The sequence below is a fragment of the Saccharomonospora sp. CUA-673 genome (assembly GCF_001942305.1).
Taxonomy (GTDB): Bacteria; Actinomycetota; Actinomycetes; order Mycobacteriales; family Pseudonocardiaceae; genus Prauserella.
In genome coordinates this window covers 1-56,364 of record NZ_MKKE01000033.1, presented here as the reverse complement: position 1 = coordinate 56,364, position 56,364 = coordinate 1, and the positions used below count along the sequence as shown (strand labels likewise).

The 56,364-nt window shown below is 70.4% G+C and carries 53 protein-coding genes and 7 pseudogenes (1 of these 60 only partly in view); 37 read left to right on the top strand and 23 right to left on the bottom strand.

The genetic code is table 11. The features are described from left to right. Positions 1–481 carry the 5' portion of a FadR/GntR family transcriptional regulator gene (locus BJF85_RS15505; protein ID WP_255375667.1) on the bottom strand. Its footprint begins 230 nt before the window's first position, so 481 of the gene's 711 nt are visible here — the first part of the coding sequence; the start codon lies at positions 479–481; its stop codon lies off the left edge, out of view. Between the two features lie 152 nt (positions 482–633). Between BJF85_RS15505 and BJF85_RS15500 the strand changes: the two genes are divergently transcribed. Then, positions 634–1,167, top strand: coding sequence for a gluconokinase (locus BJF85_RS15500; RefSeq protein ID WP_075848456.1), 534 nt, complete (start codon positions 634–636; stop codon positions 1,165–1,167). 34 nt (positions 1,168–1,201) lie between these two features. Continuing rightward, positions 1,202–2,587 (top strand): GntP family permease, encoded by a 1,386-nt coding sequence (locus tag BJF85_RS15495; RefSeq protein ID WP_075848454.1) that lies wholly within the window; start codon positions 1,202–1,204, stop codon positions 2,585–2,587. 48 nt (positions 2,588–2,635) lie between these two features. On the opposite strand, the gene BJF85_RS15490 is transcribed toward BJF85_RS15495, so the two are convergent. After that, positions 2,636–3,541 carry a LysR family transcriptional regulator gene (locus BJF85_RS15490; protein WP_187346925.1) on the bottom strand — a complete coding sequence of 302 codons (906 nt, stop codon included), beginning with the start codon at positions 3,539–3,541 and terminating at the stop codon, positions 2,636–2,638. Positions 3,542–3,683: 142 nt separating this feature from the next. Here BJF85_RS15490 and BJF85_RS15485 point away from each other — a divergent pair, with 142 nt between their 5' ends. From BJF85_RS15485 to BJF85_RS15470, 4 genes and pseudogenes are all read left to right on the top strand, one after another. Beyond that, positions 3,684–4,292 (top strand): DsbA family protein, encoded by a 609-nt coding sequence (locus tag BJF85_RS15485; protein ID WP_158056962.1) that lies wholly within the window; start codon positions 3,684–3,686, stop codon positions 4,290–4,292. 262 nt (positions 4,293–4,554) lie between these two features. Then, positions 4,555–5,814 (top strand): annotated as a pseudogene (locus BJF85_RS15480) (DHA2 family efflux MFS transporter permease subunit); the annotation flags it as partial. A gap of 45 nt (positions 5,815–5,859) precedes the next feature. Then, positions 5,860–6,090, top strand: a complete 231-nt coding sequence (locus BJF85_RS15475) for a hypothetical protein (RefSeq protein ID WP_139320657.1) — start codon at positions 5,860–5,862, stop codon at positions 6,088–6,090. Next, entirely contained in the window at positions 6,087–6,488 is a 402-nt protein-coding gene (locus BJF85_RS15470) for a type II toxin-antitoxin system VapC family toxin (RefSeq protein ID WP_083666434.1), read from the top strand. Before BJF85_RS15475 ends, BJF85_RS15470 begins: the two co-directional genes overlap by 4 nt. A gap of 30 nt (positions 6,489–6,518) precedes the next feature. On the opposite strand, the gene BJF85_RS15465 is transcribed toward BJF85_RS15470, so the two are convergent. After that, complete coding sequence (locus tag BJF85_RS15465; protein WP_075848448.1) at positions 6,519–7,721, bottom strand: class I SAM-dependent RNA methyltransferase; 1,203 nt, start codon at positions 7,719–7,721, stop codon at positions 6,519–6,521. Beyond that, a complete protein-coding gene (locus BJF85_RS15460) occupies positions 7,718–9,784 on the bottom strand; it encodes an APC family permease (RefSeq protein ID WP_075848446.1) in 2,067 nt (688 codons plus the stop codon). Before BJF85_RS15460 ends, BJF85_RS15465 begins: the two co-directional genes overlap by 4 nt. A gap of 134 nt (positions 9,785–9,918) precedes the next feature. On the opposite strand from BJF85_RS15460, the gene BJF85_RS15455 reads away from it, so the two are divergent. After that, positions 9,919–10,584: a TrkA family potassium uptake protein gene (locus tag BJF85_RS15455; protein ID WP_075848444.1), complete on the top strand. Its 666-nt coding sequence runs from the start codon at positions 9,919–9,921 to the stop codon at positions 10,582–10,584. After that, positions 10,585–11,250, top strand: a complete 666-nt coding sequence (locus tag BJF85_RS15450) for a TrkA family potassium uptake protein (RefSeq protein WP_075848442.1) — start codon at positions 10,585–10,587, stop codon at positions 11,248–11,250. 37 nt (positions 11,251–11,287) lie between these two features. Here the strand turns inward: BJF85_RS15450 and BJF85_RS15445 are convergent. Further along, a pseudogene (locus tag BJF85_RS15445) lies at positions 11,288–11,946 on the bottom strand (DUF3159 domain-containing protein). Positions 11,947–12,135: 189 nt separating this feature from the next. After that, positions 12,136–12,513 (bottom strand): OB-fold nucleic acid binding domain-containing protein, encoded by a 378-nt coding sequence (locus BJF85_RS15440; protein WP_075848440.1) that lies wholly within the window; start codon positions 12,511–12,513, stop codon positions 12,136–12,138. A 168-nt stretch (positions 12,514–12,681) separates the two neighbouring features. On the opposite strand from BJF85_RS15440, the gene BJF85_RS15435 reads away from it, so the two are divergent. Beyond that, positions 12,682–13,455, top strand: coding sequence for an alpha/beta fold hydrolase (locus tag BJF85_RS15435; protein ID WP_075848727.1), 774 nt, complete (start codon positions 12,682–12,684; stop codon positions 13,453–13,455). A gap of 24 nt (positions 13,456–13,479) precedes the next feature. Here the strand turns inward: BJF85_RS15435 and BJF85_RS15430 are convergent, their stop codons facing one another. Further along, positions 13,480–14,148: a DUF3710 domain-containing protein gene (locus BJF85_RS15430; protein WP_075848438.1), complete on the bottom strand. Its 669-nt coding sequence runs from the start codon at positions 14,146–14,148 to the stop codon at positions 13,480–13,482. Then, positions 14,148–14,611, bottom strand: a pseudogene (gene dut, locus BJF85_RS15425) (dUTP diphosphatase). The gene BJF85_RS15430 and the pseudogene dut overlap by 1 nt, the downstream one beginning before the upstream one ends. Before the next feature lie 24 nt (positions 14,612–14,635). On the opposite strand from dut, the gene BJF85_RS15420 reads away from it, so the two are divergent. Continuing rightward, complete coding sequence (locus BJF85_RS15420; RefSeq protein WP_255375666.1) at positions 14,636–15,214, top strand: DUF3093 domain-containing protein; 579 nt, start codon at positions 14,636–14,638, stop codon at positions 15,212–15,214. 202 nt (positions 15,215–15,416) lie between these two features. On the opposite strand, the gene BJF85_RS15415 is transcribed toward BJF85_RS15420, so the two are convergent. After that, a complete protein-coding gene (locus BJF85_RS15415) occupies positions 15,417–15,725 on the bottom strand; it encodes a DUF4193 domain-containing protein (protein ID WP_075848436.1) in 309 nt (102 codons plus the stop codon). Positions 15,726–16,392: 667 nt separating this feature from the next. Here BJF85_RS15415 and cei point away from each other — a divergent pair. Next, a complete protein-coding gene (cei, locus tag BJF85_RS15410) occupies positions 16,393–17,058 on the top strand; it encodes an envelope integrity protein Cei (RefSeq protein WP_255375665.1) in 666 nt (221 codons plus the stop codon). A 116-nt stretch (positions 17,059–17,174) separates the two neighbouring features. Here cei and BJF85_RS15405 read toward each other — a convergent pair whose 3' ends face one another. Then, on the bottom strand, positions 17,175–18,023 hold the full coding sequence (locus BJF85_RS15405; protein ID WP_369822187.1) for an inositol monophosphatase: 849 nt from the start codon (positions 18,021–18,023) through the stop codon (positions 17,175–17,177). Positions 18,024–18,108: 85 nt separating this feature from the next. On the opposite strand from BJF85_RS15405, the gene ppgK reads away from it, so the two are divergent. The 12 genes and pseudogenes from ppgK to BJF85_RS15350 all read left to right on the top strand — a co-directional run. After that, positions 18,109–18,870, top strand: coding sequence for a polyphosphate--glucose phosphotransferase (gene ppgK / locus BJF85_RS15400; RefSeq protein ID WP_075848432.1), 762 nt, complete (start codon positions 18,109–18,111; stop codon positions 18,868–18,870). 261 nt (positions 18,871–19,131) lie between these two features. Then, the gene (locus BJF85_RS15395; protein ID WP_075848721.1) at positions 19,132–20,565 is read left to right on the top strand and encodes an RNA polymerase sigma factor; all 1,434 of its coding nucleotides are present in this window, start codon (positions 19,132–19,134) and stop codon (positions 20,563–20,565) included. A 93-nt stretch (positions 20,566–20,658) separates the two neighbouring features. Then, positions 20,659–21,558 (top strand): tyrosine-type recombinase/integrase, encoded by a 900-nt coding sequence (locus BJF85_RS15390; RefSeq protein WP_075848430.1) that lies wholly within the window; start codon positions 20,659–20,661, stop codon positions 21,556–21,558. 372 nt (positions 21,559–21,930) lie between these two features. Continuing rightward, positions 21,931–22,242, top strand: a complete 312-nt coding sequence (locus BJF85_RS15385) for a hypothetical protein (RefSeq protein ID WP_075848428.1) — start codon at positions 21,931–21,933, stop codon at positions 22,240–22,242. 1 nt (position 22,243) lies between these two features. Further along, complete coding sequence (locus tag BJF85_RS15380; protein WP_075848426.1) at positions 22,244–22,552, top strand: hypothetical protein; 309 nt, start codon at positions 22,244–22,246, stop codon at positions 22,550–22,552. Further along, positions 22,549–23,676, top strand: a complete 1,128-nt coding sequence (locus BJF85_RS15375; RefSeq protein WP_075848424.1) for an AAA family ATPase — start codon at positions 22,549–22,551, stop codon at positions 23,674–23,676. Before BJF85_RS15380 ends, BJF85_RS15375 begins: the two co-directional genes overlap by 4 nt. A 179-nt stretch (positions 23,677–23,855) precedes the next feature. After that, complete coding sequence (locus BJF85_RS28035; RefSeq protein ID WP_158056960.1) at positions 23,856–24,017, top strand: hypothetical protein; 162 nt, start codon at positions 23,856–23,858, stop codon at positions 24,015–24,017. Between the two features lie 263 nt (positions 24,018–24,280). After that, a complete protein-coding gene (locus BJF85_RS15370; RefSeq protein ID WP_075848422.1) occupies positions 24,281–24,730 on the top strand; it encodes a hypothetical protein in 450 nt (149 codons plus the stop codon). Beyond that, positions 24,727–25,005 carry a hypothetical protein gene (locus BJF85_RS15365; RefSeq protein WP_075848420.1) on the top strand — a complete coding sequence of 93 codons (279 nt, stop codon included), beginning with the start codon at positions 24,727–24,729 and terminating at the stop codon, positions 25,003–25,005. Before BJF85_RS15370 ends, BJF85_RS15365 begins: the two co-directional genes overlap by 4 nt. Then, complete coding sequence (locus BJF85_RS15360; RefSeq protein WP_083666432.1) at positions 24,980–25,528, top strand: HK97 family phage prohead protease; 549 nt, start codon at positions 24,980–24,982, stop codon at positions 25,526–25,528. Before BJF85_RS15365 ends, BJF85_RS15360 begins: the two co-directional genes overlap by 26 nt. A 196-nt stretch (positions 25,529–25,724) precedes the next feature. Then, positions 25,725–26,147, top strand: coding sequence for a hypothetical protein (locus tag BJF85_RS15355; RefSeq protein ID WP_158056958.1), 423 nt, complete (start codon positions 25,725–25,727; stop codon positions 26,145–26,147). A gap of 115 nt (positions 26,148–26,262) precedes the next feature. Then, positions 26,263–26,772: pseudogene (locus BJF85_RS15350) on the top strand (DUF3558 domain-containing protein); the annotation flags it as partial. A gap of 319 nt (positions 26,773–27,091) precedes the next feature. Here BJF85_RS15350 and BJF85_RS15345 read toward each other — a convergent pair. The 3 genes from BJF85_RS15345 to BJF85_RS15335 all read right to left on the bottom strand — a co-directional run bounded on the left by BJF85_RS15345 (position 27,092) and on the right by BJF85_RS15335 (position 28,858). Continuing rightward, positions 27,092–27,358: a hypothetical protein gene (locus BJF85_RS15345; RefSeq protein ID WP_075848414.1), complete on the bottom strand. Its 267-nt coding sequence runs from the start codon at positions 27,356–27,358 to the stop codon at positions 27,092–27,094. Beyond that, positions 27,355–27,624, bottom strand: a complete 270-nt coding sequence (locus BJF85_RS15340; protein ID WP_075848412.1) for a hypothetical protein — start codon at positions 27,622–27,624, stop codon at positions 27,355–27,357. Before BJF85_RS15340 ends, BJF85_RS15345 begins: the two co-directional genes overlap by 4 nt. Positions 27,625–27,964: 340 nt before the next feature. After that, the gene (locus BJF85_RS15335; RefSeq protein WP_083666430.1) at positions 27,965–28,858 is read right to left on the bottom strand and encodes an EamA family transporter; all 894 of its coding nucleotides are present in this window, start codon (positions 28,856–28,858) and stop codon (positions 27,965–27,967) included. 230 nt (positions 28,859–29,088) lie between these two features. Between BJF85_RS15335 and BJF85_RS15330 the strand changes: the two genes are divergently transcribed. Beyond that, positions 29,089–29,268, top strand: a complete 180-nt coding sequence (locus tag BJF85_RS15330; RefSeq protein ID WP_075848408.1) for a hypothetical protein — start codon at positions 29,089–29,091, stop codon at positions 29,266–29,268. Between the two features lie 171 nt (positions 29,269–29,439). Here the strand turns inward: BJF85_RS15330 and BJF85_RS15325 are convergent, their stop codons facing one another. Further along, positions 29,440–31,218 carry a DEAD/DEAH box helicase gene (locus tag BJF85_RS15325; RefSeq protein ID WP_075848406.1) on the bottom strand — a complete coding sequence of 593 codons (1,779 nt, stop codon included), beginning with the start codon at positions 31,216–31,218 and terminating at the stop codon, positions 29,440–29,442. A 277-nt stretch (positions 31,219–31,495) separates the two neighbouring features. On the opposite strand from BJF85_RS15325, the gene BJF85_RS15320 reads away from it, so the two are divergent. Continuing rightward, positions 31,496–32,677 (top strand): YihY/virulence factor BrkB family protein, encoded by a 1,182-nt coding sequence (locus tag BJF85_RS15320; RefSeq protein WP_083666476.1) that lies wholly within the window; start codon positions 31,496–31,498, stop codon positions 32,675–32,677. 15 nt (positions 32,678–32,692) lie between these two features. Here BJF85_RS15320 and BJF85_RS15315 read toward each other — a convergent pair whose 3' ends face one another. Next, positions 32,693–32,944, bottom strand: a complete 252-nt coding sequence (locus tag BJF85_RS15315; RefSeq protein ID WP_075848404.1) for a DUF3039 domain-containing protein — start codon at positions 32,942–32,944, stop codon at positions 32,693–32,695. Between the two features lie 109 nt (positions 32,945–33,053). On the opposite strand from BJF85_RS15315, the gene BJF85_RS15310 reads away from it, so the two are divergent. Beyond that, positions 33,054–33,971, top strand: a complete 918-nt coding sequence (locus BJF85_RS15310) for a pseudouridine-5'-phosphate glycosidase (protein ID WP_075848717.1) — start codon at positions 33,054–33,056, stop codon at positions 33,969–33,971. Beyond that, positions 33,968–34,864, top strand: coding sequence for a carbohydrate kinase family protein (locus BJF85_RS15305; protein WP_075848402.1), 897 nt, complete (start codon positions 33,968–33,970; stop codon positions 34,862–34,864). The genes BJF85_RS15310 and BJF85_RS15305 overlap by 4 nt, the downstream gene beginning before the upstream one ends. Before the next feature lie 15 nt (positions 34,865–34,879). Here BJF85_RS15305 and BJF85_RS15300 read toward each other — a convergent pair whose 3' ends face one another. After that, a complete protein-coding gene (locus BJF85_RS15300; RefSeq protein ID WP_075848400.1) occupies positions 34,880–35,314 on the bottom strand; it encodes a DUF3099 domain-containing protein in 435 nt (144 codons plus the stop codon). A 263-nt stretch (positions 35,315–35,577) separates the two neighbouring features. Between BJF85_RS15300 and BJF85_RS15295 the strand changes: the two genes are divergently transcribed. The 4 genes from BJF85_RS15295 (at position 35,578) to BJF85_RS15280 (ending at position 40,988) form a co-directional block, all read left to right on the top strand. Then, positions 35,578–37,086, top strand: a complete 1,509-nt coding sequence (locus BJF85_RS15295; protein ID WP_075848716.1) for a class I SAM-dependent methyltransferase — start codon at positions 35,578–35,580, stop codon at positions 37,084–37,086. Beyond that, complete coding sequence (gene dtd / locus BJF85_RS15290; protein WP_075848398.1) at positions 37,083–37,547, top strand: D-aminoacyl-tRNA deacylase; 465 nt, start codon at positions 37,083–37,085, stop codon at positions 37,545–37,547. Before BJF85_RS15295 ends, dtd begins: the two co-directional genes overlap by 4 nt. A gap of 294 nt (positions 37,548–37,841) precedes the next feature. Further along, positions 37,842–38,987 (top strand): sigma-70 family RNA polymerase sigma factor, encoded by a 1,146-nt coding sequence (locus BJF85_RS15285; protein ID WP_255375663.1) that lies wholly within the window; start codon positions 37,842–37,844, stop codon positions 38,985–38,987. 324 nt (positions 38,988–39,311) lie between these two features. Next, complete coding sequence (locus tag BJF85_RS15280) at positions 39,312–40,988, top strand: fumarate hydratase (protein WP_139320654.1); 1,677 nt, start codon at positions 39,312–39,314, stop codon at positions 40,986–40,988. A gap of 101 nt (positions 40,989–41,089) precedes the next feature. Here the strand turns inward: BJF85_RS15280 and BJF85_RS15275 are convergent, their stop codons facing one another. Then, the gene (locus tag BJF85_RS15275; RefSeq protein ID WP_075848394.1) at positions 41,090–41,524 is read right to left on the bottom strand and encodes an SRPBCC family protein; all 435 of its coding nucleotides are present in this window, start codon (positions 41,522–41,524) and stop codon (positions 41,090–41,092) included. Positions 41,525–41,565: 41 nt separating this feature from the next. Then, entirely contained in the window at positions 41,566–42,024 is a 459-nt protein-coding gene (locus BJF85_RS15270; RefSeq protein ID WP_075848392.1) for a hypothetical protein, read from the bottom strand. A 41-nt stretch (positions 42,025–42,065) separates the two neighbouring features. Between BJF85_RS15270 and BJF85_RS15265 the strand changes: the two genes are divergently transcribed. After that, positions 42,066–43,295 (top strand): APC family permease, encoded by a 1,230-nt coding sequence (locus BJF85_RS15265; protein ID WP_075848390.1) that lies wholly within the window; start codon positions 42,066–42,068, stop codon positions 43,293–43,295. An 83-nt stretch (positions 43,296–43,378) separates the two neighbouring features. Here the strand turns inward: BJF85_RS15265 and BJF85_RS15260 are convergent, their stop codons facing one another. Beyond that, positions 43,379–44,488, bottom strand: coding sequence for a nitronate monooxygenase family protein (locus BJF85_RS15260; RefSeq protein WP_075848388.1), 1,110 nt, complete (start codon positions 44,486–44,488; stop codon positions 43,379–43,381). A 46-nt stretch (positions 44,489–44,534) separates the two neighbouring features. Further along, positions 44,535–46,151 (bottom strand): acyl-CoA synthetase, encoded by a 1,617-nt coding sequence (locus BJF85_RS15255; RefSeq protein ID WP_075848712.1) that lies wholly within the window; start codon positions 46,149–46,151, stop codon positions 44,535–44,537. Positions 46,152–46,254: 103 nt separating this feature from the next. Between BJF85_RS15255 and BJF85_RS15250 the strand changes: the two genes are divergently transcribed. After that, the gene (locus tag BJF85_RS15250; RefSeq protein ID WP_075848386.1) at positions 46,255–47,043 is read left to right on the top strand and encodes a crotonase/enoyl-CoA hydratase family protein; all 789 of its coding nucleotides are present in this window, start codon (positions 46,255–46,257) and stop codon (positions 47,041–47,043) included. Positions 47,044–47,152: 109 nt separating this feature from the next. Here the strand turns inward: BJF85_RS15250 and BJF85_RS15245 are convergent. Then, positions 47,153–48,744 (bottom strand): annotated as a pseudogene (locus tag BJF85_RS15245) (acyl-CoA synthetase). Between the two features lie 99 nt (positions 48,745–48,843). Between BJF85_RS15245 and BJF85_RS15240 the strand changes: the two are divergent. Genes BJF85_RS15240 through BJF85_RS15230 form a run of 3 tightly spaced genes read left to right on the top strand, consistent with a single transcriptional unit; the run spans position 48,844 to position 52,187 of the window. Then, entirely contained in the window at positions 48,844–49,896 is a 1,053-nt protein-coding gene (locus BJF85_RS15240) for a Zn-ribbon domain-containing OB-fold protein (protein WP_075848384.1), read from the top strand. A gap of 11 nt (positions 49,897–49,907) precedes the next feature. Beyond that, positions 49,908–50,960: a thiolase domain-containing protein gene (locus BJF85_RS15235; RefSeq protein WP_075848382.1), complete on the top strand. Its 1,053-nt coding sequence runs from the start codon at positions 49,908–49,910 to the stop codon at positions 50,958–50,960. 18 nt (positions 50,961–50,978) lie between these two features. Further along, the gene (locus tag BJF85_RS15230; RefSeq protein ID WP_255375662.1) at positions 50,979–52,187 is read left to right on the top strand and encodes a thiolase domain-containing protein; all 1,209 of its coding nucleotides are present in this window, start codon (positions 50,979–50,981) and stop codon (positions 52,185–52,187) included. An 85-nt stretch (positions 52,188–52,272) separates the two neighbouring features. Here the strand turns inward: BJF85_RS15230 and BJF85_RS15225 are convergent. Further along, positions 52,273–53,498, bottom strand: a pseudogene (locus BJF85_RS15225) (cytochrome P450). Between the two features lie 261 nt (positions 53,499–53,759). Between BJF85_RS15225 and BJF85_RS15220 the strand changes: the two are divergent. After that, a pseudogene (locus tag BJF85_RS15220) lies at positions 53,760–54,919 on the top strand (steroid 3-ketoacyl-CoA thiolase). Between the two features lie 12 nt (positions 54,920–54,931). On the opposite strand, the gene BJF85_RS15215 reads toward BJF85_RS15220, so the two are convergent. Then, on the bottom strand, positions 54,932–56,002 hold the full coding sequence (locus tag BJF85_RS15215; protein ID WP_075848380.1) for an HNH endonuclease signature motif containing protein: 1,071 nt from the start codon (positions 56,000–56,002) through the stop codon (positions 54,932–54,934). Between the last annotated feature and the right edge of the window lie 362 nt (positions 56,003–56,364).

The following is a 56,364-nucleotide window of genomic DNA, read 5'->3' as shown; positions in this document are numbered from 1 at the left end:
CCTCGAGCAGCAGCGTGTGGAAGGCGATGTCGACGTCGAGGAACTCGTCGAGCCGGCCGGCCTCGCCGAGGCGACGCATCTCGGCGCCCAGTTCGACGATACGGACCCGGTCGCGCTGTTCGGCGTTGCGCGCGGCGGCACCGGCGGCGAGGGGTTCGACGGCGATGCGCAGTTCGGTGAGCGAGCGCAGCTGGGCGTCGCGTCCGCTGCCTTCGAGGCGCCACCAGATGACGCGCGGGTCGAAGACGTTCCAGGACGTGCTCTCGCGGACGGTGATGCCGACCCGGCGGCGCGAGGACACGAGCCCCATGGATTCGAGGATGCGCATCGTCTCCCTGGCGACGGTCCTGGACACGCCGAAGCGGCCCTGGATGCCCTCCAGCGTCAGGACGTCTCCCGCCGCGAGGACACCGGCCGTGATCTCCCGGCCGATGGCGTCCAGCACCGTTCCGTGTCTGCTCGCGATATCCTCCCTGCGCACGCTGGCCAGGCTAGCGGGAACTCGCAATGCTGTTTCCCAGGCGGCACAAACAGGACACGATGGCGGGCTGGTGTCGCATCCCTCCGTCAATGGTGTTACCTTTCGCCGAGTCCAAAGGTAGTATCTTTCTTTCGTTCACCGAGGAGCGCCGTATGCCTGCCATGTGTCTGGTCGTGATGGGGGTGTCCGGCGCCGGTAAGAGCACCATCGCCGCGCAGCTGTCCGGCGAGCTGGGCTGGCCCATGGCCGAGGCCGACGAGTTCCACCCGGCCGACAACATCGCGAAGATGTCCGCAGGCACCCCGCTGACGGATGCGGACCGGACGCCCTGGCTCGAGGCCATCCGCACGTGGATCGACGAGCGCGCCGCCGACGACGAGAGCGTCGTGGTGACCTGCTCGGCGCTCAAGCGCACCTATCGGGACATCCTGCGGACGGCGTCCGCGGACGTTCGGTTCGTCCACCTCAGCGGCACCGCGGGCACGGTCGGCGGACGCCTGTCCGGCCGGTCGGGTCACTTCATGCCACCCGCACTGCTCGACTCCCAGTTCTCCGACCTCGAACCGCTCGCGGCCGACGAGGAGGGTCACGACGCCATCGCCGTCGACGTGACCGCCACGCCGGAGGAGATCACCGCCGAGACGCTCCGCCGACTCGGCCTGCCCACACGACACTCACGACACTGACAACGCCGACGACGCTGTCGGAAACGGAGCCGGTATGAACACCGACGAGTGGACACAAACCCTCGGAGCGGGACCACTGCTCGGTATCGCCGCAGGCGCGGTCGCCGTGCTGCTGGTGCTGATCATCGCGCTACGCGTGCACGCCTTCCTCGCACTGGTGACGGTGAGCATCGCGACCGCGTTCGTGGCCGGCATCCCGGCCGGCGCGGTGATGGACACGTTGACCGACGGGTTCGGGTCGACGTTGGCCGACGTCGCCCTGCTGGTCGGTCTCGGTGCCATGCTCGGCCGCCTGCTGGAGATCAGCGGCGGTGCGCGGTCGCTCACGGACGCGCTGATCCGCCGGTTCGGTGAGAAACGTGCGCCGCTGGCCCTCGGTGTCGCCTCGTTGATCTTCGGCTTCCCGATCTTCTTCGACGCCGGTCTGGTCGTGATGCTGCCGATCGTGTTCTCGGTCGCGCGGCGCCTCGGCGGCGGCATGCTGCGCTACGGCCTGCCCGCGGCGGGTGCGTTCTCGGTGATGCACATCTACGTGCCGCCGCATCCCGGCCCGGTCGCGGCCAGTGGCCTGCTCGGCGCGGACGTCGGGTTGGTACTGCTGTTCGGTCTGCTCATCGCGGTGCCGACGTGGTACGTCACGAGCTATCTGTACGGCATCATGATCAGCAAGCGGATCGCGCTGCCGGTGCCGGAGATCCTGCGCGGCGGCGCGGACAAGGAACAGGACGAGGACCCGCCCGCGGCGGCGACGGTCATCGGCCTGCTGATGATCCCGCTCGTGCTGATCTTCGCCAACACGGGTCTGAGCACCGCGGGCGAGGCCGGCTGGGTCGATGCCGACACGAGCTGGGTGCAGGTCGCGCTGGTGCTCGGATCGACGCCGGTGGCCCTGTTGATCACCGTGTTCATCGCCGGCTACGTGCTGGGCACTCGGCGCGGCAAGCAGCAGAGCGTCGTCGAGCGCCTGCTGGACTCCTCGCTCGGTCCGGTGTGCACGATCATCCTGATCACCGGCGCGGGCGGCATGTTCGGCGCGGTGCTGCGCGCGAGCGGCATCGGCGACGCGCTCGCCGAGGCACTGTCCGATGTGGGCCTTCCGGTGTTCGTCGCCGCCTACGTCATCGCCACGGCGCTGCGGATCGCGCAGGGTTCGGCCACGGTCGCCCTGACGACGGCGGCGGGCCTGGTGCAGCCGTTGGTCATGGCGGGCTCGTTCTCGAGCATCGAGGTCGTCGCGATCGTGCTGGCACTTGCTGCGGGCTCGGTGACGGCCAGCCACGTCAACGACTCGGGCTTCTGGCTCGTCGGCCGGTTCTTCGAGATGGACACCAAGACCACGCTCAAGACGTGGACCGTCATGGAGACCACGATCGGCCTCGTCGGCTTCGGCTTCGCCTCGATCCTCTACGCCCTCGGCTAGCGCATCACCGTCGGTCGTGAGTGCGGACACCCGAGTGGCAACACGTTCTCACTCACGACCGGCGGCGTCGTCGGCGGCGGCAATGCTCTGCGCGAGCCGGACGAACTCGCGTAGGCGCCGGGTCTCGCCGGCCGCCGGCCACACGATGCCGTACTCGATGGGCGGGGCGTCCGAGAACGGCACGTAGGCGATGTCGGGCCGCTGGTGGTAGCGGGTGCCCTGCGCACCGACCACCGCCACTCCCCTGGAAGCGCCGACCAGTGCGAGCAGCTCCTGCCGGGAGGTCACCACGTTGTGCCGCTCCAACGGGCTGCCGCTGGGTGTGCACGCCGGGACGTACCGATCGAGCAGGTAGCCCGGTGCCCCCGCCGGACCGATCACCGTCTCCCCCGCGAGGTCCTCCATCGTCACCGAATCGCGCCCGGCGAGGCGGTGCCGCGACGACACGGCGAGAAACCGTGGATCGCGCAGCAACACGCCGCCCTGCACGAGATCCGGTTCGTCCACAGGGGACTCGCACACCTGCAGGTCCAGCTCGCCGTTGCGCAACGGTTCGAGCAGATGGGAGATGTGCACCTCCCCCATCTCCACCTCGCAGTCCGGGTGGCGCGTGCGGAAGTCGTCGGCGATCCGCATGATGAGCTCCGCCACGAGCGGGCTGGAGAACCCGACCCGCAGCACTCCCTCCACGCCCCGGCCGGCCGCGGCGGCCCGCTCGAACCCGACATGGAGCCGGTCGAACGCCGGCCGCCATTCGTCGTGCAGCGCGCGGCCGATCGCGGTGAGCTCGACCCGCCTGCTGGTCCGGTCGAACAGCGGCGCGCCGATCTGGCGTTCGAGCTTCTTGATGGTCTGGCTGACCCGGGCGCCGGTCACTCCCAGCCGCTCCGCGGTGCGGCTGAAGTGCAGCTCGTCCGCGAGCGTCAGGAAGATCTCCACCTCGCGCAGTTCCACGCGGACCTCCACGGCTCGCCATCGCTAACCCACAGGTTAGCGATCATTGCGCACATCGTCGTTGTTCCGGCACCCGGGCGCCACCACTCTCACAAGTATGGGATCGGAAGAACGGACCTCATCCGCAACCGGCGCGATCCGCGTGGAGATCGTCCTGGACCTCATCTGCGTGTGGTCGTACCTGGCCTTCGCCCGCTTCCGGCGGACGCACCGCCGGTTCGGGGAGGACGGCGGGCGCACCGACGTGGCCATCCGCCCGTTCCAGGTCGATCCGGACGAGCCCGGCGGACGGTCCAAGCTGGCGCAGACGGAGGAAAACTTCGGCCCCGGGGCCGGTGAGGCGCTCGCCCGGATCAGCGCGCTCGCCGAGGCCGAGCACCTGCCGCTGGACTACAGCAGGGCGATCACCGCGAACACCTTCGAGGCGCACCGGCTCGTCGCGGCGGCTGCGCGCCGCGGACTGGCGGAGCCGATGGTCGAGCGGCTCTTCCGCGCGCACTTCGCCGAAGGACTCCACATCGGCGACCCGACGGTCCTCGACGCGATCGCCGACGAGCTCGGCGTCACCCGGCACGGCGCCAGCACCGACGAGTTGAGGGCCGAGCTGCGCAGCGTGCGCGACCAGGGAGTCACCGGCGTGCCCCGGTTCCGGTTCGGCGACCGGCCGGCGCTCACCGGAGCGCTGTCGGAGGACACGTTGTACGACGCGCTGACGCGCGAGCACGCCCTAACCGGCACCCGACCCCGGTGAGCGACACGACGTCTCGTCGCGTGGACACCGGCGCGCACACGGCTACGCGACGAGAAGGCCGCGCGGCGCAGGAGAAAGGCGGGACTCCCGTGACCACGAATGCCGAGCAGGCCGAGGAATCCGCGTCGGAGACCACGCGGGTTCCCGGTTCGCTGTGGCTGACCGCCGCAGTACTCTCGACCGGGTCGATGATGGCCGGGCTCGACACGTCGCTGGTCAACGTCGGGCTCGACACCATCAGCCGTAGCTCGGCGAGCCGCTCGCCTCGGCCCAGTGGATCAGCAGCGGCTACCTGGTTGCGCTCGCCGCGGCCCCGCCCGCCAGCGGGTGGTTCAGCCGCAGGTTCGGTGCGGGACGGTTGTGGCTGTGGTCGCTGGCGGCGTTCACGGTGGCCTCCGCGCTCTGCGCGATCGCCCCGACCGTTCCCACGCTCATCGCCGCGCGCGTGCTGCAGGGGCTGGCCGGCGGCTTGTTGATCCCGGCCGGCATGACCATCCTCGGTGAGGCCGCGGGTGGCGCGCGCATGGGCAGGGTGATCGCGATCTCCAGCGTCCCGGGGATCCTCGCGCCCGCATTCGGCCCGGCGGTGGGCGCACTGTTGATCGCCAGCCTCTCGTGGCCGTGGCTGTTCCTGGTGAACATCCCGGTCGGGCTCGCCGGTCTGCTCGCGGGTCTGCGCTGGGTGCCGCGCGGCGAGCGTGCCCAGGCGGGGCGACTGGACCTGGTGGGCCTCGGCCTGGTGTCGGTGGGACTGCCGCTCCTGGTGTTCGGCATCAGCAAGGCGGCGGAGACGCGCACGTTGACCGCATCGTCGTGGCTGCCGGTACTGGCGGGCGTCCTCACGCTGGCACTGTTCCTCCGGCGCTCACTGCGGACCCGCACGCCGCTGACCGACCTCCGCCTGTTCGTGAACCGGGTGTACGCCGCCGCGGCGGCCGAGATCTTCCTCGCCAGCGCGGTGCTGTTCGGCGGCCTGATCGTCATGCCGCTGTACTTCCAGATCCAGGCCCGGCAGGACATCGTGGACTCCGGCCTGCTGTTGATGGCCTTCAGTCTCGCCGCGGCGGCGACGTTCCCGGTCGGCGGCTGGCTCACCGACCGGTACAGCGGCGGCATCGTCACCGTGGCCGGACTGCTTCTGTCGCTCGCGAGCACCGTCCCGATGGCCCTGCTGCCCGCCGACGCCGACCTGGTGACCGTCGTGGTCCTGCAGATCCTCAGAGGAGTCGGCATGGCGCTGTCGGGATCGCCCGGTGTGTCCGCCGCACTCGCCAGCGTCCGGCGGGACCAGATGGCGGACGCGAGCACCCAGGTGAACACCTGGTCCCGGGTGGGCGGGGCCCTCGGCAGCGCCGTGTTCGTCGTGATCCTGGCGGGCTCGATGCCCGCAGGCGCCGAGCACGAGGCGATCGCCGACGCCTTCCGCACGACGTTCTGGTGGCTGAGCGCGGGCACCGTCCTCGCTCTGGCCGCGGCGGTATGGCTGACCGTCCGGCAACGGGGCACGACGGGACGGAGGTGAGGTGACGGTGTTGCCCCACCGCCACCTTGGTGCCATCATGGCACCATGAAGCGAATGAACCTCCGCGACGTACCGGACGACGTGTACGCCGCGCTCGCCGACGCCGCGGCTGCGAACCGCCAGTCCTTGTCGGCGTTTGTCGTTGACCGCCTCGCCGAGATCGCCGAGGTGACACGACTCGATGCCTACGTCGACTCCTACCAGCCGCCGCGCGGTAGCGGACTCACGATCGACGACGCGACAGCAGCAGTACGCGACGTGCGAGAGGCTTCATGAGCCTGGCCGTGGTCGACGCATCCGTGCTCGCGGCCTTCTACGCAGCCGACGACCCGCGGCGGGACAAGGTGGCCGACCGTTTGGCCGTCGGCGACGCCCTCTTCGCCCCCGCACATCTGGATGCCGAGGTCGTCTCCGCGTTACGCGGCATGGCGCGGCGCAGCCCCACCCTGCATTCCGCGGTACCTGCTGCACTGCAACACCTGGCGGGTTTCCCGATCCGACGAATGCCCCTCGCTCCCCTGCTGCCGCGCATCTGGGAGCTCCAGCACAACGTCACGCCATACGACGCCGCCTACGTTGCGTTGGCCGAACGTCTCGGTGGCCCACTGGTCACTGCCGACGGCAAGCTCGCCGCAGCAACCGGTCCGGGGTGCCACGTCGAACTCGTTGCCTGAGCCAGGCGGCATCGTCGTATTAGCGCGCGGTCAGGGGGTGTCGGTGGGTTCGAGGAGGGCGATGCATTCGACGTGGTGGGTCATGGGGAAGGCGTCGAAGGCGCGCAGGTCGCGGAGTCGGTAGCCGTGTCCGTGGAAGGTCGCCACGTCGCGGGCCAGCGCCGCCGGATCGCACGCCACGTACACCACCCGCGCGGGCCCCGCGGCGGCGATCGTCTCGACGACGGCGCCGCCGGCGCCCTTGCGCGGCGGGTCGAGCACCACGACGTCGGCGGCACTCTCCACAGTCGACAGAACGCGGTCGACGCGGCCGCAGTGCCACTGCACCTGCGGTAGATCGGCCAGAGTGGACTGTCCATCCCGGACGGCCCTGCGGCCCGACTCGATCGCCACCACCGAACCCTCGCCGCCGACCTGCCCGGCCAGCACGGACGCGAACAACCCGGCCCCGGCGTAGAGGTCCCACACCCGCCCGCCGGCAGGGGCGTCCGCCCACTGCGCGACGACCTCGGCGAACGTCGTCGCCGCCGCCGGGTGCACCTGCCAGAACCCGTGCGCGTCGACCCTCCACGTCCGCTCGGCCGCCTGCTCCACCGCGAGACCGCCCTGCAGCTGCTTCGGCCGCCCACCGGGCCGGATCTCGGCGACGTGCACCGTGTGCCGGGAGTCCTCGGTCACCTCGAACTCCGTGCCGGGACGGGCCGTCCGGGACAGGCCGGCCTCCGCGGCGCCGGCCATCGTGATCGGACAGTCGTCGAGGGCCACGACGTCGTGACTGCGGTGCGCGCGCAGACCGGGCCGTCCGTCGGCGCCGGTCACGAACCGCACCCGGCTGCGCCACCGCAGCCCGGGTTCCCGTTCGTCGAACGACTCGACCTCGACCGGCCACGACAGTCCTGCGAGCCGCTCGAGCTGCTCGGCCACGACCCGCGCCTTCAGCGCGCGTTGCGCCGGCATCGAGGCATGCTGCCAGTCGCACCCGCCGCACAGTCCCGGGCCGGACATCGGGCACGGCGGCTCGACCCGGTCGACCGAGCCCTCGAGGATCTCGACGGCGTCGGCGCGGCAGAACGACTTGCCGCGGTCGTCGGTGACCTCGGCCCGGACCCGCTCCCCCGGCAGCGCGTGGCGGACGAACACGACCCGCCCCTCGACGCGGGCGACGCAGTGTCCCCCGTGCGCCACGTCGCCGACCTCGAGTTCGAGCACACGGCCCGTCCAGTCCTCGCTCACTCGTCACCCTTCGACCGGCCCTCGCCGGTATCGCGACCGCCCCGCACGGGCGGTCTGCTGTCGGTCAGTCCACGCCGCACATCGCCCGCGGCCGGACGCGGCGCGTCCGGATCCCCGCGGCGCGTCCGCTGCTTCTGCTTCGACGACTCCAACTGCCACGGCACGCTCGTCACCATCACGCGCGACTGGAACAGCAGACGGGTCTTGAGCCGCAGCGCGCTCTGGTTGTGCAGCACCTGCTCCCACCAGTGGCCGACCACGTACTCGGGAATGAAGATCGTCACGACGTTGCGCGGGTTGTCGCCCCGCACGCGCCGGACGTAATCCAGCACCGGCTTCGTGATCTCGCGGTACGGCGACTCGACGACCTTCAGCGGCACGGTGAACTTACGCCGGTTCCACTCGTCGGTGAGCTTGCGGGTCTCGATGTCCTCGACGTTGACCGTCACGGCCTCCAGCACGTCCGGCTTCGTGGCTTTCGCGTAGGCCAGGGCGCGCAGGGTCGGTCGATGCAGCTGGGAGACCAGGACGATCGCGTGGTTGCGCGCGGGCAGGGTCACCTGCTCGCCCTCGACCTCCTTGATCTCCTCGGCCACCCGGTCGTAGTGCCGGCGGATGCCGCGCATCAGCAGGTACAGCCCGCCCATCGCGACGATGGAGATCCACGCGCCGGCCAGGAACTTGGTCACGAGCACGACGACGAGCACGCATCCCGTCATCGCCAGTCCGAAGCTGTTGATCACCTGGGCGCGGCGCATCTGCTGCCGCGCATGCGGATCGGTCTCGACGGCGAGCTTGCGGTTCCAGTGCCGGATCATCGCGCTCTGGCTGAGCACGAAGGCCACGAACACACCGACGATGTAGAGCTGGATGAGCTGCGTCACGTCGGCCTCGAACGCGACGACGAGCAGCATCGCGAGCCCGGCCAGGAACAGGATGCCGTTGCTGAACGCCAGCCGGTCGCCGCGCGTGTGCAGCTGCCGCGGCAGGAAGCGGTCCTGGGCGAGCTTCGAGGCGAGCACGGGGAAACCGTTGAACGCCGTGTTGGCGGCCAGCACGAGGATCAGGCCGGTGAAGAAGATGACGTACCAGACGGCCGGGGCGAACCCGCCGAACACGGCACCGGCGAGCTGGGCGACGAGGGTCTTCTGCTCGTAGCCCGCGGGCGCGCCGATGAGCTGGCTGTCCGGGTCCTCGGCCATGATCACGCCGGTGATGTTGGCCAGGAACAGCAGGCCCAGGAACATCGCCACGGCGAGGATGCCCATCAACAGCAGCGTCGTCGCCGCGTTCTTGCCCTTCGGCTTGCGGAACGCGGGCACGCCGTTGGCGATGGACTCGACGCCGGTCAGGGCCGCGCTGCCGGTGGAGAACGCGCGCAGCACGAGGAACGCCAACGCGATGCCGCCCAGGTGGTGTTCCTCGGCGGCCAGTTCGAAGCCGGCGCTCTCGGCGCGTACCTCGTCGCCCAGGAACACGGTGCGGGCGAAGCCCCAGGCGATCATGCCGAGAATGCCGACGAGGAACGCGTACGTCGGGATCGCGAACGCCGTGCCCGACTCGCGCACCCCGCGCAGGTTCACCGCCGTCAGCAGCACGATCGCCGCCACGCAGAACAGCACCTGGTGTTGGGACACCAGCGACACGACCGAGCCGATGTTGGCGGCCGCCGCGGCGATCGACACGGCCACCGTCAGCACGTAGTCGACGAGCAGCGCGCACGCCACGCCCAGACCCCACGTCGGGCCGTGGTTGACGGTCGCGACCTCGTAGTCGCCGCCGCCGGAGGTGTAGGCGCGCACGTTCTGCCGGTACGAGGCGACCACGGCGGCCATGACGAGGGCGACGACGAGACCGACCCACGGGCTGTAGACGTACGCCGAGGCGCCGGCGACCGACAGGACGAGGAGGATCTGTTCGGGTGCGTAGGCCACACTCGACATGGGGTCCGAGGCGAACACCGGCAGCGCGATGCGCTTCGGCAGTCGGGTGTGCGCCAGGCGATCGCTCCGGAACGGACGACCCAGCAGCAACCGTTTCGTCGCGGTGGCGAACTTGGACACCCGAGAAGGGTAATAGCCGACCAGGTAGGTTCTGCGCAGTCGCCGGTCGACGGCAAGCCGACACCGGTCAGCAGGACACAGACTGGGCACAGACCGGGCGCGAACCGGGCACACACGAGGAGGCATCGGGCACCGTGCACGTGGTGATCATGGGCTGTGGCCGCGTGGGTGCGTCGCTGGCCACCGCCCTCGAGCGGCTCGGCCACGACGTCGCCGTGGTCGACCGCGACCAGGAGTCGTTCCGCAGGCTCGGCAGCGACTTCCACGGTCAGCAGGTCGTCGGCATGGGCTTCGACCGGCACGTCCTCGAGGAGGCCGGCATCGAACGGGCCGGTGCGTTCGCGGCCGTGTCCAGCGGCGACAACTCCAACATCATCTCCGCGCGCGTGGCCAGGGAGCTGTTCGACGTCGAACACGTCGTGGCGCGCATCTACGACCACAAGCGCGCCGCCGTGTACGAACGGCTCGGCATCCCCACGATCGCCACTGTGCCGTGGACGACCGACCGGTTCCTGCGCACCCTGCTGCCCGACACGGTGGCCGCGTCGTGGCGCGATCCGACGGGCACGGTGGCATTGCTGCCGTTGCCGCTGCACGAGGACTGGATCGGCCGCACGGTGCGCCAGATCGAACGCGCCGCCGGGGTGCGGGTGTCGTTCGTGATGCGGTTCGGCACGGGCGTTCTGCCCGACGCCAAGACGATCCTGCAGGCAGGCGACGAGGTGTACGTCGCCGCCCATTCCGGCACGGTCAGCGAGGTCACGGCCGTGGCCGCCCGCCCGCCCGAGGAGGACGACTAGATGCGCGTCGCGATCGCCGGTGCCGGCGCGGTGGGCCGTTCCATCGCCGCCGAGCTCATCGACTCCGGGCACGCCGTGCTGCTCATCGAACGGCTGTCGCACCAGTTCACCCCGGAGGTCGTCGAGGAGGCCGAGTGGGTTCTCGGCGACGCCTGCGAGATGTCGACGCTGGAGCTCCGGCATCGAACGCTGCGACGTCTCATCGCCGCGACCGGCGACGACAAGGCCAACCTCGTCATCGCGTTGCTGGCCAAGACCGAGTTCGCCGTGCAACGCGTGGTGGCGCGGGTGAACAACCCGGCCAACGAGTGGCTGTTCAACGACAGCTGGGGTGTCGACGTGGCCGTCTCGACGCCGCGGATGCTCGCCGCGATGGTCGAGGAGGCGGTCAACGTCGGCGACCTGGTGCGCCTGATGACGTTCCGTAAGAGCCAGTCGAATCTCGTCGAGCTGACCCTGCCCGACGAGACGCCGCTGGCCGGCACGCCGGTGCAGCAGTTGCACCTGCCGAAGGACGCCGCGCTCGTGGCGATCCTGCGCGGCGAGCGCGTGATCGTGCCCCAGCCGGACGACCCGGTGGAGGGCGGCGACGAGCTGTTGTTCGTGGCCTCCACCGACGTCGAACCGGAGCTGCGCGCGGCGCTCGGCCGCGAGGAACGCCGCTAGCGGCTGCCCGGGCCCCGGAGTACGCCGCGGGCCCGGTTCAGCCTGCGGCGGGACGGTCGTACTTGGCGCGGAGTTCGGCCTCGATCTCGGCGTCGCTGCGCGCGGCGGCCGCACGGACCTCCTTGAGCCGCGCGTCCGAACGACGCACCGCCCACACGACCACGAGCAGCGCCAGGCCCCACAGCGGATAGCCCATGGCGATCTTCGCGAAGGCGAGCCAGCCGGTCTGGTCCTCGTCGTAGAGCCACCGCTGCACGACGAACCGGGCGGCGAACACCGAGCCAGCGCGATGGTGGCGATGTCGTAGCCGCGCAGGGACGGCTTGTCCTTGCGCCAGTCCATGCCGGTGCCGTTGAGCGCGTTCCACACCACGCCGGCCAGCGGCCAGCGCACCAGCACCGACACCATCAGCACGCCGAAGTAGACGACCGAGGTCCAGATGCCGAACAGGAAGAACCCACGCGCCTCCCCTGTGCGGTAGGCGATGAACGCGGCGATGCCGACGCCGAGCAGACCGGAGATCGCCGGCTGCAGCGGCTGCTTGCGCACGATCCGCACCACGGTGATCGCCACGGCGCTGCCGACGGCGATCCAGATGCCCGGCATGAGCCCGAAGATCGTGTTGGCGATGACGAACACGACCACGGGGACACCGGAGTAGAGCAGTCCGGACACGCCGCCCATCTGCTCGAGCATCGTCGGCTGCCGGTTCTCGTCCGACGGCGCCGTGTCGGTCGATGCAGTGCCGGTCGGTGCAGTGCCGGTCGGTGTTGCGCCCGACTCGGAGGTTTCGGACTCGCCGGGGGCGCCGATGCGGTCGGACGGGCGGTCGGGCTCAGTCACGCGGGAACTCTCCGGATCGGGTGCGAAAGGTCTGCGAACGTCCTACGTCGGCTGCAGCAGCTCGTAGTACGGGTTGTACAGCACCTTACGGCCATCCCGCTCGGCCATGCGGCCGCGGGCTTTGATCGTCCGGCCGGGTTCGATACCCGGAATCCGCCTGCGTCCGAGCCACACGAGCGTCACCTCGTCGGTGCCGTCGAACAGCTCGGCCTCCAACGTGGCGGCCTCGTTGGCGGGGCACATCTCGACGCTGCGGAGCCGTCCGACGACGGTCGCCTCTTCCCCGCACCGGCAGTCGCACGCCCGCTGGGCGCCGCTGGCCTCGGATTTCTCGGAGAGATCGTCGGCGTCGAGTGTGTCGACATCGCTGGTGAGCTTCTTGACCAACCGGCTGAAGTAGCCGCCCTCTTTGGCGGGCATAGCGCCTGCTCCTGTGCTGTCCGAGGGCCCCCGACTGTGTTTCACGGCCCGTGCTTCAAGCGTATCTCCCGTGCAGGCCCAGGAAATCCGACGGAGGTGGTTTATCGCAACGTGACCTGCGTTATGCCCGATCGTGGTCGCCGCCAGCCGGCCGGGAAGATGATCCGCGTGCCCGTTCCGTCCTCCACCACGCCAGGCCCCCATGTCTCCGGCCCGCACGTCGTCGTCCTGCCCGGCACGGGCTCGGACGAGGTCTTCGCCCGCCGCGTGTTCGGCCCCGCGGTCGCCGAGCTCGACGGCGTGCTGCACGCCCCGCGCCCGGCATCCGGTTCGGCGTTGGTGCGCGAGCTGCTGACCGCGCTGGACACCGCGGCGTCGCGCACCGCCGCGCCGCTCCTGGTCGGCGGCGTGTCGTTGGGTGCGCACGTCGCCGCCGAATGGGCGCTGCGCAACGCCGAGCGCTGTGCCGGGGTCCTCGCCGTGCTGCCCGCGTGGAACGCCTCCCCCGACGACCACCCAGGCGGACCCGCCGGCGCGGCTCCCGCGGCGACCGCCGCGCGGGCGTCCGCGGACCTGATCGAACGCCACGGGCTCGAGGAGGCCCTGCGGCTGTCCACCGACGGCGTGCCGGCCTGGCTCGCCGACGAGCTGTCCCGGGCGTGGCGCCGTCACGGCGACGGCCTCGCCGCCGGTCTGCGCACCGCCGCGGGACATGCCGCGCCCACGCTCGAGCAGTTGCGCGGATGCCGCGTGCCGGTCGGGATCGTGGCCTGCGTCGACGATCCGGTGCATCCGGTGTCGGTGGCCCGCGCGTGGGCCGAGGCGCTCCCCCACGCCCGCGTGCACGAGACGACGTTGGCCGCGTTCGGCGCCGATCCGGCCCTCGCCGGCCGCGCCGCGGCGGCCGCCTGGCGCGCCGCCGCCGACCACCGGTCGCGCTGAGCCCGCGCGGCGTCGGCGCGGCCGTCAGCCCTTCGCGGCCTGCTGGTCGGCGATGTGCTGGGCGACCTGTTCGGGCAGGCGGACCGGAAGCGGGGTGCGCACCGGCATCGGCGCGTCGCCGCGGGCGACGATCGTGCCGCGCACGATGGCCCGCAGCGCTGCCGGAGCCGCGGAGGCCTGGGTCTGCGGACCGGCGATCACGCCGCGCAGCATCCACCGCGGGCCGTCGACGCCCACGAACCGCAACGCCATCTCGCCGACGACGGCCGAGAGCTCCATGCCCCACTCGCCGCGGCCCAGCGACACCTTCGCGCCGTCGGAGCGCAGCTGTTCGGCCAGCTCCTCGCTGACCGAACGCCACTGGCCACCCGAGCGCGGCGCCGCGTAGGCGCTGACGGTGACCTGGCCCTGCGGCACCACGATGTGCACGGCCCGCACGTTGCCGCTCTGCTGGTCCATCTCGACCTGCACCTGGGAGCCCTCCGGCACGGGCACGCGCACCGACCCCAGGTCCATCCGCGCGAGCCCGTCGTCGGGCGCGTCGGCCTCGTCGTACGGTCCGCTGCCGCCGTCGACCCGGTCGTCGTCGGCGTCGTCGATCTCGTCGTCGGCGTCATCGAGCGCGGCGGCCGCCGTGTCCTCCTCGACGTCCGCTTCCTCCGCGCGACGGCGCTTCCGTCCGAAAATCCCCACTAGTTCTCCGTTCCCAGGGTCGCGTGCCCGCCTGTGGAACCGTAGCCGCTCGCGCCGCGTTCGGTGGACTCCAACTCGGCCACTTCCACGAACTCGGCCTGCGCGACCTGCTGCACGATCAGCTGAGCGATCCGGTCCCCCCGCTCCAGCTCGACCGGCGCCACCGGGTCCAGGTTCACCAGACACACCTTGATCTCGCCGCGGTACCCGCGTCGATGGTGCCCGGCGTGTTGACGATCGACAGACCGACGCGGGCCGCCAGCCCCGACCGGGGATGCACGAAACCCGCGTACCCCGGGGGCAGGGCGATCGCCACGCCCGTCCCGACCACGGCCCGCTGCCCCGGCGCGAGCACCACGTCCTCGGCGGTCACGAGATCGGCTCCGGCGTCTCCCGGCCGCGCGTACGACGGCACCGGGACCTCGGGATCGATGCGGGTAAGCAGGACCTGAACGCTGGACACGGCTGGCGAGACTACCCTGGACCCGTGAGCACGAGTGCAGGCGCGCGGTCCCCCGAACCGCAAACGGACGAGACGGACACGCCCGCGGCGAACACCGCACCCACCCGGTTCGCCGAACGGCTGTACATGGCGTGGTGGGGCTGGCCGCTGCCGCTGATCGGCGCGGCGCTGCTGGCGGCCGAGATCCACATGGGCTACCCGGGCGTGCGCGCCTGGCTGCCCTACGTGCTCCTGCTGCCGCTCGCGGTCGCGCTGATGCTCCGCCTGGGCAAGTTGCGGATCGCCGTCACCGGCGGTACCGACCCCGAGCTGTGGGTGGGCACAGCGCACCTGCCGCTGCGCTACATCGGCGCGGTCGACGTCGTCGGCTCCGAGGGCAAGCGCAAGGCGCTCGGCCCCGAGCTGGACCCGGCCGCCTTCGTCGTCAACCGCGGCTGGATCCCCACCCTCGTGCGGATCGAGGTCGTCGACCCCGAGGACCCGACGCCGTACTGGGTCGTCTCGACGCGCCGCCCCGAGCAACTGGCCGAGCTGCTCCGGGAGGGCAGGCCCGCCGACGTCGTCGACCCCGACCCCGCCGAGGTGGACATCGACCCCCGCTGACCGAGCCCACTCGGACACGACAACGGCGAGGGCCGGGTGATGCGGTGCATCACCCGGCCCTCGCCGTTGTTCTCCGTGTCAGCCCGTCGGGCACCCCGTGTCGGCCTGCCCGACGCCTGTTCGCTGCTGCCGGTCTCCCGCCGCGCGTCACCCCTCACCACGCGGCCCGGCCGGCCCGGTCGGGCCGGCACGGGTGGTCGGGTCACGCGCAGTCGCGACAGATCAGCTGCGAACCCGCCTCGTCGGCGAGCCTGCTGCGGTGGTGCACCAGGAAGCACACGGAACACGTGAACTCGTCCGCCTGCTTCGGAACAACCTTGACGGTCAGGTCCTCGCCAGACAGTCCCGAGAGGTCCGCACCGGGAAGCTCGAAGTTCTCGGCACTCGCGTCCTCGTCGACGTCGACGACACCGGACTGGGTCTCGTTGCGCCGCGCCTTCAGTTCCTCCAACGAGTCTTCGGCGAGCTCGTCCGCCTCACTGCGGCGCGGAGCGTCGTAGTCGGTCGCCATTGTCCTTCACCCCTGCGATCAGCATTTCTCTCGATACGTGGACACCGGAATGGCCCTTCCGGTAAATCCCCGCTTCCGCCGGTCAACGTCCCAGCGCCTGTGTTTGTGCCCGGGAAAAAAGTGAGTGTCGTCTCGTCTCTGTTGCCAGATCGTCACTCGGCTCCACTGCCCGGGAGCCCGGAGAGGGTAGCCCACGGCGTACCCGACGCCGAACCAGGTCACCCCCGCCACGCCCCATGTCACTCGGGCGGGGCATTTGACATCGGCCGCGTCGGGTTACCCCAATATCCGCCGGATCAACGCACCGACCGGCGACGATCGGCACCCCGTCACGAGCGCACCGCTGGCACCCGGCCGGCGAACGTGACGGTAAGCACGAACAACCGGAAAGACGACCCTCTTCGTGTCACACGATCGGGGGGTTACGCGTCACACCACGTGTCAGGGTTCATCTCCATGCCACAGCCGGCGTGGTGACATGAGGCCGCAGTGCCACCCATGGCATCGACCGGCACCCCGCGATCCGACGCCGGACACGGCGGGTCGCGACAGGTGCCGCCGCTGTAACGCCTAGGCTGCTCAGCGGCGACAATGACGGTAGTTGGGCGGGGATCGACGAAGGGACGGCGCAGTGGTGTCGGGGACCGGTGGCTTTCGGAGAAGCCGTGTGAGGCCGTACCGGAAGCACAAGCCCCTGCCCGCGCTCATCGTGGTGGCGGTGCTGGGCATCACCGCCTCGGTGATCTGGATCAACGCGGTGTCCAACACCGTCGACCTCGAAGAGGCGATGCGCTGCACGCCGTCCGCGCAGCCGCCCGAGGGCGTGACCTACGACCCGCAGCCCTACGACGCGCTCTCCACCACCCAGCCCGCCCCGCCGCAGCACGTGAACGTGCAGGTGCTCAACGCCAGCGGCCTGCGCGGCGAGGCGGGGATGACGAGCATGGCGCTCGAGCAGCTCGGCTTCACCCAGGTCCAGGACCCCGGCAACGACGAGGCGTTCCCGAAGGGCGAGGCCGTCTGCCACGGGCAGGTGCGCTACGGCACCAACGGCGAGGCCGCGGCCCGCACCCTCCGCCTCATCGACCCGTGCCTGCAACTGGTCGAGGACGGCCGCCAGGACGCCACCGTCGACCTCGCCATCGGCACCGGCTTCAACGACGTCCGCCCCACCAGCGAGGCCCTCGACGTGCTCGAGCAGCTCAAGAAGCCGGATCAGAGCGCCGAGGGCGGCAGCGAGCAGTCCGCGGGCGGCGAGGGCGCGCAGGCCAACGGCGGCAGCTCCCTCATCGACCAGGAACTGCTCGACAAGACCGTCGCCGAACACTGCTGAACCGGCCCGAAGCACCGAGCCCGAAGCACCGAGCCCGAGGCGCCGACTCGAGGCGACACAGCGGGAGGCGACACAGTGTCCCCGGACGACTGCTCGGGCGGCCCGGCTCGGCCGGCTCAGATGTCGCGCACCCCGAGCTCCAGCACCATCGCGCGCAGCTCGTCGGCGATCGACGGGGCAGCGGCGAACGTGCCGTCCTCGCCCAGTTCCGGATCCTCGCCGGGTACCGACACCACCGCGCCGGCCTCCCGCGCCACGAGCGCACCCGCGGCCCAATCCCAACGCGACAGACCGTGCTCGACGAAGGCATCGGTCCAGCCCGCGCCCACGTGGCACAGATCGAGCGAGGCGGCGCCGGCGCAGCGGATGTCGCGCACGTGGCCGGCCAGCCCCGACACCATCGCCGCCTGCCGGCGCCTGCGCTCGGGCAGGTAGGCGAACCCGGTACCCAGCAACGTCATGTCGAGCCCGCTCGGCTCCGACACGGCCAGCCGGCGCCCGTCCAGCCACGCCCCGCCGCCGCGCACGGCCGTCCAGCGCCGCCGACTCACCGGCTCGACGACCACGCCCGCGACCGACTCACCGTCGATCTGCGCGGCCAGCGACACCGCGAAGTGCGGCGCCCCGTAGAGGAAGTTCACGGTGCCGTCGATCGGGTCGACGACCCAGGTGACCGCGTCGGCGCCGGTGCCGGCCTCGCCGCCGGCCTCCTCGCCCAGCACGGCATCGCCGGGACGCAGCTGCGCGAGCCGGTCCCGCACGAGCTGCTCGGAGGCCACGTCCACCGCGGTGACGACGTCCGTGCGGTGACTCTTGGACTGCACGTCCACGGCGGTCCCGTCGAGCATCTTGGTGCGTTCGGCGGCGACGAACTCGGCCGCCTCGACCGCGACCTTCTCGGCCACCTCCAGCAGGGCGGCATACGGGAGGGCGGATCCGGCGTTCGTCTGTTCAGCAGCGTTCACACCGCCTATAGGAACACACCGGCCTGCGGTCTCCCGCTACAGTCTCCGGCCAGGAATCTGAATCGAACAGGAAGGGGCGACGCCGATGACGGCGACGCGGGGGTTCGGCATCGATGTCGGTGGCACCGGGATCAAGGGTGCGCTCGTCGACCTCGACACGGGTGAGTTCATCGGCGACCGGCTGCGCATCGAGACGCCGCATCCGGCGACCCCCGAGGCCGTGGCCGACGTCGTGGCCGAGATCGTCGAGCACTTCGAGTGGGACGGTCCGCTCGGTGTGACGTTGCCGGCCGTGGTCAAGAAGGGCATCGCGCAGACCGCGGCCAACATCGATCCCAGCTGGATCGGCACGGACGCCGATGCGCTGTTCGCCAAGCGGCTCGGCCGCTCCCGCGAGGACGTCGCCATGCTCAACGACGCCGACGCCGCGGGCATGGCGGAGATGCGCTTCGGCGACCCCGCGGCCCGGCAGGGCGTCACGGCGCTGCTGACCTTCGGCACCGGGATCGGCAGCGCGCTGTTCGACGACGGCAAGCTCACACCCAACACCGAGTTCGGGCACATCGAGGTCGACGGCCACGACGCCGAGACACGGGCGGCAGCCTCTGCCAAGGAACGCGAGGAGCTCTCGTACGAGCAGTGGGCGGTCCGCGTCGATCGTTACCTGACCGTGTTGGAGAACCTGATCTGGCCCGATCTGTTCATCGTCGGGGGCGGCGTGAGCAAGAAAGCACACAAATGGGTACCTCTGCTGACGAATCGGACACCGGTCGTGGCGGCGTCGTTGCAGAACAACGCCGGGATCGTCGGTGCGGCGGCCGCGGCCGCCGAGGGCATCGAGCCCTGAGCGGACCGGGGACCCAACCCCTGGTCGAGCGCGGACCGGACCGCTCCGCACGCGCACCAGCCCGGGAGGGCCCGGGCGTGACGGGCCTGTTGCGCCCGTGCTCGCCGGTGTTTCCGACGCGAAAAACGTGATCGCTCGCCGACTCTGAGCGGTGACGTCGTTACAATGGAACACGGCCCTCGACTGCGGGACTCGAATCCGCAGGTTGGGGGCATGTCCCCCGAATCCAAGGCAGCCGGGACGCTTGCGTACCGGTTCGTCATGATCGACCGCTGCGAAAGGGCGTACGTGGCAGCCGCAAAGACCGCAACCCGAAGCGGGACGAAGACAACGAGCCCCGCCGAGCAAGCGACAGCCGAGGAGACGGCGGCCGCCGACGGTACGGACGCGACGGAGCCGGAAGCGACAGCGGCCAAGCCTGCGCGCAAGACGGCCGCGAAGAAGTCTCCCGCGAAGTCCACCACTCGGAAGAAGGCGGCAGGCTCGGCCAAGTCGAAGAAGGACGCCGAGGGCGCCGAGGGTGCCGATGGCGCGGAGCTTCCGGCCGACGGCGCCGATGTCGAGGACGTCGACCTGTCCGACCTGGATGTCGACGCGGTCGAGGTCGACGTCGTCGACGCGACCGTGACCGAGGAGGAGGCCGAGGAGGCCGAACCCGAGGCGGAGGAGGCTCCCAGCGGCAAGAAGAAGCAGGCCTCCGCCGACGGCGACTTCGTGTGGGACGAGGAGGAGTCGGAGGCCCTGCGGCAGGCCCGCAAGGACGCCGAGCTCACCGCCTCGGCCGACTCCGTGCGCGCGTACCTGAAGCAGATCGGCAAGGTCGCCCTGCTCAACGCCGAGGAGGAGGTGGAGCTCGCCAAGCGCATCGAGGCCGGGCTCTACGCCACCGAGCGGATGCGCGTCATCGAGGAGAAGGGCGAGAAGCTCACCACCCAGATGCGCCGCGACCTGAAGTGGATCATCCGCGACGGGGAGCGTGCCAAGAGCCACCTGCTCGAGGCGAACCTGCGACTGGTCGTGTCGCTCGCGAAGCGCTACACCGGCCGCGGCATGGCGTTCCTGGACCTCATTCAGGAAGGCAACCTCGGTCTGATCCGCGCCGTCGAGAAGTTCGACTACACCAAGGGCTTCAAGTTCTCCACCTACGCGACGTGGTGGATCCGCCAGGCGATCACCCGCGCCATGGCCGACCAGGCCCGCACCATCCGGATCCCGGTGCACATGGTCGAGGTCATCAACAAGCTCGGCCGGATCCAGCGTGAGCTGCTGCAGGACCTGGGCCGCGAGCCCACGCCCGAGGAGCTCGCCAAGGAGATGGACATCTCCCCGGAGAAGGTCCTGGAGATCCAGCAGTACGCTCGCGAGCCGATCTCGCTCGACCAGACGATCGGCGACGAGGGCGACTCGCAGCTCGGCGACTTCATCGAGGACTCCGAGGCGGTCGTGGCCGTGGACGCGGTGTCGTTCACGTTGCTGCAGGACCAGCTGCAGTCGGTGCTGCAGACGCTCTCCGAGCGTGAGGCCGGCGTGGTCCGCCTCCGCTTCGGCCTCACCGACGGCCAGCCGAGGACTTTAGACGAGATCGGTCAGGTCTACGGGGTCACGCGCGAGCGGATCCGGCAGATCGAGTCGAAGACGATGTCCAAGCTGCGTCACCCGTCCCGGTCCCAGGTGCTGCGCGACTACCTGGACTGACGCTTTCGGATAATTGGGCCGTTGACCTGCGAAAATGCGGGTCAACGGCCCTTATCTTGTCAAGCATGCCGGAGACAGTCAAGATATCGCTCTATGAGCGATAGTCTCGACCTGCCCGCGTTGCTCGAGTCGTGGACGCTGCACCTGAAGGCCGAACGCAAGAGCCCGCAGACGATCAAGAGCTACACCGACGGCGTGCGCGCGTTCGTGGCCTACTGCGAGCGCGAGGGCATCCCGCCGGTGCTCGACCGGGCCACCGTCAACGCCTTCACCGCCGCCCTGCTCGACGACGGGCGGGAAGCCTCGACGGTGCGGTCTCGCCAACTCGGCGTGCGCCGGTTCTCAGCCTGGCTGGCCGAGGAAGAGGAGATCGACCGCGACGAGCTACTCGGCCTCAAGCCGCCGAAGCTCGACCACAAGGTGGTCGAGCGGCTGTCCGACGAGCAGTGCCGCGCGCTGATTCAGGCGTGCGGCGGCAAGGCGTTTCGCGAGCGGCGAGACGAGGCGATCGTGCGGTTCATGCTCGAGGCGATCGTGCGCGCCGGCGAGGTCGTCGACATGACCGTCTCCGGTATCGACCTCGCCCACGGCTCGGCGGTGATCCGCGGCAAGGGCCGCAAGGGCCGGGTCGTGCCGTTCGGCCCGCAGACCGGCCGGGCCATCGACCGCTACCTACGGTTGCGCAAGGCCCACCGGCTCGCCGACACCGATCAACTGTGGCTCGGTGACCGTGGCAAGGGCTTCACCTATTACGGCCTGCACTCGGCGCTCAAGTACCGCGCCGAACTGGCCGGTATCGAGGGTTTCCACCCGCACCTGACCCGCCACACCGCGGCGCAACGGTGGCTGTCCGCCAAGGGGTCCGAGGGCGGGCTCATGACCGTGGCCGGCTGGACCCGGCGGGACATGCTCGACCGCTACACGCAAGCCACCGCCGCCGAACGCGCCGCCGCCGAAGCGCGCGGCCTCAACCTCGGAGACTTCGGATCGTGACCCTCCCCGAGGGTCAGAGTGGAAGTCGGATCACTCGCCGCGACCCGTGCTGCTCGCGGAGCCGCGCGAGGACGACACGGGTGAACGTCTGCCGGTTCGGGCGCCAGCTTTCGCCGCACTGGCACTGGAACTCGAGCCAGAGTCCGCCAGGGTTGCCGTTGTGCTGGTATTCCCACGGAGGCCCCTGGCCGATCTTCCGGCCGCAGCGGCAGACAATCCGCACGCGGCGCGCGGGACCAAACTCCGCTTTCGTAGCACCTGGCATGCCGCATGCTAGCATCGGCGAGGTAACTGCATAGGCCACCGGCGGGCACTGGCCACGCTCCCCGCCGCCGCCGCGCCCCACTCTCCGGGCGACGGCGAGGAGAGCCTATGTCGTCCTCGCTCACTCCCGAGCAGCGATCTCAGCGCGCCCGTATCGCAGCACTCGCCCGCTGGGCGAAGGAGACGCCGGCCGCGAACGCCGCGCGCGGACAATCCGGCCTACTGGAGAAGTTCCGGCAACAGGTCCTGGCCGACGACCCGAACGTCGCTGAGCCCGAGCTGTCCCGGCGCGCCGAGGCTGCCCGCCGGCTCCACATGCAACGGCTTGCGTTCAAATCCTCCCGCGCCCGCTCCAAGATCCGCGCCGCCGAGGCTGAACTGTCCGAACTGGACTCCCCCGGCAAGGGCGAGGCGGCCTGACGTGGGGGCACAGAAACGCCCCGGCGCCGTGACAGGCAGCACCGGGGCGGAAAGCGATCACCAGGGCAGCGGGACCACGGCCAGTGTAGCGCCGCACCCCGACGTGGGCCTCGACCGTCGTCGCCGCGCCGTGTCACGCCGGTTGGCGCCGTTGCCCTGCGGCCACGTCGACCCGCTCGACCACCTCGCCGCCGTAGTGCCCTCGCCCCGGAACACCGAGGCCGCCCGGCTCGCCTGGTACCACCTGCGCGACCTCGGCCTGCTCTCGGAGATCTCCGAGGCCGTGCTCGCCGAGGGGGTGGCCGCGTGATCCCCGAGGGCTACGGCCACGAGGCCCCGGCCGACTGGGACCCGGAATCAGGCGAGGTCGTGTATCTCGCCGGTCCCGAGCACGCCGAGGCTGTCGACACGGTGGACACCGCCGGCGGCCCGCCGTCGACGCCGCCGCCGGAGCAGTCGCATGCGACGCGGTATGTCGACGGCGCGGCGTTCGTCCTCGACGCGCCCGCCCGCATCCCGGCGGTCTGGGGCACCGGAAACGATGTGCTCTGGCCCGAGGGCGAAGCGCTGATGATCGCAGCGGGAAACGGGCTCGGAAAGACCACGCTCGCCGTGCAGCTCGTGCGCGCCCGCATGGGCCTGAGTAACCAACTGCTCGGCTTGCCCGTCACGCCGGGCGGTCGACGCGTGCTGTACCTCGCGATGGACCGGCCACGCCAGATCGTGCGAGCGATGGGCCGCCAGTTCACCGAAGCCGACCGCGACGCGCTCGCCGAGCGGCTCACCGTGTGGCAAGGGCCGCCGCCCTACGACCTCGCGCAGCACCCGCGACTGCTCGCGCGCATGTGCGACGACGCCGGCGCCGACACGATGGTCGTCGACAGCCTCAAGGACGCCGCCGTCGGCCTGTCGGCCGACGAGGTGGGCGCCGGCTACAACCGCGCCCGACAGGCCGCGCTCACCGAGGGCGTGCAGGTGCTCGAACTGCACCACACCGTGAAGCGCAACGCCAACGGTGGCGAGCCGAACAGCATCGCCGACGTGTACGGCTCGACGTGGCTCACGACCGGATGCGGGTCGGTCGTGCTACTCGTCGGCAGTCCCGGAGACCCGCTCGTCGGAATGCGGCACGTGAAGCAGCCCATGAACGAAGTCGGGCCGTGGACGCTCACCCACGACCACGAACACGGCACCACCAACGTGCAAGGCGACATGGACCCGTTCGCCGTATTGCACGCGGCTGGCGCCAACGGTGCGACCGCGAAAGACCTAGCCCGGGCGCTGTACACCACGGAGACGCCCAGCGCGGCGCAAACCGAACGCGCCCGCCGCAAGCTCGAACGGCTCGCGGCCGACGGGCTCGCGAAGCGCGTCGACGGCACCCGGGAAGGCGGCACGCCCGCCCGCTACTACGCCGCCGGGGGTGCCTGGTGACCTTCACGCGACCCCTCACGGACCCTTCACGCACCCGTTCCGGCGTGACCCCCTCACGTTCCCCTTCACGGGCTCCACGCTCCGAACATTTCAGCACGTCAGAGCTTCACGAAGCCCTTCACACACCCTCACGCCCGGACCCCCTCACGCTCCCCACTGTCCCTTTAGGGACAGGGGGCGTGAAGGTCCCCCGGATCAACCGACAGGAGAACACCCGCATGACCCACCCGTACGCCGAGCACGACATCACCGCCGAACTACTGCACCGCGCCGACTGCTCGCACGTGCTCGAGATTGCCGTCGACGACGCGCTTCGCAACGTTCTCGGCGAAAGTCGGTGAGCGGCGTGGACCTCGTGGATGTCATCAACGCCGCTGCGCTCGCCGCTGTAGCCGCGAACCTCGCCATTGCCGTCGTCACCGCGCGACGACACCGCGCCGGCGACCGGAACCACCACCTGTGAACCCCGGGTGTCCTTTTGGGACAGACCCACCCGGACCCCCGGGGCGAGTCGGGATCTCTCCCCGCCATTTTCCACACAACCGCCAGGCACGCGGCAGGGCGTGCAGCCGTAGTGAAGACCGCAACAGGAAGGAAATCAGGCATGTCTAACAGGGATGTTCCGCTCGACCGGCTGGCCGGCGAGTTGTCGATGACGCCGGCGGCGCTGGCCGAGCAGTACGCGGACCGGCTGCGGGTGCCGCGCCAGGTGGCCGAGATGGTGCGGTCGCTGGTGTTTGCCGAACGGGCCGCCGAGGCCGAGCGGGTGGCCACTGCCGAGGCGCAGGCTGCGGCCGAGCGTCAGCGCGAGCGCGACCGTGCCCGCGTGCTGGGCCGGGGCCGGCAGCTCGAGGAGAACGTGCAGAACGCCAAGGAGCAGTACGCGTTGGCGCTGCGGATGCGGGACGACCGCGCCCCGTCGACGGACGGGCCGAGCGAGGAAACCGCGGCCTACTGGGTCGAGTACTGGTCGGCCGAGTACGACCGCGCGAAGGCCGAGTTGGATGCGTTCGTCGCCGAACACCCGGCCGCCGTCGAGGGGGTGGCGGCATGAGCGAGTGGCAGCAGGACCCGTTCGCGGTGGCCGAGCACTGGCCGGCCGCCGACCGTGACGACCTGGCCGAACATCCGGAGCTGTGGTGCTGGGTCAAGGACGGCGACGCCGACATCAAGCCGGCGCACCGGCGCCGCGACGCCTCGCAGGTCGAGGCGCTGGAGGTGGCGCTGCGTGAGGGCGTGGCGATCCGTTCGGCGATGACGGTGCGCGGCATGCGCACCACGGCACTGGCGACGGAGGTGGACCGTGGCGAGAGAGGTGGCGACGGTTGAGGTTGTCGACGGTGGCCGGTTCCTGACCGGTGTGGCCGTGCCGTTCGATGAACCGGCCCTGGTGAACGACCGCACCCTCGGCGTGGTGCACGAGGTGTTCGACGAGCAGTCCGTGCCCATTTCGCGCCGGCCCCGCGGCGTGCCGCTGCTGATCTCCCACGACCAGACACGGCCACCCGTGGGCCGCGTCGACGCCTCGGAGATCGTCGTCGGCCGTGGCCTGACGTTCACCGCCGAGCTGGTAGGCACGGAGGAGGAAACCGAGGGGTGGCGGCGCAGGTGGGCGGCCGGGCTCATGTTCGCGATCAGCATCGGTTTCCACCCGTCGCCGCGGGACGACGAGCACTACCGGCCCGAGCGGGACGGCCTGCCGCCCGTGGTGGTGCGCCGCAACGTGCGCATTGCCGAGCTGTCGATCGTGTTGCACCCGGCGTTCCGTTCGGCCCGTATCGACCGGGTGGCCGACCGGCGGCCCACCCCGAAGCTCGACGGGGTGCTCGCCGACATCGCCGCGAACGGCTGACCGGCAGGACGAAGCATCGCCCGTCCCGAACGCTGGGGCGGGCGTTGCTCATCTCGCCGAGCTGCGCGTCGACAGCCGCCAGCCTTACTCATCCCCCGTTCAGGGGTCTGCGCGATTGTTGGGAACCCTGTGACAGGCAGTGGACGTCACAGCTAGAGTCACGCACGGTGCGCAGCCGATGACGAGAGGGGAACCCATGTCGACACCCGAACCAGCCCAGGGCATGCCTATGCCGATGATGGGCGTCGCTTCAGGCGCCGCGGTAGGTAGCTTCATTGCGGAAGCCAACGCCAGCGGCAACGGCGGGGGCTACCGGTTCGACCCGGAGGAGATCGACAACGTCATCAGGCAGTGGGAACAGCTGCGCGACGATCTCGAGAAGGACCTCATCCAGGTGGAGAAGGTCGCGAACGTGGACAAGCCGGCCGAAGAGCCGGCCAGCACCATGTTCGTCGGCTCCGCCGGCCAATCCGGACAGGCGCTGCTCGAGCAGACGAACGCCATGATCAACCACTGCAACGAGTACATCAAGGCACTCAAGAACGCGAAGGGCGTCACCGAGGCCACCGACGAACAGGCCGCCGACGACGCACGCCAGTCCGGTAACGGGATGCTGTGATGCACAACCGCCGTCGCGCCACAGGCGCTGCTGTCATTGCCGCCGTCGCTGGTCTCATCCTGGCTGGCTGCGGTTCGGACACCGAAGGTGATGCCGTCGCGCCGAGTCGCCGGCACCGAGTCCGTCGGCACCGGCGACGTCCGCGCCGGCCGATACCGGTGGCGAGGTTCCGCAGGTCGCCAACCCGCTCGACACCGCGCCGCTCGAGCAGGATCCCTGCGCGGCGTTGTCCGACCAGCAGCTCAGCGAGCTGCGGCTGAACCCTGGCGAACCCGATCAGCTCGACGACGGCGAGTGGGTGTGCCAGCACCGCTACAGCGCCGACGAAGCATCCACGGTGACGTTCGTGCAGCTACCGACGATGACGAACGGTCTCGCGGACGTCTACGCCACCAGGAACGACGTCGCGGTGTTCGAGCCGACCGAGGTCGACGGCTACCCCGCGGTTGTCACCGGCAACCAGGGCGACCTGCGCGACCAGGGTGTGTGCAGCTTGCAGGTTGGCCTGTCCGACAACTACGTCGTCACGGTCATGGCGCGCCTGGATCCGGGTAACGACGACTACCCGCAGGGATGCCGCGTCGCCGAGGTCGTGGCCGGCGCGATGATCGAGAACCTGAAGTAGACATACCGAGGGGCCCTCCCTCGCTTCGCTCGGTCGGGCTTTATCCCTGCTCCGTTTACACCCGCCCAGCACTACCGGCCGCGCGTCGACAAGGACGCGCGGCGTGCCGAGGTATGTCCACTGGCCGGGATCAGCGGCCGAGTAACCGTGCCTACGTCACGGCGGCTTACGTAGGGACCCGTCTTCCCGTGCTCGAGGCCGTGGCCGACGACCGAGCAGGGTTCACCGCGGCGAACGGTGCCAAGGAAACCGCGGAGTCGACACACTGCCGACAAGGCCGCTGACGAGAGTCTCGTCAGCGACGTTGACGGCAGGTGCCTTAGGGCGTGATGCGAGCGACCAGCGCGGCCAGGGCGCGCGCACGGGTTGGGTACTCGAGTTCGGACGACCACCGGGCGGCGGTGTCGCCGTCCTGGCGCCAGCAGGCCCACCAGCGGCGGCCGCCGTAGCCGTGGCCGCGCCACGGGGCACCGTCGCCGACCCAACCGACCCACCGGCCGGCGAGCGTGACGCGGTAGGCCACGACGCCGCCGTCGTGCATCGCCTCGACGCGTTCGAGCGCCACTTCGTTGGCGGCCGCGGTCACTGGACCTCACCCCACCGCGCGGCGTGCTCGAACTTGTCGGCAAACATCTCCGCGACGTCAGGGCTGAGCCCGTGATCGGAGTGGGTGCGCAGTCGCTCGGCAAGCTGTTCCACAGCGCCGCGGGTGCGGGCCGCAGCGCCGCTGGCGGCGCCGAACGCGATCTTGTACTTGTCGGCCTGCCGTCGCCAGTGGCGGGCGCGCAGAGCGAACGTGAGAGCAGTCGCGACGAGTAGTGCGCACGCGACCGCGAGACATATCGTGAACACGGGCCGAGGTCCCTTCTCGGTCAAGGCCCCGGCCGGTGGTTGAGTCACCGCGTCCGGGGCCGCCTCAGTCCAAGGTATTTCCGCCTCGCCGGATGCTGGCGACCTGCATATTCGCTGGTCAAGCATGCCGCTCGAGTCTCTAACACTGCGCGACTACCTGGACTGAGACTCCGCGCACCGGCCACGGCCGTCGACCCCACCCGGGTCGGCGGCCGTCGCCGTATCGCGACCCGGCCCGAACCTGAAACATCCACATGCGACGTGGACACGGTTTCCCGCTCCCTCAACGGAAACCCGCGCCCACCGGTGTCCACTGTGGCCGGAAACCCGGCCGGCGTCGCTACGGGGGTTCGCGGACGGATCTGTCGGTGTCGGCCGACCGGAGCAGCACGCCGCCGACGACGGCGAGGATGCCGATCGCCTCCGTCAGCGCGGGCACCTGGTCCAGCACGAGGAACCCGACGATGCTCGCCGTGACCGGCAGCAGCGCCAGCAGCACCGCGAACCGCGCCTGCCCGACGCGCCGCAGCACGATCTGGTCGAGGCAGTAGGGCACGACGGTCGAGAGCACGCCGACGCCGATGCCGAGCAGCATCAGGTCCGGCTCGCCCCACACGCCGCCCGTGCCGAGCGCCAGGGGGCTCAGCACGACGGTCGCGACGGTGAAGCCGACCGCCAGGCTGTCGATGCCGTTGCCGCCGAGGGCGACCTTCTTGCCGAGCACGATGTAGCCCGCCCAGGCCGCCGCGGCGGCCAGCGCGAACGCGACACCGGACGGACTGCCGCTCCACTGGACGTCGGCGATGGCCAACACCCCCGCGATGACGAGGGTCAACGCGGCGAAGTCCCGCTTCGTGCGCGAGCCGAGCGCGGCGACGAGCACGGGGCCCACGAACTCGATCGCGGTGGCCGTACCGAGCGGCAACCGGGCGATCGCCTCGTAGTACACGACGTTCATCAGGGCCGTCACGACGCCGAACGTGCCCGCCAGCAGCAGCGGCTTGCCTCGCCAGGCCTCCCGTCCGGGCCGGCGCCATGCGAGCAGGATCACAGCGGCACCCAGACAGCGCAGCCACGCCACACCGGCCGGGGTCGCGGCCTCGAACAGCCACACGGCGACGGCCGCGCCCACGTAGATCGAAATTCCGCTGAGAACGAACAAGGCCGGCGCCGGAACGGTGTCAAGACGTCGTTTCGCAGCCGAGATGTCCACGTCATCATCCTGCCTGAGCATGGAAAACGCCCTGCTCAGGGGCCGGGACCGCGGACCTGCGGAAACGGCCGTGCGACGAGTGGAGTAATGCAACGTGACACACCTCCCACCGGCGTGGGAACACTTGCGGACACGGAAACGTCTGTAAGAGTGGAAGCAGCGAACGACGAAGTCGGCCAACGGAGCCGGATCGTTCTCGCGGCTGAATTGATGGCATCGGTTCGCCGATGCCGGGACGGAGGGAGACTCCCATGACTTCACCGACGCTCACCCGCCCCGAACTGACCCGCGCGGACCGCTGCGACCGGTGCGGAGCCGCCGCCCAGTTGCGGGCGGTACTCCCCAGCGGTGGCGAACTGCTCTTCTGCGGACACCACGGCCGTGAGTACGAGGCCAAGCTCAAGGAAATGCAGGCCGACATCCAGTCGTAGGCCATCAACCAGCCGTGACCCCTACCTGACCGAGCCTCGGCAGGCACGGCGCACAACGTGAGACACGAAGGGCCGGAACCCGGGCGGGTTCCGGCCCTTCGTGCATCGTCGGGTCCATCGCGCACGGGTGACCCCGGACGGCCCAGCGGCGGCTCACCAGGAGCGCAGTGCTCACCAGGAGCGCAGTGTGGCGATCCGCTCCTCGAGCTGCTCGATGGTGGCCATCGCGGTCGGCGGCCCACCGCAGATCCGCCGCAGCTCGTTGTGGATCGCGCCGTGCGGCTTGCGCGTGCGGTGGTGATGGACGCCCACGAGCGCGTTCAGCTCCTTGCGCAGGGCGTGGATCCGCTCCCCGACCGCCTGCGGCTTGGCCGCAGGCTCGGGCGCGGTCTGCTCCTGCGGTTTGCGCCGCTTGTCGTCCGCGAGCTGCTCCTCCTGCCGCTTGCGCAGCAGGGCCCGCACCTGGTCCGGTTCGAGCAGCCCCGGCAGGCCCAGGTACTCCTGCTCCTCCTCGCTGCCCGAGAACACGGCGGTGCCGAACGAGTTGCCGTCGTAGATGACCTGGTCGAGCTCGGCCGAGGCGCCCAGTGACGTGAACGCCTTCTCCTCCTCGCCCGGTTCGTCCTCGGTGCGGTTGGCGGCCAGCAGCAGCTCGTCGTCCCAGCCGTCCTTCTCGCGGTGCGGCTTGCCCAGGACGTGATCGCGTTCGGCCTCCAGCTGGCTGGCCAGCTCGAGCAGCACGGGCACGCTGGGCAGGAAGATGCTCGCCGTCTCCCCCGGCTGCCGGGCACGCACGAAGCGGCCGATGGCCTGGGCGAAGAACAGCGGCGTCGAGGCGCTCGTGGCGTACACACCGACGGCCAGCCGCGGCACGTCGACGCCTTCGGAGACCATGCGCACCGCGACGAGCCAGCGCTCGGTCGACTCGGCGAACTCGCCGATGCGTTTCGTGGCCTTCGGATCGTCGGAGAGCACCACCACCGGCGGCTCCCCGGAGATGCGGTGCAGGATCTTCGCGTACGCCCGAGCCGAGTCCTGGTCGGTGGCGATCACGAGGCCACCTGCGTCCGGCAACCCACCCGCACGCAGCTGACTCAGCCGCGTCTCTGCCGCCTGCAGCACGGACGGCACCCATTCGCCGCCCGGGTCGAGCGCCGTGCGCCACGCGCGGGCGGTCTGTTCGGCCGTGAGCGGCTCGCCCAGGCGCGCGGTGAACTCGTCGCCCGCGCTGGTGCGCCACGACGCCTCACCGGAGTACGCGAGGAACACCACGGGCCGCACGACGCCGTCGGCCAGCGCGTCGGCGTAGTTGTAGCTGCTGTCGGCCTTGCTGCGCAGCGCGCCGTCGGCGTCGGGTTCGTAGGTCACGAACGGGATCGGCGAGTCGTCGCTACGGAACGGCGTACCGGTGAGGGCGAGCCTGCGCACGGCCGGTGTGCAGGCCTCCTCGACTGCCTCGCCCCACGACTTGGCGTCGCCTGCGTGGTGGATCTCGTCGAGGATGACGAGCGTCTTGCGGTTCTCGGTGCGCACCCGGTGCAGGTTCGGGTGCGCCGCGATCTGGGCGTAGGTGACCGCGACGCCCTGGTAGTCGGACGAGGTGACCCCGGTCGTGTTGCGGAAGTTCGAGTCGATCGCGATGCCGGCGGCCGCCGCAGAGGCGGCCCACTGGTGCTTGAGGTGCTCGGTCGGCGTGACGATCGTGATCGCCTCGACGGTGCGGTCCGAGAGCAGCTCGGCGGCCATCCGCAGGCCGAACACGGTCTTACCGGCACCCGGCGTGGCGACCGCGAGGAAGTCCTTCGGCCGCTGCGTGAGGTACTTGGTCAGGGCCCGGCGCTGCCAGGCGCGCAACGGGCGCGCGGTCGCGTCGTTGCCCGCCTCGGGCGCAGCAACCGCGCGTTCGGCCTGCTGGGTCCGAGCCGCTTCCTGACCTGACGTCGCCGACAAAGCCGATGCACTCCCCTTCCCACCAGAATCGACACCCTCACCCGGCACACAGCAAAAGCCCCCACGCGGGGCCGGCTCCTGCGCTGGCCGTCGCACGCGAGGGCGCGCCGGACAGACTACCCGGCCGGTGCGGGGCTCCGGTGGCCGTGGCGGCCGCCGCGCGGCCCCCGGCACCGTCCCCAGCAGCACTACCACGGACTTCGGGTGCGACACGCCGACACCGATCGCGTGGCCGGACGCGACGTCGGTGGCCGGATGGACCATGCTGGGACCCGCCATGAACGGACAGCACTCCGACAGCCCCGCCGACGGGCACGACCCAGCAGCAGCACCCGCCGGCCCGGCCGACCCAGCCGGTTCGGCAGCCTCGGTCGGCCCGGCCACCGGTGCGCAGACCGGGCCCACCCGCAAGGGCCCGCTGCGCCTGCTCGGCCGGACCATGAGCAAGGCGTGGGAGGGCAACATCTTCTCGGAGGCCGCCGAGGCCGCGTTCTGGCAGACGCTGTCGCTGCCGCCGCTGCTGCTGGGCCTGCTGGGCGCGATCGGCTACATCGGCGACTGGTTCGGCCAGAAGGTCGTCGGCCAGGTCCACGACAACATCATCGCCTTCTGCGAGATGGTGTTCTCCGAGAACGTCGTCGGCCGGATCATCGAACCGACCGTCAACGACATCCTCACCACGGGTCGCGGCGAGATCGTGTCCGTGGGCTTCCTGATCTCGCTGTGGGCCGGGTCGTCGGCGATGTCGTCGTTCGTCGACGCGATCACCGTGGCGCACAACCAGTACGGCGTGCGCAACGAGGTGTGGCAGCGGGTCTTCGCGCTGCTGCTGTACATGGCCAGCCTGGCACTGCTGATCGTCGGTCTGCCGATCATCGCGATCGGCCCCGAGCTGCTGCCGCAGTTCTTCACCGAGAGTTGGCGCCCGACGATCGCCGAATGGGTGGGCAGGCTGTACTACCCGACCGCGGCGATCATGCTGGTGCTCGCGCTGGCGACGCTGTACAAGCTGTCGCTGCCGCGGAAGCTGCCGTGGCACCGGGGCCTGCCGGGCGCCGTGCTGGCCATGGTGATCTTCCTGCTCTCCAGTGTGGGCCTGCGGCTCTACATCGGCTGGATCACCACGACCGGCTACACCTACGGCGCACTGGCCACCCCGATCGCGTTCCTGCTGTTCGCGTTCGCCATCGGTCTGGCGATCGTCGCCGGCGCCTACTTCAACAGCGCCATCCAGGAGCTGTGGCCCGCCAAGCCGACCCGCAGGCAGCGCCGCGCGTGGCAGCGGCTGGAGCGGGAGCGGGCCGCCGAGCGGCTCCGGGCCGAGTCCGGCCCCACACTGTGGCAGCGCACGACCGTGCCGCTGCGCAGGCCGCGCAGGAACGGTGGGAACGGCGGGTCCGACGAGCAGTCCCCGCCCCCCGAGTCACCGCCCGCCGAGGACCGCCCCGGCGGCCGGTGACGACACCGGCCCGACTCAGTCGTCGCCGCCGCCGGGGGGAAGGTTGTCGAAGACCTTCTTGCAGTCGGGGCACACCGGCGAACCGGGCTTGGCCGACTTGGTCACGGGGAACACCTCGCCGCACAGTGCCACCACGTGAGTTCCCGTGACCGCACTCTCGGCGATCTTGTTCTTCTTCACGTAGTGGAACACCTCGGGCCGGTCGTCCTCGGTGCTCTCGGTGCCTTCGGGGCGAGTGTCGACTTCGGGCAGCGTTGCAGTGCTCATAGGCACAGTTTGCCACCCACCGCCCGCGACGGGCGGAGGAGATAGGTCAGAATTGTCGCTCGTGACTCCTCCGCCCCGCCCCGCCGCGCCCCACTCAGCTGCCACCGCCGTGACCCCGTCGGCCGAGGTCGCCGACGCGTTGGCGACGGGCCGCGCCGTCGTCGCCCTCGAGAGCACGATCCTGTCGCACGGGCTGCCGCCGGGTCGCAACCTCGAGGTCGCCGCGCGACTGGAGGACACGGTGCGCGCAGCCGGCGCGGTTCCGGCGACGATCGCGGTGCTCGACGGCACCGCGCACGTCGGGCTCACCGGGCCGCAGCTCGAGCGCGTGTGCGCCGCCGACGCCGACCTCGACAAGCTCTCCGCGCGCGACCTGGGCCCGGCGATCGCCAGGGGCGAGTCCGGCGCGACGACCGTGGCCAGTACCTCGCTGTTGGCCCACGCGGCGGGGATCGGCGTGTTCGCCACCGGCGGGCTCGGCGGCGTGCACCTGCCGGCCCCCGGCGAGACGGCCACGTGGGACGTCTCGGCCGATCTCGGCGTGCTCGGCCGCACCCCGGTGCTGGTCGTGTGCTCGGGGATGAAGTCGATCCTCGACATCCCGGCGACGCTCGAGGTCCTGGAGACCGGTTCGGTGCCGGTGCTCGGCTACGGCGTCGACGAGTTCCCTGCGTTCTACCTGCGCTCGTCCGGACTGCCGGTGCCGCACCGGGTCGACGACCCGGCGCAGGTCGCGGCCGCCGTCGCCGCGCACCGCGCGTTGTCGGCAGGCGTGCTGACCTCGGGTGTGCTGCTGGCCAACCCGATCCCCGAGGCCGCCGAGATGGACCGCGGGCTGCACGACCGGCTGTTGGCCGAGGGGCTCGCCAAGGTCGCCGACGAGGCCGTGACCGGCGCCGACGTGACGCCGGCGCTGCTCGAGCACTTCCACACCGCCTCGGGCGGCGTCAGCCTCGACGCCAACGAGGAGCTCGTCGTCGCCAACGCGGAGCTGGCCGCCCGCGTCGCGGTGGAGCTGGTGCGATGAGGATCGTCGTGGTCGGGGACGCCGGCCTGGACGTCGTCGCCCGGCACGAGGGTCCGCTCGTGCACGGCGGGGACACCCGCGCGCGGGTCGGGCTGACCGGCGGCGGGGCGGGCGCCAACACCGCGCTGTGGCTGCGCGCGGCGGGCGCCGAGCCGGTGCTCATGGCCCGCGTCGGCGACGACCCCGGCGGCCGGCTGCTGCGGGCCGAGCTGGAGTCCGCGGGTGTGACCTGCGCCTTCGCCGTGGACCCGGACGCGACGACGTGCTGTGTCGTGGTGCTCGTCGACCCCGACGGTCAACGCACGATGCTGCCCGACCGCGGGGCGAACAAGCGGTTCGTCCCTGCCGACGTCGACGACACGGCGCCGGCGGCGTTCGCGGGAGCCCGGCACCTGCACCTGTCCGGGTACGTGCTGCTCGACCCGTCCTCGCGCCCCGCGGGTCTGGCCGCGTTGGCGGCTGCCCGGGCCGCGGGCCTGACGACGTCGGTGGACCCGCAGGCGGCCGCGCTGATCACCGATCCGGAGAGGTTCCTGGCCGACGTCCGCGGCGTCGATCTGCTGCTGCCCAACGCCGACGAGCTGGCCGCACTCACCGGCGACCGCTCCCCCGCCTCGGCCACGGCGCTGCTCGAGCACGTCGGGGCGGTCGCGGTGACGACGGGGCTCGACGGCGCCAGCTGGGTCGAACCCGACGGCATCCACGGGGTGCCCGCCCGACCGGCGCACTGCGTGGACAGCACCGGTGCGGGCGATGCGTTCAACGCGGGCCTGCTCACGGCGTGGCTGCGCGACGAGGACGTCACCACCCGGCTGGACGCCGGCGTGCGCCTCGGCGCCGCCGTCGTGGGCCAGGTCGGCGCCCAGCCCACCCCGGCAGCGCTGCAGGTCTGACCGGCGGACCCGGGCTCAGTCCGCGTCGGTTCGGCGGCCGGAGGCCGCCTCCTCCTCGGTGGCCCCGCTCGCCGGGGCGCTCACGTCGATGACCTGGTGTGTCGGGTCGAGCGCCGGTTCGGGCGTCGCCTCGATCGCACGGTGCTGCCGCCGGTACTTGTTGACCTCCTCCGCCTTGCGCGGAGGACGGTCGTTGGCGATCAGCACCGCGATCCACGGCAACGGAACCGACAACAACAGGATCGCCACGGCCAGCCACCAGGTCTGGTAGAAGACGCCGGCCAGGATCAGGCACGGGAAGCGGAAGCTCATCGTGATGAAGTACTTGCGCTTGCGATCCGCGAGCTCGTCGTCGTAGGAGGGCGCGGCCTCGGTGATCAGAACCGGGTCACCGGACCTGTCGCCGCTGTCGCCGGCCGTGCTGTGTTCGCTCACCGACCTCACCTCCATCGCTCCATCGTCCCACCGCCGCCGACGTGAGCACAGGCGGGGAGCACCACGGAAATCGGACATGCGGGGGTCGGACATCTCACCCCGCAGCCGGGGAATACCCGCACGCTCCCCCCGGGCACCGCGAACACGCCGTGGCGTGCCTACGCCGCGCCTCGGCCGGGCGCGGCGTGCAACGATGACCCACTGTGAACAGTCCCCACAGCAGCGCCGACAACACCACCCCGAGCCGCCCGCAGCGCGACACCTCGGCGGGCGCGTCCGTGCCCGACCTCACGCCCGACGTCCTGACGCGCCTGCGCGAGGCCTTCCGCCGCTGCGGTTACGACGCCGACGGTGTCGTGTCCGTGCTGGGCGGTGCGGCGCACGCCGCACTCGGCCGCGGTGAGCCGCTGCCCGCACTGCACGCGAGTTCCGGGGCCGGCCAGCTCGGCGCGCTGATCCGACTGTTCCTGCTCGGCCGCCCCGAACCGGCCGACTCCGTCGTGGCCGCGTTCGCGCCACTGTCGACCGACGACGCCGTCGCCGCGGGCATCCTCGTGCCGGAGGGCGACGCGGCGTTCCGGGCGGGCCTGGACATCCGTCCGCACGGCGACGACGAGGGTTCGTGGTGGGTCATCGCCGACCTCGACTCCGACCACAGCGGCCGGCCCGTCGACCGGGAACACGTGCTGGGCGTCGGCCACGCGTCGCTGAGCCTGGTGCGTGCCACCAGCAGGCGTCCGGTCGGCTCGTTGCTCGACCTCGGCACCGGCAACGGCGTCCAGGTGCTGCACGCCGCGCGGCACGCGGAGCGGATCACCGCGACCGACGTGTCCCCCCGCGCGCTCGCGCTCGCCCGCGCGACGTTCACGCTCAACGAACTGGACGTCGAGCTGCTGGAGGGCGAGTGGTTCACACCGGTCGCGCGCCGGAAGTTCGACCAGATCGTCTGTAATCCGCCGTTCGTGGTCGGCCCGCCGCGGGTCGACTTCACCTACCGCGACTCCGGGCTCGGCGGGGACGACGCGAGCGCCCTCGTCGTCCGGCAGCTGCCGTCGCTGCTGACCGACGGCGGCGTGGGCCAGCTGCTGGCGTCGTGGCTGCACGTCGGCGACGAGGACTGGTCCGATCGCGTGACCCGCTGGCTGCCGCACGGCACGGACGCCTGGTTCGTGCAGCGCGACGTCGCCGATCCGGCGCTCTACGTGGGCACCTGGTTGCGCGACGCGGGGATCGATCCGCGTTCGCCGGAGGGGCTGGCCAAGGCCGAGGCGTGGCTGGAGTGGTTCGCCGCCCACGACGTGCGCGGCATCGGGTTCGGTTTCGTGACGCTGCGCAAGACCGACGGCACGCCGACGATCGTGTGCGAGGACCTGCGCCAGGCCTACGACGACCCGCTGGGCGCCGAGGCCGCGGCGTGGCTGGACCGGGTCGACTGGCTGCGGCCCCGCGACGACGAGGCGTTGCTGGGCACGGCGCTGCGGGTACCGGACACCGTCGTGCTCGAACGCATCGACGCGCCGTCCGACGAGGGTTGGGAGCCCACGGTGCGCCGGTTGCACCGCATCGACGGTCCGGGCTGGCAGCACGAGGTGGACGAGTTGGCCTCGGCGCTGCTGGCGGGCTGCCGCGGGATGCTGCCGCTCGAGGACCTGCTCGAGTTGCTCGCCGCGGCGCACGGCGAGGACGTCGACGAGCTGCGCGACGCGGCCGTGCCGATGGTCCGCGAACTCGTGCGGCACGGCATGCTCGAACCCGCCGACGGTTGGCAGGAGGGTGCGCAGCGGTGAAGGCGGTCGTCTCCCGGGTCGCCGAGGCGAGTGTGACCGTCGACGACACGGTCGTCGGCGCCCTACCTCAGCCAGGTTTGTTGGTATTGCTCGGAATTCACCGTGACGATACATCCGACAAAGTCGACACGATGGCGCGGAAACTGCACGAACTGCGGCTGTTGCGCGGCGATTCCGACAGCAGCGGTGACACGGGAGGCACGGGCAGCGAGGAATCGGCGGCAACACTCGGCGCGCCGCTGCTCGTGGTCAGTCAGTTCACCCTCTACGGCGACACCCGCAAGGGCAGGCGTCCATCGTGGACGGCCGCGGCCCGCCCCGAGCAGGCCGAACCGATGGTCGAGGCCGTCGTCGAGGCCCTGCGTGCCCGCGGCGCGCACGTCGAGACCGGCCGCTTCGGCGCCATGATGCAGGTCCACAGTGTCAACGACGGCCCGTTCACCGTGCTGGTCGAACTCTGAACCCACAATCGCGGTCGCTCCCCCGACCCGCCTGCCCGACCCCGCTTCCCGACCCGCAATGGGCGCTGCTCAAACGCGGGAGTGACCCGTTGCACAGCAACCGAAAACGGCGGGAACGATTTCGCATGGGTCGACGTTGTTCGAGGTAACCGGCCACGAAGCCGGCCGGTGCGTAACAGTTCCACAGGCTTGATCGACTGCTTGAGAGAACCCACGCGCGGCAACACACAGGCGGCGGGCACACCGCACGCGCCGCGGGGCACCACACGCGAGCCCGCCATCCGGGGAGGCAGAATGACCGTCCAGACTCTCGAACGTGACGCCGGTGGCATCCGCCGCGAGCACAGCACGCGTTCCGGCAACGCGGTGCCTGCTCCCGACACGATGTCCACGCCGACCGCGGACGCGCCCGTCGCGGACGTGGTATCCACCGTCGACACGGTCGCAGCAGTGGACACGGTGAACGCGGTGGACACGGCGGACACGGCCGTCCCCGCGCCCCCTGCCGTGGGGGACCTCGACGCGCAGGGCCCGTCGGCGGACCTCGTGCGGGTCTACCTCAACGGCATCGGCAAGACGGCACTGCTCAGCGCCTCCGAGGAGGTCGACCTCGCCAAGCGCATCGAGGCCGGCGTCTATGCCCAGCACCTGCTCGACACCGCCGAGGACGCGAGCGACGAGCGCCGCTGGGAGCTGCGCATGGTCGCCCGCGACGGGCGCCGCGCGAAGAACCACCTGCTGCAGGCGAACCTGCGGCTGGTCGTGTCGCTCGCGAAGCGCTACACGGGCCGCGGCATGCCGCTGCTCGACCTGATCCAGGAGGGCAATCTGGGGCTCATCCGCGCCGTCGAGAAGTTCGACTACGCCAAGGGCTTCAAGTTCTCCACCTACGCGACGTGGTGGATCCGCCAGGCGATCACCCGCGGCATGGCCGACCAGGGCCGCACGATCCGGCTGCCCGTGCACCTCGTCGAGCAGGTCAACAAGCTCGCGCGCATCAAGCGGGACCTGCACCAGAAGCAGGGCCGGGAGGCCACCAACGAGGAGTTGGCGGCCGAGTCGGGCATCGCCGTGGAGAAGGTGGCCACCCTGCTCGACCACGCCCGCGACCCGGTGAGCCTCGACATGCCCGTCGGTAACGAGGAGGACGCCCCGCTGGGCGACTTCATCGAGGACTCCGAGGCCGCCGACGCCGAGAGCAGCGTCATCGCCGGGCTGCTGCACGACGACCTGCGCCGCGTGCTGGGCACGCTCGACGAGCGCGAGCAGAACGTCATCCGCATGCGCTACGGGCTGGGCGACGGCCAGCCGCGCACGCTCGACCAGATCGGCCGGCACTTCGGCCTCTCGCGCGAGCGGGTGCGCCAGATCGAGCGCGAGGTCATGACCAAGCTCCGGCAGGGTGAGCGCGCCGACAAGCTCCGCGCGTACGCCAGCTGAGGCACCGGGCGACGCACGTCACGCGCCCCGCTCCACCGCAGCTCAGACGCTGGTTCGGACATTTTCTGCGCGACCGACGCAACCTTATCCGCCGCCGGACGTCTTCCTAGTGGGGTTAGGGCAGCGTGGCATGCACGTCCACGGAGCATGTCACTGCCTGTAGAAGGCCGGGTCCCTCGGGGTGGGACCCGGCCTTCGTCCTTGCGTGATCTGCATCGCGCGCGGTGATCCTGGCCGCCCGTGGCCGTCGTAATCCGTTGTACGGTCGACTCGTTTCGTGAGTTGACCGCCACCACCGCGCGCAATGGAGCAGACGGAGCAGCCGTGACCTCTTCCCCCCAGTTCGAGTACACCGACGTACTGCCGCTCGGCAAGGACACCGAGACCGAATACCGGCTCGTGACCGCTGACGGCGTCCGGACCGTCGAGGCAGCGGGACGCACCTTCCTCGAGGTCTCCCCCGAGGCGCTCACGACCCTGGCGCGTACGGCCATCACCGACATCCAGCACCTGCTGCGCACCTCGCACCTACAGCAGCTGCGCTCGATCGTCGACGACCCGGAGGCCAGCGGCAACGACCGGTTCGTCGCGATGGACCTGCTGCGCAACGCGGCGATCTCCGCCGGCGGCGTGCTGCCGATGTGCCAGGACACCGGCACGGCGATCGCCATCGGCAAGCGCACCGAGGGTGTGCTCACCGGCGGTCACGACGAGGAGGCCGTCTCCCGCGGCATCTTCGAGGCCTACCGGGACCTGAACCTGCGCTACTCGCAGATGGCGCCGGTGAACTTCTGGGAGGAGCGCAACACCGGCACGAACCTGCCCGCCCAGATCGAGCTGTACCACAAGGACACCGGCGACGAGGCGGCCAAGACCGACCCGTCGTACGAGTTCCTGTTCATGGCCAAGGGCGGCGGCAGCGCCAACAAGACGTTCCTGTACCAGGAGACCAAGGCCGTCCTGAACCCGAAGCGCCTGGCGAAGTTCCTCGACGAGAAGCTGCGCAGCCTCGGCACCGCGGCCTGCCCGCCGTACCACCTGGCAATCGTCGTGGGCGGCATGTCGGCCGAGTACAACCTGAAGGTCGCCAAGCTCGCCTCTGCGCGCTACCTGGACGACCTGCCCACCGAGGGTTCGCCGCTCGGTCACGGCTTCCGCGACACCGACCTCGAGCAGCAGGTCCTGGAGATGACCCGTCAGTTCGGGATCGGCGCCCAGTTCGGTGGCAAGTACTTCTGCCACGATGTCCGCGTGATCCGCCTGCCCCGGCACGGCGCGTCCTGCCCGGTCGGCGTCGCCGTGTCGTGCTCGGCCGACCGCCAGGCGAAGGCCAAGATCACCTCCGAGGGCGTGTTCATCGAGCAGCTGGAGCGCGACCCGGCGCGGTTCCTGCCCGACGTCACCGAGGAGGACCTGTCGGACGAGGTCGTGTCGGTCGACCTGAACCGTCCGATGGACGAGATCCGCGCGCAGCTCTCGCAGCTGCCGGTGAAGACGCGGCTGAGCCTGACCGGCCCCCTGGTGGTGGCGCGCGACATCGCGCACGCCAAGATCGCCGAACGGCTCGACGCCGGCGAGGAGATGCCGCAGTACCTGCGCGACCACCCGGTGTACTACGCGGGTCCGGCGAAGACCCCGGACGGCTACCCGTCCGGTTCGTTCGGTCCGACGACCGCGGGCCGGATGGACTCGTACGTCGCCCAGTTCCAGGCCGCGGGCGGTTCGATGGTGATGCTGGCGAAGGGCAACCGCTCGAAGCAGGTCACCGAGTCGTGCCGGCAGCACGGCGGGTTCTACCTGGGTTCGATCGGCGGCCCGGCGGCGCGACTGGCGAAGGACTGCATCCGCAGCGTCGAGGTCCTCGAGTACGCCGAACTGGGCATGGAAGCGGTGTGGAAGATCGACGTCGAGGAGTTCCCGGCGTTCATCGTCATCGACGACAAGGGCGGCGACTTCTTCGCCGAGACCTCGGAACCGGTCCTGCAGATCTCGTTCCGCTGACGGCTGGTTCCACGGCTTCTGCCACCACCGGCTGCTGGTTCCGGGCGTCCGCCCGCCCACCCCCGCTGCGGGGGTGGTGGGGTCGGGCGGACGCCCGGACGTCACTGCGCGAAATGCTGCGCGAGCCGCTCCAGGGACTTGGTGATGGCGGCCTTGTTACGGCCCGGAATGGGCGAACGGTCGAAGACGAACGCGAGGCGCGCCGGCGCCCAGTCGAACGTCTCGGTCACCTCCGTCGTGCCGTCGTCGTTGGGGCTCAGTTCCCAACGCCACCGGTGGCCGTAGAAGTGCCGCCACGCGATGAGCCGGTCCTTCTCGTACTCGACGACCGTGTTGGTGATGCGGTACGGCAGGCCGAGCTTCATGTCCATGCCGAAGCGCGAGCCCAGTTCGAGTTTCGGCGGATTGGCGCGACGTGCGCGCTGGATCGTGTCCGACCCGTCGACGATCGCGTGCTTGTCCGGGTCGGTGAGCAGCGCGAAGATCTCCGGCGCGGACGCGGCGATGGTGCGGCTGCCACTTACCTGTCGTGTCATGCACCCACGCTACGACACTGTTGATCTCCCGTTCCGCTTGATCATTCCTTGCGGGTCGTGTGCTCCAGCACGAGCGTCCGCTCCCCCAGCGGCGCGTCGAGGCCGACCTCCACCGGCGGGTACCGCATGTCCATCGTGCACATCATCTGGTCCGCGGGTTCGGTCTCGACGAGCAGCACGGTCACGGTGTCGGCGTTCTGCTCGGTGACCTCGGCACTCGCCTTCCCGCAGCCGCCCTCCTGCGCGGTGATGCTCAGCGAGCGGCCCTGGGCGGTGACGTCCTGCGGGTAGCCGTCGGGCAGACCCCGACCGTTGAGCTGGTCCTTGTCGACGGGGCCGTCCTGGGCCTCGTGGTCGGCGGGCTGCTTCTTGAGCGCCTCCGACGCCGATTCCGACGGCGCGTGGCCACTGCCGGGCTGCTGGTCGGCAGGACCTTGCGCGCAGCCCGCGAGCACGAGCGCACCGAGGGCGGCTCCGGTGATCGTCGCTTTCCATCTCATGTTCGTCCAGACGTAACGGGCGCCGGGTTAGGTTGCACGGGATGACCGGAGATCGACTCGCCCGAGGACTGGGCACGCGGCAGGCCGTCGTCGTCGGCGTGAGCGCCATGATCGGGGCCGGTGTGTTCACCGCGTTCGCCCCCGCGGCCGATGCGGCAGGTGCGGCACTGCCGCTGGCGTTGGTGCTGGCCGCGGTGGTGGCGTACTGCAATGCGACGTCGTCGGCGTGGCTGGCGGTGCGCTACCCGGAGTCGGGCGGCACGTACGTCTACGGCCGCGAACGGCTCGGGCCGTTCTGGGGGTACCTCGCCGGCTGGGGTTTCGTCGTCGGCAAGACGGCCAGTTGCGCGGCGATGGCCCTCGCGGTCGTGGCGTACGCGGCGCCGAACCTGGACGGGCCGTGGCCGGGTCTGCTGGCGGCGGCCGTCGTGGCGGCGTTGACGGCGTTGAACTACCACGGGGTGCAGCGGTCGGCCCGGGCCGCGGCGGTGCTGGTGACGATCAGTCTGCTGGTGCTGGCGGCCGCCGTCGTCGCCGTGTTCACCGTGGGCGAGCCGGAGGCGCGCGGTCTGGATGTCACGACAGGTGCCGGTCCGCTGGGCGTGTTGCAGGCGGCGGGTCTGTTGTTCTTCGCCTTCGCCGGGTATGCGCGCATCGCGACGCTCGCCGAGGAGGTCCGCGACCCGGGGCGCACGATCCCCCGTGCCGTGACGTGGGCCCTGGGCCTCGTGCTCGTCGTGTACGCCGCGGTCGCGGTCGCCCTGCTGGTGCAGCTGGGCCCGGAGGGCATCGCCGCCGCGCAGGATCCGGTGGCCGAGGCGGTCGCGTCGACAGGACTGACCGCGCTGGTGCCGCTCGTGCGGATCGGCGCGGTGCTCGCCGCGCTGGGCGCGCTGTTGGCGCTCGTGCTGGGCGTGTCGCGGACGGTGCTGGCGATGTCGCGGGACCGGCACCTGCCCCACAGCCTGGCGGCGGTGCACCCGCGGCACGGCGTGCCGCATCGGGCCGAGATCGTGGTCGGCATCGTGGTGGCGGTCGTGGCCGCGACGGTGGACCTGCGCGAGGCGATCGGCTTCTCGTCGTTCGCGGTGCTGGTGTACTACGCGATCGCCAACGCCAGCGCGTTCACCCTCGGCCACCGCCTCGTGCCGACCGTCGGCCTCACGGGCTGCGTCGTGCTCGCGGCCACCCTGCCCGGCATGTCCGTCCTCAGTGGACTAGCAGTCCTGGCAGCCGGCGCCCTTGCCTACGCTGTCCGCCGCCGCCGCTAGCTCCCGAGGGCCCCATAGTCGCGTTGAACGCGACTAATCTTCTTCGCGCCGGTGGGGCCCTCGGGAGCTCCTCCACGCCGGGGTCAGGACTTGTCGATCTCGGTGAGGCGGGTGACGGCGTCGGTGAAGCCCGAGGCGAGGTCGGCAACGACGTCGGCGACGGGGCGGACCTCGTTCATGCGACCGACGATCTGGCCGACCGGCATCGACACGACCGACGGGTCGGACGAGGCGTGGATGCGGTTGTGCGCCGGTGCGACGAGCAGGTTCTGCAGCGGCATCGGCAGCGGTTCGGGCGCGTCGGGTTGCGACCACGCCTCGGTCCAGCGCGTCTTCAACAGCCGCGCGGGCTTGCCCGTGTAGATGCGGGTGCGCACCGTGTCGGCCGACGTGGCCGCGACGAGCGCCTGCTGCATCGGCTCGGACTCCGGCATCGTCTCCAGGTACTCGCGGGTGGCGAGCCAGATCGAGCCGGTCCAGACCCCTTCGGCCCCCAACGCCAACGCCGCCGCGGCCTGCCGACCGGAGCCGATGCCGCCCGCCGCCAGCACCGGTGCGCGGTCGCCGACAGCGTCGACGATCTCCGGCAACAGCACCATCGACGCGATCTCACCCGTGTGCCCGCCGGCCTCGTGGCCCTGGGCGACGACGAAGTCCACGCCGTTCTCGACGTGCCGCACGGCGTGCTCGGCCTTGCCGGCCAGCGCCGCCACCGGTACGCCCTTGTCGTGGGCCTGGGCGATCACGTCGGCGGGCGGCGAACCGAGCGCGTTGGCGATCAGCGCGATCGGATGCTCCAACGCCACCTCGACGTGCGAGCGGGCCACCGAGTGCAGCCAGCCCAGTACACCGTCCCGGTCCTGACCCTCGCCCAGCGCCGGTACGCCCAGCTGCTCGAGGGTCCGGTCGACGAATGCCCGGTGCTCGGCCGGAATCAACGTCGTCGGGTCGATGCCCTTGACCTCGTCGGGCACCTTCGCCGGCATCACCACGTCGACGCCGTACGGTTTGCCGCCGGTGTTGGCGTCCATCCACCCGAGCACCTTGTCGAGCTCGTCGGCATCGTTGAACCGCACACAGCCCAGCACGCCGAGTCCGCCCGCCCGGCTGATCGCGGCCGCGACGTGCTCGGACGGGGTGAAGCCGACGATCGGCAGATCGATGCCGAGGGTTTCGCACAGGGACGTGCGCATCACGTTCCTCCTCGTGGAGCTCGCGTACTCGGGTGGACTCGACCGCTCACGCGGTGACCCGCTCGGTGTCCGGATCGGACGCGGTGGCGTGGCGTTGGGCCCACGGGTAGTCCGGTTTGCCGCTGGGGAGCCGTTCGACCTGGTCGACGATCCACACGCTGCGGGGCACCTTGTAGCCCGCAAGCTGACCGCGGACGTGGGCCTCCACGGCGTCCAGGTCGAGCGTCGCACCCGGCCGCGGTTCGACGACGGCGCCGACCCGCTGGCCCATCCGCTCGTCGGGAACGCCGATGACGAGGGCGTCGAAGACGTCCGGATGCGATTTGAGCGCACCCTCGACCTCCTCGGGGAACACCTTCTCGCCGCCGGTGTTGACGCACTGCGAACCCCGGCCGAGCAGGGTGACAGTACCGTCGGCCTCGTAGCGGGCGTAGTCGCCGGGCACGACGTACCGCGCGCCGTCGACCTCCACGAAGATCGTCTCGCTCTTGGCCTTGTCCTTGTAGTAACCGAGCGGAACGTGCCCGCGCCGGCCGATCCGCCCCACCGCGCCCGGCTCGGCCGGTACGACGTTGCCGTCGTCGTCGAGCAGCACCGCGTCCTTGCCGAAGTTCACCCGCGGCCCGGCCGAGTGGTCGGCGTCGCGCGCCATCATGCCGATGCCGGTGAATCCGCTCTCCGACGAGCCGATCGCGTCGGTCAGCACGAGGTTCGGGAACTCGGCCAGGTACTCCTGTTTGACCGACTGGGAGAACAACGCCGCATGGCTGGACACGGCGACGATCGAGGAGGCGTCGTACGTGCCGCGGCGGTAGGCGTCGAGCAACGGCCGCGCCATCGCGTCGCCGACGATGGTGACGACGTTGACGCGGTGCTGTTCGATCGCGCGCCAGATGTCGTCGGCGTCGAACTGCGGGACGAACACGACCGTGCCGCACGCGAAGAGGGCTCCGAACGCCGCCCATTGCGCGGCGCCGTGGATCAGCGGCGCGGCCGGCAGGCGCACCATGGCCCCGTCCCGACCCTGCTCGGCGAGCGTCCACTCGTCGGGGACGTACTCGCCGCTGAGGAAGTCGATTCCGCCGCCGAGGGCACGGAAGACGTCCTCGTGGCGCCACATGACGCCCTTCGGATATCCCGTCGTGCCGCCGGTGTAGAGGATGTAGAGATCCTCGCCGCTGCGGGCCGGGAAGTCCCGGTCGGGACTGCCGGACGCCATGGCGTCCTCGTAGGCCGTCGAACCGGGTGGGACATCGTTGTCCGACCCGTCCTCGACCACGAAAACATGTTTCAGTTTCGGCAATCCGTCCCGAACGGCGACGACCTTGTCGGAGTACTGCCGCTCGTGGACCAGCGCGACAACGTCGCCGTTGTCGAGCAGGTAGGTCAACTCCGCCTCCACGTAGCGGTAGTTGACGTTGATCGCGATCGCCCGCAGCTTGTACGCCGCGAACATCGCCTCGATCATTTCCAGTGAGTTTCGGGAGTACACGCCGATGTGATCACCCGTGCCGACTCCGAGGGACGCCAGGTGGTGCGCGAGCCGGTTGGCCCGCTCGTCCAGTTCGGTGTAGGTCAGGCTCCGATCGCCACAGATGACCGCGGTGCGATCGCCCGCGACGTCGACGGCGTGCTCCAGCAGGTCTGCGATATTGAAGGCCACGACGACCAAAGTAGAACATGTTATCGTTCTGGGCAATAACCTCTGACAAACCCCGACAAACCCCCGACATCCGGCAGCATCCTCGAAGCGGAAGCGAGGCGACATGACCGAGGCGCACGCTCTGGTGGAACAACGCGGGCACACGCTCGTGGTGACGCTCAACCGTCCGGAGGCGCGCAACGCGCTCACGGCCGACATGTTGGCGATCATGTCCGAGGCGTGGGACCGGGTGGACTCCGACACCGAGATCCGCAGCTGCGTCCTGACCGGCGCGGGCGGGACGTTCTGCGCGGGCGCGGATCTCAAGGCGATGCGCAGCAACCGTCCGTCCGACGCGTTCGAACAGGGCACGTTCGACCCGAGCCGCATGGACGGACTGCTCAAGGGCCGCAGGCTGACGAAACCGCTCATCGCGGCCGTCGAGGGGCCGGCCATCGCGGGCGGCACCGAGATCCTGCAGGCCACCGACATCCGCATCGCCGGCGAGAGCGCGAAGTTCGGCGTGTCGGAGGCGCGGTGGGGTCTGTTCCCGCTCGGCGGGTCGGCGGTGCGCCTGCCGCGGCAGATCCCCTACACGGTCGCCGCCGAGATTCTGTTGACCGGCAAGCACATCACGGCCGCCGAGGCCCGCGACATCGGTCTCGTCGGCCGCGTCGTCCCGGACGGCACGGCGCTGGAGCAGGCGCTCGAGGTCGCCGACGCGATCGCAGCCAACGGGCCGCTCGCCGTGCAGGCCATTCTGCGCACGATGCGCGACACGGAGGGCATGCACGAGGAGGAGGCGTTCAAGCTCGAGTCCCAGTACGGGGTGGGCGTGTTCGCCAGCGAGGACGCCAAGGAGGGCCCCCGCGCCTTCGCGGAGAAGCGCACCCCGAACTTCCGCGGCCGGTAAGAGCTCCCAGGGGCATAGTCGCCATCAAATTCTGCCGCGCGTCAGCGCGTCGTCGGGGGGTGGCGGTCGGGCGACGGGTGGGCGCGACTATGGGGCCCCTGGGAGCTTCTCAGATGGCGCGGTCGCGGCCTTCCCAGTAGGGGTCGCGAAGCGGCGCTTGTAGAGCTTGCCGTTGGGGTCGCGCGGGAGGGTGTCGCGATAGTCGACGCTGCGGGGCAGTTTGAACTTCGCCAGCCGACCGCGGGCGTAGTCCAACAGCTCCTCGGTCAGCGCCTCGGACGGCTCGACGCCCTCGGCCGGCTGCACGACCGCCTTGATCTCCTCGCCCCAGTCGTCGTGCGGCACGCCGAACACCGCGACGTCGGCGACCTTCGGGTGCACGGCGAGCTCGCCCTCGATCTCGGCCGGGTAGATGTTCACCCCGCCCGAGATGATCACGTCGCTCTTGCGGTCGTGCAGGTACAGGTAGCCGTCCTCGTCGAGATGCCCGACGTCGCCGAGGGTGAACAGCTCCCCCACGCGCGCGCGTTCGGTCTTCTCGCGGTCCTTGTGGTACTCGAACCGCGACCCGCCCATCTGCATGTACACGGCACCGACCTCGCCGGCGGGCAGTTCGTTGCCGTCGTCGTCGAGGATCCGCACGGTCGAGTTCGGCCACGGCCTGCCCACCGATCCGGGCTTGCGGAGCCACTCCTCGCCGCTGATCACGGTGCCGCCGCCCTCGGTCGCGGCGTAGTACTCGGTGACCACCGGACCCCACCAGTCGAGCATGCGCCGTTTGATCTCGTCCGGACACGGCGCGGCGCCGTGGATCATCACGCGCAGCGACGAGACGTCGTACCGCAGCCGGGTCTCGTCCGGCAGCGCCAGCAACCGGCGGAATTGGGTGGGCACCATGTGGCTGTGCGTCACGCGGTGCCGCTCGATGAGGCGCAGCATCTCCTCCGGGTCCCAACGGTCCATGAGCACCGCGGGATGCCCGAGCTGGATGGAGATCGCGACGAAGTTCAGCACCGCCGTGTGGTACAGCGGCGAGCCGCACAGATGCACATGCCCGTCGAACGGCGTGATGCCGAACAGCGCGAAGAACCCGCTGGAGGCGAGCGGCACCTCGTCCGGGTCCGCGCCGGTCAGCGGCCTGCGTACACCCTTCGGCCGGCCCGTCGTGCCCGACGTGTAGAGCATCGGGGATCCGGCGGTGCGCCGCTCGGGCCGCCCGTCACCCTCCCCCGCGCCGAGCTCCTCGATCCGACGGAAGCCCTCGACCGCACCGACGGCGAACCGTCCGCCGGCGTCGACACCCGCCTCGTCGGCGGCGGCGATCGCGGTCTCGGCGAACCGCTCGTGGGCGAGGAACGCCTTGGCCTCGGAGTCGGTCAACAGGTAGGCGACCTCGGGTCCGGTCAGGTGCCAGTTGGCCATGACGACGTAGAGCCCGGATTGGATGGCCGCGAAGTACGCCGCGACGAGTTCGACGCCGTTGGGCTGAAGCACGACGATCGCGTCGCCGGTCTCCAGCCCGAGCGCCTGCAGGCCCCGTGCGTAGGTGTTGGCCTTGGCCGCGAGGTCTCCGTAGGTGATCTCGGCGCCGTCGGGATCGACGGCGGCCACCAGTTCGGGACGCTCGGCCGCGATGTTCCACAGCCCGGTCGTCTCGGTTGCAGGGTCGGTCCCGGATCGCTCGGCGCTCGTCGACGTCATACCGCAAATCTAGAACTCGTTCCACTTTCGGGCAACCCTACGCACACATAAGGCGATGCCGCTTGCCGAGCAAATAGAGAACGTGTTTCACTTCTGGCTGTGACTGCTGTCGAATCCGAGACGCCTGAGTCGCCCGAGATCCCGCTGTCGGCCCCGCTCGACGTGGGCTTCGACTACACCCGATCGGTCGGGCCCGTCCTGGGCCGGTTCATGACCGAGCTCGCGCGGCGCCGCATCGTCGGCGTGCGCGGCTCCGACGGGCGTGTGCACGTCCCCCCTGTGGAGTACGACCCGGACACGGCCGCGCCGCTGACCGAGTTCGTCGACGTCGGCGAGGAAGGCACAGTCGTGTCGTGGTCGTGGCTGCCGGCACCGCTGGCGGGCCAACCGGTGCAACGACCGTGCGCCTGGGCACTGATCCGCCTCGACGGGGCCGACACCGCCCTGCTGCACGTCGTCGACACCGGCGGCGATCCGACATCCATGCACACCGGACTCCGCGTCCGGGCGCGCTGGGCCGCCGAGCCGGTGGGGCACATCCGCGACCTCGCCTACTTCGTGGCCGTCGAGCACCCGCCCGCCGACGACCCGCCCACCGAGGCGCCGCCACCGGCCGGGAAACGCGCGAGCGACGGCACGGGCGGCACCGACGGGGACGGGGACGGGGACGGGGACGTCACCACGATCGTCACCCCGGTGCATCTGAACTACGAACACACGGCGTCGATCGAGGAGAGCCGGTACCTACGCGCACTCGCCGAGGGGCGCCTGCTCGGCCGGCGCTGCCCGGCCTGCACGAAGGTCTACATCCCGCCGCGCGGCTCGTGCCCGACGTGCGGGGTGCCGACCACCGACGAGGTCGACCTGCCGGACACGGGCACCGTGACGACGTTCTGCATCGTCAACGTCCCGTTCCTCGGTCAGACCATCACGCCGCCGTACGTGGCCGCCTACGTCCTGCTCGACGGCGCGGACATCGCCTTCCTGCACCTCGTCCTCGGTTGCGAGGCCTCCGAGGTGCGCATGGGCATGCGGGTGCGGGCGGAGTGGAAGCCGCGCGAGGAGTGGTCGACGACCCTCGAGAACATCGCGCACTTCGCGCCCACCGGCGAGCCCGACGCACCGTACGACTCGTACGCCCACCACCTGTAGGGAGGCCAGCCATGACGGATGTCGCGGTGGTCGCGTTCGCCCAGGCACCGAACGTGCGGCGGACCCACGGCACCACCAACGGTGTCGAGATGCTCGTGCCGATCTTCGACGAGGTCTACACCAGAACCGGACTGTCCAAGAAGGAAATCGGGTTCTGGTGCTCGGGTTCGTCGGACTACCTGGCGGGGCGGGCGTTCTCGTTCATCTCCGCGGTCGACGCGATCGGCGCGTTCCCGCCGATCCACGAGTCCCATGTCGAGATGGACGCCGCCTGGGCGCTGTACGAGGCGTGGCTCAAGATCCGGATGGGCGAGGTCGACACCGCGCTCGTCTACGGCTTCGGCAAGTCCTCGGCGGGCGAGCTGCGCAAGGTGCTGTCGATGCAGTTGGACCCGTACACGGTCGCTCCACTGTGGCCGGACTCGGTGAGCATCGCCGCGTTGCAGGCACGGATGGGCCTCGACGCCGGGCTGTGGACCGAGAAGGACCTGGCCGAGATCGCCGCCCGCAGCAGGCGGGACGGCGCCGCCAACCCGCGCGCGCAGCTCGGCGGCGAGACCGACGTGGCGACCCTGCTCGCGGCCGAACCGGTCGCCGATCCGCTGCGCGCCCACGACATCGCCCCGGTCACCGACGGTGCGTCCGTCGTCGTCCTGGCCTCCGCGGAGCGCGCACGGGACCTGACCGAGCGGCCCGCCCTGATCACCGGCATCGACCACCGGGTCGACACCCCGGCGCTCGGCGCGCGCGACCTGACCGCCTCGCCGTCCACCCGCATCGCCGGGCAGGTCGTCGGCACCGACGGCGTCGAGGTCGCCGAGCTGCACACCCCGTTCACCCACCAGGAGCTGATCGTGCGCACCGAGCTCGGCCTCGGTGAGGACGTGCGGATCAACCCGTCCGGCGGGACGCTCACCGGCAACCCGATGTTCGCGGCCGGACTCGCCCGCATCGGCGAGGCGGCCCAGCGCATCCTCGACGGCGACGCCGGCCGCACGCTGGCGCACGCCACGAGCGGACCCGCTCTGCAACAGAACCTGGTCACCGTCCTGGAGAGGGGCTGAGCAATGAACGGTCGGGGCATGGCCACCACAGCGCCGGGAGCGCAGACGTCCGGTGCGAAGCAGGGCGGCCGCAAGTACCGCGCCGCGGTGCTGGGCACCGGGCAGACGCACCATCGCAGCAAGCGCGCCGACGTGTCGATGCCGGGGCTGCTGCGTGAGGCCGTCGACCGTGCCATGGTCGACGCGCAGGTCGACTGGGCCGACATCGACGCCGTCGTCGTCGGCAAGGCGCCGGACCTGTTCGAGGGCGTCATGATGCCGGAGCTGTTCCTCGCCGATGCGCTCGGCGCGAACGGCAAACCGCTGTTGCGCGTCCACACCGCGGGATCGGTCGGCGGGTCGACGGCCCTTGTCGCGGCGAGCCTCGTGCAGTCCGGTGTGCACCGCAGGGTGCTGACGGTGGCGTACGAGAAGCAGTCCGAGTCGAACGCCATGTGGGCGTTGTCGATCAAGGTGCCGTTCACAATGCCGGTCGGTGCCGGCGCGGGCGGCTACTTCGCGCCCCATGTGCGTTCGTATCTGCGCCGGTCGGGCGCCCCGGAGCACGTCGGTGCGATGGTGGCGGCCAAGGACCGTCGCAACGGTGCGCTCAACCCCCACGCGCACCTGCGCCAGTCCGACATCACCGTCGAATCGGTGCAGGCCTCGCAGATGCTGTGGGACCCGATCCGCTACGACGAGACCTGCCCGTCGTCCGACGGTGCGTGCGCGATGGTCATCGGTGACGAACAGGCCGGCGACGCGTGCGAGTCGCCTGCGTGGATCCGTGCGACGTCGATGCGCACCGAGCCGACGACGTTCGCCGGCCGTGACCAGGTCAACCCCCAGGCCGGACGCGACGCGGCCGCCGATCTGTGGCGTCAGGCGGGCATCACCGACCCGGTGTCCGATGTGGACGTCGCCGAGATCTACGTGCCGTTCTCCTGGTTCGAGCCGATGTGGCTGGAGAACCTCGGGTTCACCGCGGAGGGCGAGGGCTGGAAGCTCACCGAGTCCGGCGAGACGGCGCTCGGCGGACGTCTGCCCGTGAACCCCTCGGGCGGGGTGCTCTCGTCCAACCCGATCGGGGCGTCGGGGATGCTCCGGTTCTCCGAGGCCGCCAAGCAGGTCATGGGCCGGGCGGGCGACTACCAGGTCGACGGTGCCCGCACGGCGCTCGGCCACGCCTACGGCGGCGGTTCGCAGTACTTCTCCATGTGGCTCGTGGATGCCGACAAACCCGAGTGACCCACTCCCCCGCAACACGAACAAGGCGGGCGCACCCTTCGGAGGATGCGCCCGCCGTTGTCGTTCGCGCCCGGTGGCGTGAGGCCTACTCGTAGGCGACCTCGTAGTGCTTGATGCCGTTGAGCCACCCGGAGCGCAGCCGGTCCGGTTCGGACACCTCGTGGATGTTGGGCATGGCGTCGGCGATGGCGTTGAAGATCAGTCGATCTCGAGCAGCGCCAGGTTCGCGCCGATGCAGTAGTGCGCCCCGGTGCCGCCGAAGCCGACGTGCGGGTTGGGGTCGCGGGTGATGTCGAACGTCTCGGGCTCGTCGAAGACGTCGGCGTCGAAGTTGGCCGAGCTGTAGAACATCGCGACCCGGTCGCCCTTGCGGATGTGCTGGCCGCCGAGCTCGGTGTCGGCCGTGGCCGTCCGTTGGAACGCCACGACGGGCGTCGACCAGCGGACGATCTCGTCGGCAGCGGTCGAGGGCCTTTCGCGCTTGTACAGCTCCCACTGGTCGGGGTGGTCGAGGAACGCCTTCATCCCGTGAGTGATGGCATTGCGGGTCGTCTCGTTCCCGGCGACGGCCATGAGGATGACGAAGAAGCCGAACTCGTCCGAGGCCAGCGACTCACCGTCCACATCGGCCTGGACCAGCTTCGTGACGATATCGTCGGTCGGGTTCTGGCGGCGTTCCTCGGCCATCGCGAACGCGTAGCTGACGAGCTCGGCCGACGCGGCCATCGGGTCGACCTCGTACTCGGGGTCGTCGTAGCCGACCATCTGGTTGGACCAGTCGAAGATCTTGAGCCGGTCCTCCTGCGGGATGCCGATGAGGTCGGCGATGGCCTGCAGGGGCAGTTCGCACGCCACGTCCTCGACGAAGTCGCCCGTGCCCTTCTTCTTGGCCTCGGCGACGATCGCGTGGGCACGTTCGCGCAGGCCCTCCTCGAGCTTGTTGATCGCCCGAGGCGTGAAGCCCTTGGACACGATGCGACGCAGCTTGGTGTGCTGCGGGGCGTCCATGTTCAGCAGCACGAGGCGGTTGGCGTTGAGGCCGTCCTCGTCCATGTTCTCGTCGAACCGCACGATCGCGGTCTTCTCCCACGACGAGAAGAGCTCGCTGTCCTTGGACACCGCCTTCACGTCCTCGAGGCGGGTCACGACCCAGAAGCCGTCGTCGCCGAAGCCGGCGATGTTGTGCGGCTGGTCGTTCCACCACACGGGCGCGGTGCGCCGCAGCAACGCCAGCTCGTCGAGCGGCAGTCGCCGCGCAAGCAGATCGGGATCGGTGAAGTCGAAACCTTCGGGCAACAGCGACGTCGTCATGCGCCGGACCTCCGCGAACAGCCGTCATGGAACTCGTTCTACTCGACCGAGTGAAGCACACGGGGTTGCCACCGAGAAGACCCAAAGTGAAACCCGTTTACTGAATCGATTGAGGGCCTCTGACCGCGAACGGTGACGACGTCGCCACTCCCACCTCGGATGTCGCAATCCTTGCCCCGAATAAGAACATGTTCTACTTTCGGTGTTGCTGGTGTTGTGCCGAGTCGTGTCGAGTGCTGTCGAGTCCGAAGGAGCTGCGCCGTGGGCGATCCCGTGATCGTGGAGGCTGTCCGTACCCCGATCGGTAAGCGTGGTGGGGTGTTGGCCGGTGTGCATGCGGCCGAGTTGTTGGGTGCGGCGCAGGCGGAGGTGCTCGTGCGCGCCGGCGTCGATCCGACGTTGGTGGAGCAGGCGATCGGTGGTTCGGTGACGCAGTTCGGTGAGCAGGCCGGCAACGTGACGCGCACGGCGTGGTTGCATGCGGGCCTGCCCGAGGAGTGCGGCTCGACGACGATCGATGCGCAGTGCGGTTCGGCGCAGCAGGCGACACACCTGGTCGCGGGCCTGATCGCGACGGGTGTGATCGACGTGGGCCTGGCGTGTGGCGTGGAGGCGATGAGCCGGGTGGGGCTCGGTGCGAACGTGGGTGATCCGGCCACGCGCGTCCGCCGGGTTGGTCGATCGATATGCCTGATCAGTACGGCGCGGCGGAGCGGATCGCCGTGCGGCGCGGGTTGACGCGCGAGCAGTTGGACGCGTTCGGGTTGGCGTCGCAGCAGAAGGCTGCGGCCGCGTGGTCGGAGGGCCGGTTCGATCGCGAGACGATGCCGGTGAAGGCGCCGGTGTTGGGCGCGGATGGTGCGCCGACGGGTGAGCATCGGGTCGTGGAGCGGGATCAGGGTCTTCGGGAGACGAGCCGGGAGGCGTTGGCGGCGTTGAAGGCGGTGGTTCCCGATGGTCTGCACACGGCGGGTACGTCGTCGCAGATTTCCGATGGCGCGTCGGCGGTGTTGTTGATGGATGCCGACCGGGCGCGTGAGCTGGGTGTTCGCCGGCGCGCGCGGATCCGCGCGCAGGCGTTGGTGGGTGCCGAGCCCTATTACCACCTGGACGGCCCGATCCGTGCGACGGAGCGGGTGTTGACGCGGGCGGGCATGACGGTCGGCGATGTGGATCTGTTCGAGGTCAATGAGGCGTTCGCGTCGGTGGTGTTGTCGTGGCAGCAGGTGCATGAGCCCGATCCGGCCAGGGTGAACGTCAACGGCGGCGCGATCGCGTTGGGCCACCCGGTCGGCAACACGGGCACGAGGTTGTTGACGACGGCGTTGCACGAGTTGGAGCGCAGGGACGCGGAGACGGCGCTGGTGAGCATGTGCGCGGGCGGCGCGCTGTCGACCGCGACGATCCTCGAGCGGATCTGAGGCGTCGAGCGTTCAGAACGGCGGCGGCGAGTCGTCGGGGTGGGGCGATCGCGGTGGCAGGACGGTTTCGCGTTTGTCGGTGCAGGTCACGCCGAGTGGTGTGGTGACCGACGACGTGCCGTGGGTGGGGTCGTAGTGGTTGAGCCAGCCCGGGGCGTTCTTGAGCCGGTGGTGCCGGCGGCAGCGCGGTGCGGCGTTGGCGGTGGAGGTCGTGCCTCGGTCCTTGGACCACTGCTGCTGGTGGTCGAAGTCGCAGTGCCGGGCGGGACGCCGGCACCAGGGGACGACGCACATCCGGTCGCGCACCTGGACGAGCTTGCGGATCGTCGAGTTCGGACGATACGAGGTGCGGCCGAGGTCGACGGGGTTTCCGGTGGCCGGGTCGCACAGCACCTTGCGCCAGATCGACTTGGGGTTCGTCATGATCTCTCGGGCGTAGGCAGCCGGGATTGGTCCGATTCCGTCGATCGATGCGCCGGACTCGGACATCGACAGGGCGGTGTCGATGGGCATGTGCAGGTACACCATCGCCGCCGACTGCGGCACGGTCACACCGGGATCGTTGCCGAGCAACAGGTCTGCGAAGACATCGACGCGAAGCTGGTCGAGGTTGCGTGACGAGTCGGAGAGCCGCAGCTTGCGCGCCATGGCGTCGACCCGCGCGTAGGCGGCCGAGGCAACGTCGGAAGGAAGATCGACCGACAACCGCGACTGGGCATAGACACCGTGATCAAGCGCGACCTTCCGCCCCTCGTGCGCCATGCGAGCCGCAGCAGTCTCAGCCCCGGGATCGACTTGCTTGACGATCTGCGAAGCATGCCAAGCCATATTCCGAGGCTGCCACGCAGTAATCGACAACCGCGAGAGCTTTTCCTCAAGTAGCCGATCAACCTCAAGAGCATCAGAATCAGAAATCGGCGCAACCACATTCAGCACCCGCTCGGCGCAATACCGATCCACCTGACCCTCGCGCATCGACTGCAACAGTCGAGGCATCCGATAAGTCAGAGCCAAAGCGGTGTGAATCCGATCCAAAACCCCCTGAGGCGACAACCGAAGCTCCGGCGCCAACGCCTCAGCCACGACCGCCGCTCCAACGAATCAGACGACGACCCATCATCCACCGAGGCCAGAAACGACACCTCAGCAGCATCAGACCGAGCCCGCAAAGCAAGCACCGACCGAGCCGACTCAACAATCCCCTCAACATCCCTCACAACACCCATATACCGAACAAATGACCCCACTAACTCACCCACATGAATGACACAAAACCACGCAAAGTAACCCCAATACCGTCACCACAAATACCGCCAACGCCGAAGCGAAGCAAGGCCAAAACCGCACCCCCCCCACGCACACAACAAACCCGTCCCCGGAGTGTCATCCCGTCGACCTGAAACCGAAACCATCACGCTCCAGGCAGGGCGCAACCCGAAACAAAA

Excerpts from the sequence above, each read along its gene's own strand:
- BJF85_RS15500 (WP_075848456.1), top strand. The coding sequence starts at position 634 with ATGCCTGCCATGTGTCTGGTCGTGATGGGGGTGTCCGGCGCCGGTAAG.
- BJF85_RS15495 (WP_075848454.1), top strand. The coding sequence starts at position 1,202 with ATGAACACCGACGAGTGGACACAAACCCTCGGAGCGGGACCACTGCTC.
- BJF85_RS15475 (WP_139320657.1), top strand. The coding sequence starts at position 5,860 with ATGAAGCGAATGAACCTCCGCGACGTACCGGACGACGTGTACGCCGCG.
- BJF85_RS15470 (WP_083666434.1), top strand. The coding sequence starts at position 6,087 with ATGAGCCTGGCCGTGGTCGACGCATCCGTGCTCGCGGCCTTCTACGCA.
- BJF85_RS15450 (WP_075848442.1), top strand. The coding sequence starts at position 10,585 with ATGCGCGTCGCGATCGCCGGTGCCGGCGCGGTGGGCCGTTCCATCGCC.
- BJF85_RS15440 (WP_075848440.1), bottom strand. The coding sequence starts at position 12,513 with ATGCCCGCCAAAGAGGGCGGCTACTTCAGCCGGTTGGTCAAGAAGCTC.
- BJF85_RS15415 (WP_075848436.1), bottom strand. The coding sequence starts at position 15,725 with ATGGCGACCGACTACGACGCTCCGCGCCGCAGTGAGGCGGACGAGCTC.
- ppgK (WP_075848432.1), top strand. The coding sequence starts at position 18,109 with ATGACGGCGACGCGGGGGTTCGGCATCGATGTCGGTGGCACCGGGATC.
- BJF85_RS15395 (WP_075848721.1), top strand. The coding sequence starts at position 19,132 with ATGATCGACCGCTGCGAAAGGGCGTACGTGGCAGCCGCAAAGACCGCA.
- BJF85_RS15390 (WP_075848430.1), top strand. The coding sequence starts at position 20,659 with ATGAGCGATAGTCTCGACCTGCCCGCGTTGCTCGAGTCGTGGACGCTG.
- BJF85_RS15385 (WP_075848428.1), top strand. The coding sequence starts at position 21,931 with ATGTCGTCCTCGCTCACTCCCGAGCAGCGATCTCAGCGCGCCCGTATC.
- BJF85_RS15370 (WP_075848422.1), top strand. The coding sequence starts at position 24,281 with ATGTCTAACAGGGATGTTCCGCTCGACCGGCTGGCCGGCGAGTTGTCG.
- BJF85_RS15365 (WP_075848420.1), top strand. The coding sequence starts at position 24,727 with ATGAGCGAGTGGCAGCAGGACCCGTTCGCGGTGGCCGAGCACTGGCCG.
- BJF85_RS15355 (WP_158056958.1), top strand. The coding sequence starts at position 25,725 with ATGTCGACACCCGAACCAGCCCAGGGCATGCCTATGCCGATGATGGGC.
- BJF85_RS15335 (WP_083666430.1), bottom strand. The coding sequence starts at position 28,858 with ATGCTCAGGCAGGATGATGACGTGGACATCTCGGCTGCGAAACGACGT.
- BJF85_RS15330 (WP_075848408.1), top strand. The coding sequence starts at position 29,089 with ATGACTTCACCGACGCTCACCCGCCCCGAACTGACCCGCGCGGACCGC.
- BJF85_RS15320 (WP_083666476.1), top strand. The coding sequence starts at position 31,496 with ATGAACGGACAGCACTCCGACAGCCCCGCCGACGGGCACGACCCAGCA.
- BJF85_RS15315 (WP_075848404.1), bottom strand. The coding sequence starts at position 32,944 with ATGAGCACTGCAACGCTGCCCGAAGTCGACACTCGCCCCGAAGGCACC.
- BJF85_RS15305 (WP_075848402.1), top strand. The coding sequence starts at position 33,968 with ATGAGGATCGTCGTGGTCGGGGACGCCGGCCTGGACGTCGTCGCCCGG.
- BJF85_RS15300 (WP_075848400.1), bottom strand. The coding sequence starts at position 35,314 with ATGGAGGTGAGGTCGGTGAGCGAACACAGCACGGCCGGCGACAGCGGC.
- BJF85_RS15285 (WP_255375663.1), top strand. The coding sequence starts at position 37,842 with ATGACCGTCCAGACTCTCGAACGTGACGCCGGTGGCATCCGCCGCGAG.
- BJF85_RS15275 (WP_075848394.1), bottom strand. The coding sequence starts at position 41,524 with ATGACACGACAGGTAAGTGGCAGCCGCACCATCGCCGCGTCCGCGCCG.
- BJF85_RS15270 (WP_075848392.1), bottom strand. The coding sequence starts at position 42,024 with ATGAGATGGAAAGCGACGATCACCGGAGCCGCCCTCGGTGCGCTCGTG.
- BJF85_RS15265 (WP_075848390.1), top strand. The coding sequence starts at position 42,066 with ATGACCGGAGATCGACTCGCCCGAGGACTGGGCACGCGGCAGGCCGTC.
- BJF85_RS15260 (WP_075848388.1), bottom strand. The coding sequence starts at position 44,488 with ATGCGCACGTCCCTGTGCGAAACCCTCGGCATCGATCTGCCGATCGTC.
- BJF85_RS15250 (WP_075848386.1), top strand. The coding sequence starts at position 46,255 with ATGACCGAGGCGCACGCTCTGGTGGAACAACGCGGGCACACGCTCGTG.
- BJF85_RS15235 (WP_075848382.1), top strand. The coding sequence starts at position 49,908 with ATGACGGATGTCGCGGTGGTCGCGTTCGCCCAGGCACCGAACGTGCGG.
- BJF85_RS15230 (WP_255375662.1), top strand. The coding sequence starts at position 50,979 with ATGGCCACCACAGCGCCGGGAGCGCAGACGTCCGGTGCGAAGCAGGGC.